We start from the raw sequence: 57,671 nt of genomic DNA, 5'->3' as shown, positions 1-57,671 counted from the left end.
GATCCTTTTCGAACTGGATGTTGCCATCCGCGTCGTAGAGGTTGAGCATCGCGTTCAGCGAGTGGTAGTCCATGCCCTGCGCTACCGGTGACTCGGTCAGTGACGGTCCCAAAATTCTTCCAATCCATCGTGGACAACCTGTACGTCGTCCGGAGTGCCAAATAGTTCAAATCGGTACATCATCGGGACATCGAGCTTCTGCGCGATGATGGACCCGGCGAGGCAGTACGCCTCACCAAAATTGGTGTTGCCCGCGGCAATGACGCCACGGATCAGGGATCTGTTTTCCACGTCGTTGAGGAAACGGATCACCTGCTTCGGTACCGCTCCCCCGAGTATTCCGCCGCCATAAGTGGGCAGAACAAGAACGTAGGGTTCGGTGACCTGGAGTGCGGGATCCCGCGCATAGAGCGGAATCCGGGAGGCCGGCATGCCCAGCTTCTCGATGAAGCGGTGGGTGTTGCCGGAGATGCTGGAGAAGTAGACGAGGTTGTTACCCATCTGGATCCCTCCAAGTGGTGTGCACCGCGGAGACGGTGGCGGGTGGTGCCGTGCCCTACTGCGACACCCCCTGGTAAGGTCGGTCGCGATAAAACACGCGGGCTGATTCGGTTTCTGCTACAGCTACTGCTGCGGAGAAGCGATCACCCGGGAAGGGCACCACACACCTCACAGACGAGGCTCAACGCGGGCCTGAACGATGGTTGTGTGGTGGCGACGACGCGGCGTCGCGGGGTCGAAATGGCACCGGCTGCCCGTCTGCATCATGATCAGAATGTCATGCTGCCCGTTGGGCTGAGCGGGCCAGGACGAACCTAGGCCAGTCGAGCGGCCAGTTCCTCGATTTTGTCGGGGCGGAAACCCGACCAGTGCTCGTCATCTGCGATGACCACGGGGGCCTGCAGGTAACCCAGAGCCTTGACAGCTTCGAGAGCGTTTTCATCGGCAGAAACGTCAAGAACCTTGTACTCGAGACCCTTGCTGTCGAGCGCCCGGTAGGTCGCCGTGCACTGGACGCAGGACGGCTTCGTGTAAACGGTAATCGTCATCTTCGCTGTTCCCCTATCTGATGATTTATCTGAGGTAAATCAGATGATTTATTGAAGTGTGCGGCAACTCTGTGCCCCGTCTTCAATACTACATCTAGTTGCCCGAGATGTCTCGTACCCCCACAGGTAGTAGTTGCACCGATGTAGTTATCCACGGGGTTCTCCACCGTTTTTGGGAGTTATCCACCGCCCATCCACGGGGTTCTCCACAGTTTGGGGAGCTCTGCTACCCCATGGATTGGGGGCAATTAGCGCCCCGACCGGCGTGTCTTCCACAGGGCAGACACTACCCGCCACCACCGACATCATTTTTGCCCCAAAGTCTCGATCGCGGCGTGTCTGAGAGACCTCCGTCGCACACGTCTCGGCCCGTCCCGGGCACCCCGGCACGCGGGCGCTTACTATTAACCTATGAGTGCATATTCGAACCTCCTGGCGACCCCGGGAGTCGGTCGAATCATCACCGCCCAGCTCGTGGCGCGCTTTCCCTTTGGAATGCTCTCCCTGGCCTTTCTCCTACACGTTGAACAGGTCACGGGGTCCTACGGCAAGGCGGGCCTGGTTCTAGCCGCCACAAGTATCGGTCAGGCGGTCGCCGGCCCCCTCACCAGCCGTTGGATGGGTGTCTGGGGTATCCGCCCCGTCCTGATCCTCACCACCACCGTGTGCACGATCGCCGGTACATCGATCGCGCTGGTGCATGCGAACCTCGGCGTCTACGTGATCCTCGCGATCATCTGCGGCCTCAGCACTCCCCCGGTACAGCCCGCGGTACGCACCATCTACCCCAAGATGGTGAACTCGAAGCAGCTCACCCCGCTGTTCTCCCTCGACGCCTCGGCCCAGGAGATCATCTGGGTGCTCGGCCCGGTCATCACGACCTTCATCGCCACCCAGATCGGCACCCAGTGGGGCATCCTCTTCGCCATGACGCTGCTCGTGGGCGGCGGCATCTGGTTCATCGTGCTGCCCGAGGTGGGGCGCGTGCGCATCCCGCGCAGCAAGCGTAAGTTTGGCGTTGTGCTGCGCCGCCCGCCGGTCATGCTCGCCACCGTCGTGGGCTTCCTGCTGATCGGTGGTGTCGCGGCGGTTGAAGCCGGCGTCGTCGCAACCTTCGGGCACGACGGAATTGAGGCCGGACTCATCCTCGCAATCTTCTCCATCGGTAGCCTGGTTGGTGGCCTGTCCTCCGGCGGGATTCCCATCGGCCCCTGGGCCCTGGGCCGCCGCATGGCCGTGGTGTTTGTCGGAACGGCGCTGGCGATGTTCTTCCTCAATTTCTGGGGCCTCGCCATCACCCTCCTGATCGCCGGTATGGGAATCGCCCCCGCGCTTGCGGTGCTGTTTGCCATCGTCTCGTCGAGCGTGAAGTTCTCCGACACCGCCGAGGCCTACGGCTGGGTGGGTACCGGGCAGCTGATCGGTTCGGCCCTGGGTTCGGCCGCCGCCGGATTCCTCATCGATCACAATGGTTCTCAGGGCGCGTTCTGGGTAGCCGGGGCGTTCCTCCTGCTGGGTACCATCGTGCCGCTCCTGGGTAAGCGTTGGCATCCGGATCTTCGCGGGCGCGAGGTCGGCCCGATGCCGGATACCGAACCCATTCGGATTCCGTCCTAGCGGGCCCCCACCCGCTTGCGCGCAGTGCCGCGTATCGCGCGCATTACACCGGCTCGTACGCACCGCGACGGCCCCGATCCTTGGCGATCGGGGCCGTCGCGTTTTGCCCCGATCCGCCCGATGAGAATCTGCGCAGCGACGGTGTTGACCGTGTCCGTGCCGCGCCCCGTCACCGCGTGATAATCTGCGCTCATGAGCACGGCCCCGGAAACACCCACTCCCCTGCACCCCGACATGCGAGCCTGGCTCGACGCGGTTCGCCAGGACACCGGCCCCGGCTGCCGTGAGCTCGGTGCGGCCCGCGTGCGCGGACGCGGAGCCGATCGCGCCGCCGCCCGCCTTCCCGGCCCGGCCATGGCCGCGATACTCGAGACGACCGTGGGCGAGGATGTCCGGGTGCGCCGCTACGAGCCCGCGGATGCGGACACCGAAACCACGATTGTCTACCTGCACGGCGGCGGCTTCGTGGTGGGCGACCTCGCCTCCCACGACGCCCTGTGCCGTCGCCTCGCCGCGGCCACCGGTACCCCGGTCGTCGCGGTGGACTACCGCCGCGCCCCCGAGCACCCCGCCCCGGCCGCGGTGGATGACGCGATCGCCGCCGTTGAGTGGGCGCACCTGACCTCCGCTCGGGTGGCCCTCGCCGGAGACAGCGCCGGCGGTGCGATCGCGCTGCTCGCGACCGCGCGTCTGCACGCCCGCGGTGAGCGCGTCCATGCGCTCCTGCTCGGCTACCCGATGACCGATATGAGCCTCTCGTTCCCCAGCGTCGAGACCTACGGCACCGGGCACGGCCTGGATGCGGCGGATCTCGACTGGTACATCGAGCAGTGGGTGCCGGCCGGTATCGACCGCAGTGCCGCGAGCGTCTCACCGATCTCCGGTCCGGTGAGCGGCTTCCCGCCCACCCTGCTCGTGGCCGCCGAGCTCGACCCACTGCACGATGAGGCGATCGCGTTTGCCCACCGGTTACAGGCCGCCGGCACGCTGGTGAGCGTGCGCACCGAGCCCGGGCTGCCGCACGGCTTCCTCGTCATGGTGGATGCCCTGGAGCCCGCGCGTCTCGCGAGCGAGCGCGCGTTCACCGAGTTTGCCGAGTTGCTCACAGCGCTTCACAGCTAGTCTTCTTTCCACAATCTGCCCGGGCGGTTTCGCCTGGGCGGACGCGGGCGTAATCTAGCCTCATGGCACCTCACACGCACGCATCCCAGCCCGCAGCCACCCCCGAATCCGTCCTGTCGGCAGACCTCCTCGCGGCAATTCACGCACGCGCCGAACAGAACGATCGAGACAACGCCTTCTTCGACGCCGACCTCAACGATCTGCGTGCCGCGGGCTATCTGCGTGCCGGGGTGCCGGCCGAGCTGGGCGGTGGGGGTTTCCTCCTGACCGATCTCAGCCGCGCCCAGCGGCTCCTGGCCGGGGCGGCCCCGGCCACCGCGCTGGCCATCAACATGCACCAGGTGTGGGTGTCGGTCGCACGATATCTGCACGAACGAGGAGACGCCAGTCTCGACTTCGTCCTGCACGGGGCCGTGGCGGGCGAGGTCTTCGCATTCGGGGTGAGCGAGGCGGGGAACGATCTCGTGCTGTTCGACTCCGATACCGTCGCCGAACCAGACGGCCACGGCGGCTACCGCTTCACCGGCACCAAGATCTTCACCTCGCTCTCCCCCGCGTGGACGCAGCTTGGCACCATGGGCCGCGACTCCACCTCACCCGATGCCCCCAAGATCGTGTTCGGGTTCGTTCCGCGAGACGAGCACGTGGTACATCGCGACGATTGGGACACCCTCGGCATGCGCGCGAGCCAGTCCCGTACCACCGAGCTGCACGGCGCGCATGCGCCCGCCGAGCGCGTGGTGCGGCGGCTCGATGTTGGCCCCGGCGCGGATCCCCTCATCTTCGGCATCTTCTCGGCCTTTGAAATCCTGCTGGCCTCGGTGTACACCGGTATCGCCGAGCGCGCGCTCGAACTCGCCATTGCCACGGTCACCACCCGCCGTTCGAAGAAGACGGGGCGGCCCTACGCCGATGATCCCGACATCCGCTGGCAGATCGCCGACGCCGGGCTGCTGATCGACGCCATCCTGCCGCAGCTCGCCTCGCTGGCTCACGACGTCGACGCCGATGCGGCCCACGGTGCCCGCTGGTTCGCGCTGCTCTCCGGGGTCAAGCACCGCGCCACCGAGCAGGCCCGCCGCGTGGTTGATCACGCCATCCGGGTGTCCGGCGGCTCCAGCTACTTCAGCTCGAACGAGCTCTCCCGGCTCTACCGAGACGTCCTCGCCGGGGTATTTCACCCGTCGGATGCCGAATCGGTGCACGCCACCGTGGCCGCCAGCCTCCTGGGGCCGGTGGGTACCGCCGAGTAGCCGCCGGGGCAGCCGCGCGGCTAGCGGATCTGCAGGCCGTTCGAGTCGTAGAAGACCACTCCGGGGTTTTCCCGCACGTATCGCGCCAGGGCGTCGCGGCCCTCGACGGTCATCTGCGGCCAGGTCCAGTTCTCCACATCGGGGAGGTTCGCGGCCACGGCCTGAAACAGCTCAAACTCCACGCCCTGCCCCAGGTGCTTCTTCGGGATAACCACCTGCACCACGCGGGCACGGGTAAACACCGTCATCACCTGAATGCGTGCGCCGGTCTTATCGTCCCGCAGAATGTACTCACGGGCACCCGCCTCATCGGCGGGAATCTGCACGATGTCAAAGCGGTTGGCATCGGCCACACCGCCACGCTCGGTCACGGTACCCTCGGTGCCACGCTCGGCAAACACCGAGCGGGAGCGACGCAGAAACAGCACCAGCACCACCGCAACGATCGCAATACCCAAGATCAGGCCGATAGTTCCCATGACATCCCCTTAGCAGGCATCGTTGTGGATGCCCGGCGCACCCACCACCCAGCCTATCGAACGGCCACCTCGGGCGCGCTCAGCCGTGGCCGTGCTCAGCCGCGGCCGTGCACATCGGCGAGCGCACCCGGCCCCGGCTGCGCGGGGCCACGGCCGTACTCGGCCTCGGCCATGGCCCGGCTTCGGCCGCGCTAGGCTCCGGCGCTCAGGAACGAGTCGATATCCGTCGCGGGTTCACCCGTGATCTGGAGCACCGCATCCGACACCGTCGCCATCTCCCCGGCCGCGATGGCCGTATAGGTCGACACCCAGGCATCCAGCTGCCAGCGCGGCACCCCGTAGTGGGAGCGGCTCTCCTCGGCCTCGGCGATGCTCTGATCCTCAAACCGAGTGGGCCGACCGGTATGCCGCGTCACGGCCTCGGCAACGTCGTCCAGGGTCAGGGCGGTCGGGCCGGTCAGGTCATAGGTGCGGCCACGATGCGCGCCGGGATCGGTCAGGATCCGGGTCGCCACCCGCGCCACATCCGCCCGCGCCACCGCGGACACCCGGCCGGAACCGGCCGGTCCTTGAATCACGCCGGACTCATCGGCGAACCCGACCAGGGCGTCCAGATAGAAGGAATCCCGCAGAATCGTGTAGTTCACGCCGCTGGCCCGCAGGTGCTGTTCGGTCGCCCAGTGATCCCGAGCCAGGGTAAACGTGGCATCCTCGGCCGCACCCAAAAAAGACGTGTACACGATATGGGACACCCCGGCCTCCGCGGCCGCGTCGATGAACCCCACGTGCTCCGCCACGCGATCCTCCGACTCCGCCGCCGACACCATAAACAGCACGTCCGTTCCGCGAAGCGCGTCTCGAGCCTGCGCGGTATGACCGTAGGCGGCCGTCACGACGGTGGTCCCCGGTAGACGCGGCGCACGACCCTGGCTGCGCACGACGAGCCGCTGCTCGTATCCGGCTTCGGCGAGCGCGGCGGCCACCGCACCACCCAGGGCACCCGAGGAACCGGTCACGGCCAGGCGGGAAGAAGAAACGGACATCGTGCATCCTTTCGATTCTGGAGTCACACCAGACTGTCAGCGATTGCCGAGAGTTTCCAGAGCATTGCGCACAATAGTTTGTCGTTCGGCGGTTGCCGAGACGGCCCTGTAGATTGGATTCATCCGCGGAACCAGGAGGCTCAGATGACCACCCCCAACGTAATCCTGAACAACGGCGTCGCCATTCCCCAGGTGGGATTCGGGGTGTACAAGGTGCCCGATGCCGAAACCACCGAGGCCGTGAGCACCGCCCTGGAGCTGGGCTATCGCAGCATCGATACCGCGGCGCTCTACGGAAACGAGGCCGGCGTGGGTGCGGCCCTCGCGGCATCGTCGCTCGAGCGCTCCGACGTTTTTGTCACCTCCAAGGTGTGGAACACCGAGCACGGCTATGACCGCACCCTGCGGGCGTTCGACCACAGTCTCGAACTGCTCGGCATCGACCAGATCGACCTGTTCCTCATTCACTGGCCCTGCCCGGCGCAGGATCTCTACCGCGAAACCTGGCGCGCACTCGAGCGCATCTATGCCGACGGCCGCGCCCGCGCCATCGGCGTCTCAAACTTCACCCCGGAACACCTGACCCGGCTGCTCGACTCTGCCGAGATCGTGCCCGCGATCAACCAGATCGAGCTGCACCCGGCGCTTCCCCAGCACGAGTCCGTCGAGTTCCATCGTGCTCACGGCATCGCCACCGAGGCATGGAGCCCGCTCGCCCGCGGGCACGGCCTCGCCGACCCGCAGATCATCGAGATCGCCGAGCGGCTGGGGAAGAGCCCCGCCCAGGTGATTCTCCGCTGGCACCTGCAGCAGGGGCGCATCGTGATCCCCAAGTCGGTTACCCCGGCGCGCATCGCCGAGAACATTGCGCTCAACGATTTTGAGCTGAGCCCCGCGGATATCGCGCACATCGACACCCTCGGCCGCGAGGACGGACGCGTCGGATCACATCCCGACCGCGTCGAGCCCTAGCCGCCGCGCCGCTTCGTGAGCACCCTTCCCGAACGTCTCGAACGCTGGCAACTGCCGCTGTGCCTCGCGGCGGTACTCGCCGGGTTTGCCGTGGGCTGGGCGGTTCCCGCGGTGTCCGCACCGCTCGAGCTGATCCTCACCCCGGTGCTTGCGCTCCTGATGTGCGCGACGTTCCTCGCCGTTCCGCTCGGCCAGCTGGGTGCGTCGCTGCGCGATGTCCGCTTTGTCGGGGCAATCCTGGTACTCAACTTCCTGGTGGTTCCCGGGGTGGTCTGGATGCTCACCCGCACCGACGCCGGGCTACTGCTCGCGGCCGGGCCGGTGGATGCCGGCGTGCGCATCGGCGTCGCACTCGTCCTGCTGGCACCCTGCGTCGACTACGTGATCGCGTTCACGGGGATCGCCGGGGGCGCGCGCGAACGGCTATTGGCTGCGGCACCGCTGCTGCTCCTGGTGCAGGGGATCCTGCTGCCCGTCTATCTGCCGCTCATGGTCGGCGGCACCGAACTCACCGTCGAACCCGGCCCGTTTGTCGAGGCCCTGGTATTCCTGATCGTCATTCCGCTGATCGTGGCCGCCCTCACCCAGGCCACCCACTCACGCTCCGGTATCGCCCGCGGTATTTCGCGGGCAGGGGCGGCATGGATGGTGCCGCTCATGATGGCGACGCTGTTTACCGTGGTGGCCGCGCAGAGCGCGCAGATCGGCTCGGCGATCGGCACCGTGCTGACGGCCGTCCCGACCTACATCGTCTTCGTCGTCCTGATGCTGCCGCTGGGCCTGCTCGTGGGCCGGGTGTTCCGTCTCGATATTGCCGGCGCTCGGGCGCTGACCATGAGCGGCGCGACCCGAAACTCCCTGGTGGTGTTACCGCTCGCGCTGGCACTTCCCGAACCGCTGCACGGGGCCGCACTCGTCATCGTGACGCAGACCCTCGTTGAGCTCACCGCGATGCCCGCCGTGGTACGCGCGGTGCCGCGGATCATCCGCTAGGGTCCCCACGGGGATGCGCCTCGGCACCGACATCATCGTCGCTCTCGCGCCCGGACGCTCGCCCGGCGCGCTTCGAGAGCAGGGCGAAGGCCTCGCGGAGCTCGGCGGGTTCGCGCACCCGCACCTCGGTGTTGAGTAGCAGGATCCAGCGCGCCACCGCGTGGGTGTCCGGCGCGGTGATGCGGACGATGCTGCCGCCCTCCTGCGCGGCCTCCACCCGCCCCCAGGCGGGAAGCACCCAGCGACGCACGGCGGCCTCCCCCAACCCCACCCAGATCACGTAGTCGCGCAGCCCCCGGACGGTGGTGTGCTCCCGCACAAAGCGATCGAGATCAGTGGCGGGCTGCTGCCGCGGAAAGCTCGCGACAGCGGTGACCGCGATTCGGCGGAAACGATCGAGGCCAATCACCCTCCACTCCGCGGTGTCCAGCATGTAGACGACCGCGTGCCAGGCACCGCGGGAATAGGCGAGCCGAAGCGGTTCGATGCGGCGGATGGACACCCGACCCAGCGAATCGCTGAACTCGACGTCCACCCGGCGTCGCTCCCGGCAGGCGCGGGCGAGCCGGATGAGCACCAGCGGTGGCGGCGCATCAATCGTCATGCCCGCGAAACGGGAGATATCGAGGAAGTCGGCGTGACGGTACAGTGCCTCCATTGTGGAGTCCAGGCGGCCGGGCATGACCGCCTCGATCTTGTCGCTGACGGTTTCGAGGAGTTCATCGCGGTGATCGCGATGCACCCGCGCCGCCTGAAGGGCGAGCCGCACGGCCACCGCCTCATCCGCATCGATCAGGAGCGGGGGCAGCGCGGTGCCCGGCTCCATTCGGTACCCGCCGCCGGTGCCGTAGGTGGACTGGATCGGATAGCCGCCCTCGCGCAGCCGCGCGACATCGCGCCGGACGGTACGCCCGGTGACGGCGAGGTGTGCGGCGAGCTGCTCGGCCGACCACCCGCGCTGCTGTTGGAGTAGGGCAAGGAGCCGAAGAAGCCGGCCTGAGGTTTCCCACATGAGAGTGATTACGCTTCCGTTCCGGTTGTCGGTTACTCCGCCCCCGCGGGTGACCACACTGCAACAACCTGCCCCTCAGTGTTGCCTGTTCCACCCGTTAATTGGCTGCATCCCCAGAGACCCAATAAATAGTGATTGTGATTCTCAATCAAATGTCCTACATTTGTCCTGTGTCCACTTCATCCCCCGAAAACCCCGCTACCGAGCACCCGCAGGGTGCCGCCTCCGGCCCGGATTCCGCGGCAACCTCGCCCGTGACACCGCGACCACACACCGTCTCGCAGCGCATCGCCGCGGACATTCGCGCCCGCATCGACTCCGGCGAGTGGACCCCGGGCACCCGGATCCCCACCGAGATGACGCTCGCGAAAACCCACGGTGTCGGCCGCGGCAGCGTGCGCGAAGCCCTGCGCTCGCTCTCGCATGCGGGGCTGCTCGAAGCTCGGGCCGGGGATGGCACCTACGTGCGCGCCCGCAGCGAGCTACAGGTTCAGATCACCCGGCGAATCCAGCCCGATCGGCTCAACGATCTGTTCGAACTGCGCGACCTCTTCGAGCGCCACACCGCCCGCGGCGCCGCCCGAAACGCCACCGCGGCGGATCACGCGGAGCTCGCCCGCGCCCTCGCCGAACGCGATGCGGCGACGAGCATCGAGGCGTATATCGCGCACGATGCGCGGTTCCACGAGATCATCGTCCGGTCGGCCGGAAACGCCCTCCTCACCGAGCTCTACACGAGCCTCGATGCGGTCGCGGCCCAGCTCGACAGCCTGCCCGCCGCGGCCGGCGATATCGAGGCGTTCCGCGCCCTCGCCGAACGCACTCCCGACTCCCATCACGACCTCCTGGATGCCATCGTGGCCCACGATCCCGCCCGCGCCGAACGCATCGCCGCCCGCCTGATCGAGTGCGCCCGCTCCCTGCACGACACCGTGCGCCCCGAGATTTCCCTCCCCTGATCGAAAGCGACAGCATGACCGTCTCCTCACCACCCCTCACCTCCGAACGCCGCACCCGCGGCGGGCTCCTCCTCGTGGGCATTCTGCTCATCGGTGCCAACCTGCGCGCCGCAATCACCCCGGTGGGCCCGGTTCTCGGCTTCATCCAGCACGACCACGGCATCTCCGCGGCGCTGGCCTCCGTCCTCATCTCCATCCCGCTCGTCGCCTTCGCCCTGGTCTCGCCCATCGCGCCCATCATCGCCCGCCGATTCGGCATGGAGCGCGCCCTCGGGGGTTCCCTCGCGCTGCTCGCCCTCGCAATCGTGATCCGGTCGCTGCCGTGGTCCGCCGGGCTCTGGATCGGTACCGTGCTGCTGGGTATCGCGATCGCGATCATCAACGTGGTGTTGCCCTCGCTGATCAAGCGTGACTTCCCCGATCGCGTCGGTAGCGTGACCGGCTGGTACTCGGCCGTTCAGGGCACCGCGGCCGCCATCGCCTCGGGGCTCGCCGTCCCGATCGCGGGATCGGATGGCAGCGGCTGGCGGCTGGCCCTCGGCATCTGGGCCGGGCTCGCGCTGATCGCCCTCGCGGTATTCTGGCCGCAGCTGCGCTCGCGCACGCTCCCCAACCACGACCGTGCCGCGGCACTTGATCCGCACCCCGAGCGCTACCGCTCGCCCTGGAAGAGCGCGCTCGCCTGGCAGGTCACCGCCTACATGGGTCTGCAGTCCACCGTGTTCTACTCGATCATCACCTGGCTGCCCTCGATTGAACGCTCCGCGGGCATCGACCCGACCACCGCCGGGTTCCATCAGTCCGAGCTGCAGCTGGTGGGCGTGCTCGCCACGATCACCGCGGCCGCGCTCGTGCAGCGCACGCGCAGCCAGAGTCTGCTGGCCCTGGGCGCCGCGCTGTTCTCGGCCGCCGGGATCATCGGTGTGCTGTTCAACCCGAGCCTCGCGGTGCTCTGGGCCGCGCTGCTGGGTGCCGCCGGTGGTGCCTCGATCGTGATCGTGCTCAGCATGTTCGGTCTGCGCACCTCGCACCACGGCCAGGCGGCGGCGCTGTCCGGCATGGCACAGTCGATCGGTTACCTCTTCGCGGCCTTTGGCCCGATCGTGATCGGCCTGATTCACGACGCCACAGGAAACTGGCAGGTTCCGCTTCTGGTGCTGCTCGGAGTCGTGGTCGCGCAGGCGATCTTCGGCATGCTGTCCGGCCGCAACCGCGTGGTGGGGCTGCACGAGCCCGCGGCGAGCGCCTAACCGCATCCGCGAAATGGCCGGTGAATCCCCGATCCACCGGCCATTTTTGGCGTTGCGGCGGGCAGCCCCCAATACATAACGCTCCCCCCAAATGGGTGACACCGTGCTAGATTCGGCCACACTCGCACAAGATTCGGGGGAATACCGTGCATCGCAACGACGCGAACCAGGCGGGCCAGAGCGCTCGCCCCATCAGTACCGCAGAGACCGGTACCGCAGAGACCAGTGCCGCAGTCACGACTACGGAGTCTGCTGTTCCGCCGCCACCCGTGGCCGTCGACGGCTCTGCCGCCAGGCGTCGCCCCGGCCCCGCGAAGATTCTGCTCTGGGTGGCCATCGCGCTCCTCGGCGGATTCGCCTGGAGCATGCTCGCGATCGTGCGCGGCGAGAGCGTCAACGCGATCTGGTTCGTGTTTGCCGCGGTGTGTACGTACCTGATCGGCTACCGCTTCTACTCGTCCGTCATCGAGCGCTACCTGGTACGACCCGATGACACCCGGGCCACCCCGGCCGAGGTGCGCTCCGACGGACGGGACTTCGTGCCCACCGACCGCCGCGTGCTCTTTGGTCACCACTTCGCGGCGATCGCCGGTGCCGGGCCGCTCGTGGGCCCGATCCTCGCCGCCCAGATGGGCTACATGCCGGGCACCATCTGGATCATCGTCGGCGTGCTCCTGGCCGGCGCGGTGCAGGACTACCTGGTGCTGTTCTTTTCCACGCGGCGCGGCGGCCGCTCCCTCGGCCAGATGGCGCGGGATGAGTTCGGCCGGATCGGCGGGCTCGCCGCGCTCCTGGCCACGCTCGCGATCATGGTCATCATCATCGCGATCCTCGCCCTCGTGGTGGTCAACGCTCTGGGCGAGAGCCCCTGGGGTGTGTTCAGCGTCGCGATGACCATCCCGATCGCGCTGTTCATGGGCCTCTACCTGCGCTATCTGCGGCCGGGCAAGATCACCGAGGTGTCGGTGATCGGGTTTATCCTGCTGCTCGCGGCCATCATCGGCGGAGGCGCGGTGGCCGCGACAGACTGGGGTCAGGCGCTCTTCCACCTCGATCGCAGCACGCTCGCCTGGGCGGTCATCATCTACGGCTTCGTGGCCGCGATTCTGCCGGTGTGGCTCCTCCTCGCCCCGAGAGACTACCTCTCGACCTTCATGAAGATCGGCGTGATCGTGATGCTCGCCGGCGCGATCGTGATCGTGCGGCCCGAGATTACGGTGCCGCAGTTCAGCGAGTTTGCCGGCCGGACCGACGGCCCGGTGTTCTCCGGAGGCCTGTTCCCGTTCCTCTTTGTGACGATCGCCTGCGGGGCGCTCTCGGGGTTCCACGCGCTGATCGCCTCGGGCACGACCCCGAAGCTGATCGAAAAGGAGCGCCAAACCCGCGTCATCGGTTACGGAGGCATGCTGATGGAGTCGTTCGTCGCGATCATGGCCCTCGTTGCGGCAATCTCGATCGATCGCGGCATCTACTTCGCGATGAACGCCTCGATGGGAGCCACCGGCGGCACAGTCGAGGGGGCCGTCGCGTTCGTCAACTCGCTCGGGCTTACCGGCGTGAACCTCACCCCGGACATGCTGCTACAGACGGCAAAGGACGTCGGTGAGGGCTCGGTCGTCTCCCGTACCGGGGGTGCCCCCACCCTCGCGGTGGGGCTCGCCCAGATCATGCAGTCACTGATCGGCGGCCCGGGAATGATGGCCTTCTGGTACCACTTTGCGATCATGTTTGAGGCACTCTTCATCCTCACCGCGGTGGATGCCGGTACCCGGGTTTCGCGCTTCATGCTGCAGGATGGCCTCGGCAACGTGTTTCCGAGGTTCCGCGATCACGGCTGGAAACCGGGGGTGTGGCTGTGCACCGGGGTGATGGTTGCGGCCTGGGGAGCGATCCTCATCCTCGGGGTTTCGGATCCCCTCGGGGGCATCAACACGTTCTTCCCGCTGTTCGGTATCGCCAACCAGCTCCTGGCGGCGATCGCCCTCGCAATCTGCCTCACCATCGCGGCGAGAACCCGGCCGGGGCGGTGGCTGTGGATCGTGGCGCTTCCGCTCACCGTGGCCACCGTCGTCACGGTTACGGCCTCGGCGTACAAGATCTTCTCACCGGTTCCGGGTGTCGGCTACTGGGCTCAGCACGCCACGTTCCGGCAGGCGCTGGCCGAGGGGCAAACCAGCCTGGGTGCGGCCCGAGACGTGGCCGCGATGGAGGCGGTGGTGCGCAACACCGCGGTTCAGGGCACCCTATCGATCGTATTCGTGGTGCTCGCCCTGGTCGTGATCATCATCGCGATCGGCGCGACGGTACGTGCACTCATGGGCGGGGCCTCGCCGAACACCGAGGATCCCATCGTTCCCTCCGCCCGGTTTGCTCCGGCCGGGCTCTTCCCGACGGCGGCGGAGCGCGCCCTCGAACGCGAGTGGGCCCGCTACACCGATGCGCTGCCTGCGGAGGCCCGGCCGAAGCGGGCGGGGCACTGATGCCCCGCCCGCTTCGCGCCCTCGTGCGGCTGTACCGATTCCTCGGTTCAGTCCTGGGCGAGGACGCCTACGCGGTGTTTGTCACACACGAGCGGCTGCACCATCCCGACCGACCAGTCCCGAGCGCGGCAGAGTTTTGGCGCGCGCACTATGCGCGCCAGGACGCGGATCCCGGTGCTCGCTGCTGCTAGCGGGGTGCCCCACCGGGGTGAGGTAGCGTTCGATCGAGTCGTCCATCTCCTCGAGCCAGGGGGTGTGGTGCACCGCGGCCATGGTGCCGGTCATCACCGACGGATAGGTCTTGTCCCGATAGCGCGCGATGTCCACCTGCTTGTCCTGCTGCCAGGCCTGGAAGATCCGCACGACCTCGTCGAGGTCAAACATCGGGTAGTCGGTGCGCTCGATCAGGTCACGAATGTAGTTCGCCTGATAGACCACCTCGGAGTCGTGATCGGGCAGGGCCGCGTACTCGGCGAGCCAGTGGCGAATATCCGCGGCGCGTTCCTCGGCATCGGGCAGTTCGATGCGGCCGAGGATCACGTCGCGGACGAACCAGGCCTGGGCGTCGAACATGTTGAAGGTAAACCACTGATCCTGCGCCCCGACATAGAACAGGTGCGGGTTCTGCTGCCAGACGGTGCCCTTGTAGAGGCCGTCGGGGTAGAGGTTGTTTGGCGAGGACAGCGCGAGCGAATCGGGCAGGAACGGATACTTGTGCAGGTATCCGGTGCACAGCACCACCGCATCGACTTCGCGTACGGAACCGTCACGGAAGGTCACCCGGTTGCCGTCAAAACCGATGGCGAGTGGAAGCTCCTCCACACCGTCCGGCCAGTCGAAGCCCATGGCGTGCGAGCGGTAGCTCAGCGTCACCAGCTCGGCACCCATCTTGTGTGCCTGCATGCCGATGTCCTCGGCCGAGTAGCTGGCACCGATCATGAGTACGCGCTTACCCTCGAGGCGCTCGGCACCGCGGAAGTCGTGGGCGTGCATCACCTCGCCGGTGAAGTTTTCCAGGCCCTCGAAGTCGGGGACGTTGGGGAAGGAGAAGTGACCGGAGGCGACGATAATCCGGTCGAACTGTTCGGTGACGGTGTCACCACTGGTGAGGTTTTCCGAGGCCACGGTGAAGCCATCCTCGGTTTCGCGTGTCCAGCGCACGATGGTGTTGAAGCGGACGAAGCGGCGCACGTCACTGGCCTCGACCCGGCCCGCAATGTAGTCCCACAGCACCGCCCGCGGCGGATACGACGAGATGGGCTTCCCAAAGTGCTCATCAAATGAGTAGTCAGCGAACTCCAGGGCCTCCTTCGGCCCGTTTGACCACAGGTTGCGGTACATGCTGGAGTGCACGGGTTCGCCGTGCTGATCGATCCCAGTCCGCCAGGAGTAATTCCACTGTCCGCCCCAGTCGCTCTGCTTTTCAAAACAGACAATTTCGGGAATCTCGGCGCCGCCTTCGCGCGCAGCCTCAAAGGCGCGCAACTGCGCCATTCCACTCGGTCCCGCTCCGATAATCGCAATGCGTTCTACCACGACATCCTTTCCGGCCCGCAGGCCTCAGTTCGGCATGTTTTGGTGAGGGAGAATCACCTGCGGCGATCCCCCTCAGGCGCGCGGTTTTGACAACACCCACGGGGGTTTTGGCATCTGTTATCCGGCGCTCCGGGAGATCCCGCAACGAGACCCAGCCTAACAAAATGGCTGATAGATCAATAATTCACTTATTCAGATACCGCACTAAACCCCTGGTCAAGCGCTCGTTATTTATATTCTGGGTATGCGAAAAAAGGTGCCTATTTGGCAACTCTGCGCCGGTTTACGCCCGGGTTCCACGCCGTAAAATGGCCCCATGGATTCCCGTATACCGCCGTGGTGGCAGGAGCGCTGGCTCGCCACGGGATTGCCCCGCCCGGTACTCGAAGAGGAGGCCACTAACGCCGACTATGGTGCGGCGATTCTGCGGATCGGAGCGGCCGGCTGGCGGATTCGAACCGCGCGGGTGACACCCACGAAACCGGGCGGTTTTGTCTCGGCCTGGAGACGCGGGGCCGCCGGAGAAACCGAACCGTTTTTTGCGGATTCCACGATCGCCGGGATGATCGTGTTTGTCGAGGACGCTCACCGACGCGGTGCGTTTATCTGGGACACCGACCAGCTCACCGAGCTGGGTATTCTGCACTCGCCCCGCCATCCGGGAAAGCGCGGATTCCGCGTATACCCGGCGTGGTGCAGCGAGCTGAATGCCCAGGCACAAACCACGCAGCGACGCCAGTCTGCCGGGTTTGTTGAGTACCTCGGCGGTCGTCAGGACGCGGAGGCGACGGTAATCGCCGGACTACTGAACCTCGATGGGGCGAGTGAACTCGGGGAGCGCACCTCTGGCTACTGACAGTCCGCACAGTATTCAGACCCCGCAGGGCTGCTCAGGTCCCTAACGTTCCTTGGCGATCGGGGCGAAGGTGGCGTCGGTGACGCTCGCGAGATCCGCGGGGGCGAGTTCGATGTCGAGGCCGCGGCGGCCGCCCGAGACGAACACGGTGTCGTAGAGCTGGGCCTCCTCGTCGATGACCGTGCGCAGCGGCGTTTTCTGGCCGATCGGGCTGATTCCGCCCACGATGTAACCGGTCTTTCGCTCGGCCAGGCCGGTGTCGGCGAGCTCGGCCTTTTTGCCACCCACGGCGTGCGCGAGTGCCTTCAGATCGAGCATTCCGGACACGGGCACCACGGCCACGGTGAGGGTGCCGTCCACGCTCGCCACCAGCGTTTTGAAGACACGATCGGGGTCGAGGTTGAGCTTGCCCGCGGCCTCCAATCCGAAGTTCTTTTCCGCCGGATCATGATCGTACTCGTGTGCGGTGACCGCGATCCCGGCCTCCGTGAGGGCACGCAGCGCGGGGGTACCGGCCGGGGCCGGAGTCTTCTTGGCCATGGAACACCTTTCAGCAATGGATCGCGGAATTCCAGGCTAGCAACACCGCGCCGGTTCCCGCCGGGCGAGGGCGCTAGAACGGCCAGATGAGTGGCACGTAGTACACCGCGATGGCCAGGAAGAACAGCAGCAGCGGAAGGCCGAGTTTCCAGTAGTCGCTGAAGCGATAACCGCCCGGTTCGAACACCATCGTGTTTGCCGGGGTCGCGACCGGGGTCAGGAAGGCGGCGGCACCGGCCACCGTCAGCGCCATCATGAACGGCAGCACCGACACCCCGAGATCCCCCGCCACCACGAGCGCAATCGGGGCCACGATCAGCACCGTCGCGGTGTTCGAAATCAGCTGGCCGAGGATCATCGTGAGCACGCAGATCGCGAGCAGGGCCAGGTGCGGGGAACCGCTTCCGACGATGTCGAGCAGCCCCTTGGCCAGGAAGTCCGCGGTGCCGGTCTGGACCACCGCGGTGGACAGCGGGATCATTCCGCCGATCAGCACGATCGTGGTCCAGGAGATGCTGCGGTAGGCCCGCGGCGGGGTCACCACCCCGGTCACGACCAGCGCGATGGCGGCCGCAAGACCGGCGATCGCGGGCGGGACGATGCCGGTGGCGAGCAGAACGATCATCGCCAGCAGGGTAAAGATGGCGCGCTTGGCACCGATACCCAGCGGCACCCCGCGCCGCAGGATGTCCGGTTCATCCACCACCAGCATGCCCGGAGTGGAGACCCCGTGGGTGAGATCCGACCAGCTACCGGTCAGCAGCAGCGTATCGCCGGCCATGAGGACCGTGTGCTCCTCGGTGAGGTTCTCCCCGCCGCGCTGGATCGCCAGGATCACGAGCGAGCCCTCCCCGGTGACCATGCCCGGGTAGGCGTGGGTGCCGATGAGATCCGATCGCGGAGCCACCACCACCTCGGAGATGCCCTTCTTCGCCCCGATCAGGCGGGAAGCGCCATCCAGGTCATACTGCGCGCGCAGGGTTTCGGCGTGCGCCCGCAGGTCGCCCATCGGCGCCCGAAACGGCCGGGTGGGAAGCAGAAACTTCCCAAAGAACACCACGATCAGCAGGGTGCCCACCAGCAGCGGAATACCCACCAGCGCAAACTCAAAGAACCCGAAGCTGCGAGCACCGGCCCCCGCCGCGTACTCGCTCACGATGATGTTGACCGGGGTACCGGTGAGCGCCAGCAGCGAGCCCGCATGCGCCGCGAAGGCCAGCGGGATGAGCATCTGCGAGGGTGCTAGCCGTGCCCGAATGGCCACCACAACCACCACCGGCACCAGGGCCGCCACCGCACCGTTCACACTGATCAGTGCCGTCGCGGCCGCGCCGAGCAGCCCCACCACCACGATCAGGGTTGACCGTTTTTCGCCCGCACGGCTGATCACCTGGGCACTCACCCAGGTGGTGACGCCGGTGGATTCCAGCGCCTCACTCACCACAAACAGCGAGGCGATAAAGATCACGGTGGGGTCGCCGAAGCCAGCGGTCGCCTGCCCGAGGGTCAGGATCCCGGTGCCCCACAGCGCGATACTCACCCCGAGCGCCACCACCCCCAAGGGCACCCGGTTCGACATGAACGCGATGATTGCGAGCGCCAGGATGATCAGTGTTGCAGCCATTACTACCTTCGGTGTGGGTGGTGAGCCCCGGAGCGGTTAGCTCCGGGGACGGAAATTACGTGCGGTCTCGATGAGGAGTCGGGTGCCAAACCCGGTGGCGCCCTTCGAGCGCCAACCGTCATCCGCGTCGGACTGCATCGTCCCCGCAATATCCAGGTGCACCCACGGGGTGCCCGCCACAAACTCGTTCAGGAACAGCGCCGCGGTGATCGACCCGGCATCGGGACCACCGAGGTTTGAGATGTCCGCCACGTCCGAGTCGAGCTGTTTGCGGTAGCTGGGCTCGAGCGGAAGCGGCCAGATGCGCTCATCCGCGCGGGCGGCCGCATCGGCAACCTCCCGCGAAAAACCCTCGTTGTTGCCGAGCTGCGCGGCGATCAGCGAACCAAACGTGCGCAGGGCCGCCCCGGTCAGGGTGGCGATATCAACGATCGCGTCCACGCCCTCCTCGGTCGCGAGCACCAGGGCATCCATCATCACCAGGCGACCCTCGGCGTCGGTGTTTTTCACCTCGACGGTCTTGCCTCCGCGGGCGGTCAGCACGTCGCCGAGCTTGTACGCGGTACCCGAGGGCATGTTTTCCGCGCAGGCGAGCCAGCCGGTCACGCGGGCGGTGACTCCGAGGTCGCGCAGCGCGGTGAAGGTTGCGAGCACCGCTCCGGCACCGCCCATGTCCATCTTCATCAGCAGGTGCATCGGATCCGAGGGCTTGAGGCTGATGCCACCCGAATCGTAGGTGATGCCCTTACCAACGAGCCCCAGGTGCGCGGTGGTCGGGGCCTCGGGGGCGTAGTCGAGCCGGATGATCCGGGACTCCTCCACGCTGCCCGCCCCCACACCGAGCACGCCACCGCAGCCGAGCGCGATGAGGTCTGCCTCGTCGAAGATTTCGACAGTGAATCCGAACTGGGCGGCGAGTTCCTGAGCCACCTCGCCGAGGTTCGTCGGGGTGAGGTGGCCCGGCGGAACGTTGATCACGTCGCGTGCAATATTGGTCGCGCGGGCGGTGATGAGCCCCTCGGCCACGCCGCGCTCGAGCGCCGCGAGGGTGCCGGTGTTTGCCCCGGGCACCTCGATCACGAACGACTCGAGCGGGGAATCCCCGGCATCACCCGTGAAACCCCGGAAGCGGTAGCGCCCGAGGATCGCCCCCTCAGCGAGCGCCTGACCGGCGCTCTCCGGGCGCACCTCGGCGAGCGAGGTGGCGCTGATCGCCAGCGCCGAAGCGTGCGGAACGGCGCGCACCAGCGCGGCGGCGGCGGTGCGCAGCCCCGCGTCGTTCAGGTCGTCGAGCGGGCCGATGCCGACCAGTACGTAGAGGGGGTTCGACGTGCCCGCGAGCACCACGGTGCTCCCCGCGGAGCCGTCGAAGCCGAGCAGCGTCAGTGCCTCCTGATCGAGATCCAGACCCTCGGGAAGCGCGGAGTCCGCGGCTACCAGAACGCCCAGGACCTCCTCCTCGCCACTCAGCGAGGCGGTCACGCTGAGCGCGGGTTCCTGGCTCAGCGACGGGACCGGGGTGAACGAGTCGGCGATCAGCTTGGTCGGGGTGCGGGTCATGTTAGGCCTCCTTGGTGGTGAGATCGATGGGGACATTGATGGGGTCATCGTCGTCCGGTTCGAGCTTTTCCGGGAGGCTCCCCCGGCGGAAACCGGGCATCCGACCGGCCGGGACCACCGCGAGGAGCGAAATCGCGGCCAGTCCTAGTAACGATATCTGGAGTGCGCGCAACCGGGCATCCGCATTGACCTCGCTGGCGGCTACGACCTCCTCCGGTGTCGCACCCGAGCGTTCGAGCACCGCGTACACCTGCTCATTGGTGAGGAAGTTGGTGTTGTCGAAGTTGACCCGGGAGATCAGCTCGGGTGAGATTTCCGGATGCTCGGTCGCGGCCGTTGAAATGGTCGAGGCCAGGGTCGCGATCGCGAACGCACTCGCCACCGCGATACCCACCGATCCGGCGAGATTGTGCACGAGCCCGCGCCAGGCACCCACGTCTCCGGCGAGCTCGCGCGGGGCCGCGGAGAGCAGCGTGTTGAAGACCAGGGCCACGATCGAACCCTGCCCGATACCCAGCAGGATCAGGCCGATGACCACGAATGCCTGCCCCCATTCGCCGCGCACGGTGAACGCCAGCAGGGTCAGCGCGGTGGCGACCACGAGGAACCCGGCAATCGCGAGCACCCGCGGGCTGAAGCGCCCGTACAGGTATGCGATAAAGGTCGAGGCGAGGAAGATTGAGAGGGTATAGGGGATGATCGAGAACGAGGTTTCGAGGCTCGTGCGGCCCTGCACCACCTGAATGTAGAGCGGGATCAGGAAGTTCGCGGCGGTCCCCACGAACAGCATGGTGGCCATACACGCGACCACCGCGCGCTCGGAGCCGCTGGCGAGCACCCGCAGGTCGAAGATGCGCGGTTTGCCCTCGCGGCCGCGGCGGCGCAGCCAGGCGAAGAAGAGCTGGCCGCCGATCAGGCCGGCGAGGATGAGTAGCGGAGCCGGGGAGATTCCGAGAACGTCAAACGGCGCCTGTTCGGTGGCGTTCCAGACGCCCCAGGAGGCGAGGCCGCTGAAGCCGAAGGACAGCAGGATGATCGATCCGGCGGCGATCAGGGCGCCGGTCCAGTCGATGGTGAGGCCGGGCTGGGGCGGCAGCTTCTTGAGCGTGAAGCTCAGCGCCAGGTTGACCACCGCGAGGGCGACGACCAGGATGAAGGACCAGCGCCAGCCGATGGTCGTCGCAAACGACCCGGCGATCACCAGTGCGAGCACTCCGGCGGCGGGGATGGCCGCGGCGAGCAGACCGATGGCCTTCGCCTGCTGATCCCCGGTGTAGTTACTGGCGATGAACACCGTGAGGGCCGGGGCGATCAGTGCGATCACCGCACCCGAGGACGCCTGGGCGATGAACAGTACCGCGGCGTTCTGGCTGAGCGCGACGCCGAGCATCGCGAGCCCGTGGATCACCACGGCGATCTGGAACACCCTCCGGGTACCATAGCGCGCGCCCACCTTGGCACCGAGCAGGATGAACGCGGCCATCGCGAAGGTTCCGGCCGTGATGGCCGTACCGACGGAGGTGGCCGGGGTCTTCAGATCCTCGGTAATGCCTGCCATAGACACCGTCAGGGCGTTGACCGCAAAGGAGGCCTGCACCTGGGTGAGCACCACCACGATCAGCGGTGCCCAGGGGGCCCGGATGGCGGTGGTCGCGGTACTCGTGGTGGTCTCGGCCACGGGGTGTTCCTTTCGCGCGCGGCGGCGTCACACGCATACGCGCCGATGATCCCGACGTTACGACCATCGGGCACGCCCGGATACCCCCGGAACAAGGGGATTTATCGATCGCGGATCGGGCGTAGGCTCAGACCATCATTGCCCCACCCCGGCGACCATTCGCGCGCTACTGCAGCGCCGAGGTGAGCCGGGCGAGGGCATCGCCCACCCGCTGTGGCAGTGGACGCCGCGGCCAGGCCTCGGCATCGAGTTTCACGCTCTGCGCGCGATAGGCGTCCTCGACCAGGCGCATCCGGTCCACGAACTCGCGTCCGCGCACCAGCACCGAGACCTCCATGTTGAGGCTGAACGAGCGAATATCCATGTTGCTGGACCCGATCACCGCCACCTCGTCATCAATCGAGAAGTGCTTGGAATGCAGCACCGTGGGCGCGCGATACAGGTAGATCGAGACCCCGGCCGCCAGGAGCGCCGCATAGTACGAGCGCTGCGCGTGATACACGAGCACCTGATCGGCGACCTCGGAGACAAACAGCTCCACCTCGACCCCGCGTGAGGCGGCGGTCACGATCGCGAGCAGGGTGGATTCATCCGGCACGAAGTAGGGGCTCGTGATGCTGATCCGGGAGCGCGCGCTCTGAATCAGCAGCACGAAGAGCTTGAGGTTATTGTCATTTTCGAAGCTGGGGCCGCTCGGCACCACCTGGGCGTCGAGACCCGTCGCGGGCACTCCGCTCGGCGCGGAGACGGGCGTCGCCACGTGGTGCCGGGCAGAAACCGGGGCGGAGGTCAGCGGCAGCATCTCACCGGACTCCCCCAGCCAGTCGGTCACGAACACGGCGTCCAGCTCGCCGACGATCGGCCCCTCCAGGCGCACCATCAGTTCGATCCAGTGCAGCCCGCGCTTCACGTTGCCCGGCTTCAGATAGGTGTCGTCGATGAGGTTTTGCGAACCGGTGTAGCCGACCCGGCCATCGATCACCACGAGTTTGCGATGGTTGCGCAGGTCGGGCCGCTGCCACTGACCGCGGTGCGGGCGCAGCGGCAGCATCGCGCGCCACTCGGCCCCCATTTCGGCGAGGGCGGCCAGGGTGTCGCGGCGGCCGGGGAACATGAATCCGGATACGTGATCCGAGAGCACCCGCACCCGCACCCCGCGCGCGGTGGCCCGGGCGAGCGCGTCAAAGAACGCCCCCGTGGTGTGGTCGCGCACGAGGATGTAGAACTCGACGTGCACGAAGGATTCGGCGGCGTCGATATCGATGATCATCTGATCGAGCGATTCGACGTAGTTCTCGATCAGCGCGGCGGTGTTGCCGCCCACCATCGGCAGCGCCCCGAGGTTCTGGTTGAGTACCGCGGCCGAGGTGAGCCAGGCGGGCGACTCCGGCGTCACCCGGTGGGTCTCGATCCCCGAGCGCTCGAGCATCAGTCGGTTGACCTCGCGCTGCTGTTCGCGGCGACGTCGCGGCAGCCGGCCAAACCCGATCAGGAAGAACACGATCGCCCCGAGGAACGGGATGAAGATGATGGTGAGGATCCAGGCGATCGCGGTGGCGGGCTTTCGATGCAGCGAGATCACGATCGCGGCGGTAAACCCGATCACGACGTGCAGGATCGCGAGGACCAGCCCCCAGATTTCCGGCGCGCTCATGCGGATTCGGGCACGGTGAGAGCGCGGCGGCGGGGCATTCGGGTGGTCCGTTCACTCGGGAGGGGAACGCGGGGCGTTCTCGGGATAGTACGGATGATACCCGCTGCGGCCAACCGGGGATTTACCGTCGACGGCGGCCGAGCATCGAGGATGCGAGGTTACCGGCCCGCGGCGCGTGTATTCCACGGCCCCGCCCGGCCTGAAAGAATGGGGGCATGAGTGCAACGCTGGATATCCGCGACATCGCCGGAGGCTACGGCCACCGCATCCTCTTCGAGGGTCTCACCCTGACCGTTACCGAGGGCGATGTGATCGGCGTGGTGGGTGTCAACGGTGCCGGGAAGTCCACCCTGTTGAAGGTGCTCGCGGGGCTCATTGATCCGGCCTCGGGCGTGATCTCCCGCTCCCCCGCCGATGCCTTCGTCGGCTATCTGCCGCAGGAGCGCGAGCGGGTCGAGGGCGAGACGATCACCGCCTATATCGAGCGTCGTACCGGCTGCGCCGACACCCAGGCCGAGATGGACACCGCGGCGATGGCGCTCGCCGACCCCGATCCCACCGGCACAAATGCCGACGCCTACGACCGCGCGCTCGGCCGCTGGCTCGCGAGTGGCGCGGCCGACCTCGAGGATCGCATCCCCGAGGTGCTCGCCGACCTCGGCCTCACCCTGCCCACCGGCACCCTGATGACCTCCCTCTCCGGTGGCCAGGCCGCCCGGGTGGGGCTCGCCGCGCTGCTGCTCTCGCGCTTCGACATCGCGCTGCTCGATGAGCCCACAAATGACCTCGACCTCGACGGACTGGAGCGCCTGGAGGCGTTCATTCGCGGGCTGCGCGGCGGCGCGGTCCTCGTCAGCCACGACCGCGAGTTCCTCGGCCGCGCCGTCACCAAGGTGCTCGAACTCGACCTGCACCAGGGCCGCAACTCGCTGTTCGGCGGTGGCTATGACGCCTATCTGGAGGAGCGCGAGACCGCGCGCCGGCAGCGCCGCGAGGCCTACGAGGAGTACGCCGATACGAAGGCCGACCTGGTGGCCCGGGCGCGCACCCAGCGCGAGTGGTCGAGCCAGGGCGTGCGCAACGCCATGAAGAAGGCACCGGACAATGACAAGATTCGCCGCAAGGCCTCGGTGGAATCCAGCGAGAAGCAGGCGCAGAAGGTGCGCCAGATGGAGAGCCGCATCGCCCGCCTCGACGAAGTGGAGGAGCCGCGCAAGGAGTGGAAGCTCGAGTTCACCATCGGTCAGGCGGCGCGCTCGGGCGCGGTCGTGTGCACGCTCGATGCGGCAGTGCTGGACCGCGGCGGCTTCGTCTTTGGCCCGGTGAGCACCCAGGTCAACGGCGGCGACCGGATCGGCATCACCGGGGCCAACGGCGCCGGAAAGTCGACCCTCCTCGGGCTGCTGCTCGGCCGGCTCACCCCGGATAGCGGCCGGGCCTCGCTCGGCACCGGCGTCGCGATCGGCGAGGTGGATCAGGCCCGCGCCCAGCTCGTGGGGGATGCCTCCCTCGCCGACACCATGGCGGACCGCCTGCCCGACCTCGAGAAGGGCGAGGTGCGCACCCTACTCGCGAAATTCGGCCTGCGCGCCGACCACGTGGACCGCCCGGTAGATGAGCTCTCCCCCGGCGAGCGCACCCGCGCCGGCCTCGCGCTTCTCCAGGCCCGCGGGGTCAACCTCCTGGTGCTGGATGAGCCCACCAACCACCTCGACCTCGCCGCCATCGAACAGCTGGAGGAGGCTCTGGAGAGCTACACCGGCACGCTGCTGCTCGTCACCCACGACCGCCGGATGCTCGAAAACGTGCGACTGACCAGGCGTTGGCAGATGGCCGACGGCCAGCTGAGCGAGGGCCTGGTCTAACACCACCTGGTATCGTGCCGAGGGATGACCGGTATCCCGCCCGAGACCCCGGTGCGCCTGTGGGGCGCACCGGTCCTTGAGGCACTCCCCAGCTCGCCGTTTGCCGCGCCGCCCGGCCGAATGGTGGATGCCCCCTGGCTCGTGACCACGATGATGGTCGCGGCCGATTCCCCCATCAGCTGGCGGGCCCACCATCACTATGAGCATGAGATTCTGTGGTCGCCCACCGGCAATGTGACCGTTGAGGCCGCGGATCAGGTGTGGCTTGTGCCTCCGGTGCTGGGCATCTGGATCCCGGCCGGCACGCCCCACCGGGTACGCGCGAAGGCCGGCACCCGCACCTATGCGACCTACCTTAATCCGGATCTGGTGGAGATCACCTGGCCCGATGTGCTCGGGGTGTCGCTCTCCCCCGCCCTGCGCGAACTCCTGCTGCACAACCACTTCGAGGAGATGCCGGACACCCAGCGGCTCCGGCTGCAGCGCACGATCGTTGACCTGGTCACCCCGGTGACCGCGGCGTCGCTGGACATCCCGCTGCCGACCGACCCGGAGCTCGTGGATATCGCCCAGCGGATCATCGCCCGGCCGGATGATTCACGCACGGTGGAGGACTGGGCGGCAACCCTGAATTTGAGCGGTCGCACGCTGATGCGCCGTTTTGAGGCGGACACCGGGCTCAGCCTGACGCGGTGGCGCATCCTGGTGCGGGTGCGGCTGGCCCTGATCGATCTGGCCGCCGGGCACACCGTCGCGGCGGTAGCCCGCCGGCTGGGTTACGCGAACCCGAGTACGTTTATCGACACCTTCCGCTCGGTGACCGGGCACACCCCGGCTGCGTACTTCCGCAGTGTTTCGCGCACCGACTAGCGCAAAATCGCCAATCCTGTCGTAATACCGGTATCTTTCGTCACCCTCCCGGGATCAACCTCGCCCTAGAGTTATGAGGCAAGGCTGCCCTAAGCTCTAATCACGATGCTGGGTGTAGCCGACTCCCCCGACGCGCCCCGCGCGGTTCCCCAAAAGAAAGCACCTCCGTGAACAGCACCTCCGTTTCGCGCCGCCTCGCCGGCGTCGCGCTGACCGCACTCGCCGCGCTCGCCCTCAGCGCCTGCGCCACCGGATCCGGCGCCGCCCCGGCGAGCGCCTCGACCCGCGAATTCACCACCGACACCGGCACCGTCACGATCCCGAAGAAGATCGATCGCGTCGTCTCGGTGGACTTCTACACCCCCGCGGCCCTCCTCGACCTCGGGGTGAAGCCCGTGGGTGTGGTCAACACGTACTTCGAGAAGGAATCCCGCGGCATCCCCGACACCTATCGCGAGCAGGTACAGAAGTCCGATGCCATCTCGATCGGCGAGTACTACGAGCTGAACGTCGAGGCCGTCGCCCAGGCCAAGCCCGATGTGATCGTCGCCACCGACGACTTCCTGCCGCTGGATGACCCGATGCGCGCGCAGCTGGAAAAGATCGCCCCGATCGTGACCTTCTCCGCCCGCGACAGCCTGAGTTGGAAGACTCGCGCCGACGGCATGGCCGACCTCATGGGCCGCACCGAGCAGCTAGCCACCGTCAAGAAGACCTATGAGGACCGCCTCGCCGAGGTCAAGCAGGCCCACCCGAGCTTCCTCGACAACGAGACCATGGCCGTGTTTGTGCCCACCGAGGACACCTGGGGCACCTACGCCTCCACCCACTTCACCGGGGGCGTGTGGTCCGACGTCGGCGCGCGCTACCGCGACCAGCAGCCCGATGAGATCAACGAGGCGAAGTTCCCGAACTGGTTCTCCTTCGAGGCTCTGGACCGCCTGAACAACGCGACCGTGCTGTTCAGCCAGATCCCGATCACGGACATCGTGCCCGCCCTCACCGACAGCGTGCTGTGGAAGAACCTGCCCGCAGTGAAGGACGGCATGGTCTTCGAGAACATTCCCTACTCGCCCACCGGCTCCTACGGCTGGGGCACCATCAACCTCAACGACATTGATCCGCTACTCACCCGGGTCGAGACGGCTCGGGCGGAGGTCAAGTGAGCGCCTACTTCGGCACCGTGACGGCGGTAACCCCGCTTTCTCCCGGGCTCGTGCGGGTCACCCTGCACGATCCCGGGCTCTCCGGTTTTCCCAGCACCGACGTGGGCGATGAGTATGTGCGCGTGCACTTCCCCGAGCTCGACGGCACCCTGCAGGAACCCACCGTCGAGGAGAACGGCAACTGGAGCTTCGCGGGTGAGTATCCGCACGTGGCCCCGTACACGATCCGCCGGTTTAGCGCGGCGGACGCCGAGATCGACATCGACTTTGTGCTGCACGGTCACGGCCACGCGGCCACCTGGGCGAAAAATGCGGCCCCGGGTGATCGCCTGCTGTTCGGCTCGCCCCGGGGACTTTACGACGCCCCGGACCACCTCGAACGCTACCTCTTCGTGACCGATGCGACCGGGATTCCCGCACTCGGTCGCCTCCTCGAACGCCTCCCCGCTACCGCCCACGCGCGTGCGATCATCGAGGTGGCCGAGGCCGATCACCGGATCGAGCTCACGAGCCCCGCCGCCCTCGAAACCGAGTGGATTTCCGGCCGAGGCAACGGGGTGGCCCCCTCGGCAATGACCGAGGCGCTGCGGGCGATGAGCATCCAGCCGGGCACCTACGTGTGGGTGGCGGGCGAGGCCGGCGAGCTGCGTGATGCTCGCCGACTGCTGCGTCACGAGCTGAAGGTGCCAGGCACCTCGATGAAGATCATCGGCTACTGGCGGCACAACTCGGAGGAATGGATCACCCGCTGGGAGGCGCTCGATGAGTCCGTCACCACGCGCCTCAGCCAGCTCTGGGAGAACCCGGCCGATGAGGAGCTTGCGCGGGACGCCTACGAGGATCAGCTCGAACGGTTGGGGCTGTGACCCGGGTTTCCCCCGAAACGCGGGATGCGGCGGCGGGGGCCTCCGCAGTGCCCGTTTCCGCAGTGCCCGCTTCCGCAGTATCCGCTTCCGGAGCCCCCGTTTCCGGAGCCGATTCGGTCTCTTCCTCGGCGTCCGCTCCCGCGGCCCGCACCGTGCTGCTGCGCGGCCGCGGGGGCCGGATGCTCGGCCTGGCGATTGCCCTGGCCGTGCTTGTTCTCGCGCTGCTCCTGAGTCTCGTGGTCGGTACCCGTGCCATTCCGGCCGACGAGGCCTGGCGGTATCTCTGGGTCAACGACGGCGGCGAATCGGCCTATATTGTGCGGGAGATGCGTCTGCCGCGGGCGCTTCTCGGGCTCGTGGTGGGGTGTGCGCTCGGCGTGGCCGGGGCGCTGATCCAGGCGCTGACCCGCAATCCCCTCGCCGATACCGGAATCCTCGGTGTCGGGGCGGGGGCCTCGTTTGCGATCGCGATCGGCGTCGGGTTTCTGGGCATTACGAGCATTCACCAGTACCTCTGGCTCTCCTTCGGCGGGGCCGTGCTCGTGACCGTGCTGGTCTATGTGCTGGGCTCCGCCGGGCCGCGGCAGGCCACACCGATCCGGCTCACCCTGGTGGGGGTCGCACTCGGCGCCGTCCTCGGCGGGTTTTCGGGCACCATCGCCCTGCTGCGGCCCGAGAATTTCGAAAAGATGCGCGGGTGGGGCGTGGGTTCCCTCGCGGGGCGCGGCTGGGATGTCCTGGCCGCGGTGTCGCCGTTTATCCTCATCGGGATCGTGATCGCCGTGGGCTGCGCGGGCGCGCTCAACGCGGTGGCACTCGGCGATGATCTCGCGCGCTCGCTCGGTGCCAACCTCGCCGTCGTGCGCATTCTTGTGATTATCGCGGTCACCCTGCTGGCCGGGGCCGCGACCGGCGCGACCGGACCGATCGGGTTTGTTGGGTTGATGATCCCGCACGCTGCACGCTGGATTGTGGGGCCCGATCAGCGCTGGATCCTCGCCTACACGATCGTCTGCGCGCCCATCCTGCTCGTCGGTGCCGACATTATTGGCCGCATCATGGGCGGCCCGATCGAGTTGGAGGCCGGGATCGTCACGGCGTTTGTGGGTGCCCCGGTCCTGATCCTGCTCGCCCGGAAACGAAAGCTGAGCGGACTGTGACCCGGGCTGCGCCGCCGCGTAATCCGCACCACCTCGTGTGGCGCACGCGCTGGTGGTCGCTGCGTCTCGAGCGCCGCGGCATCCTCGTGGGACTGCTGTGCCTGGTGGCCGCTCTGTGCCTGGTCGTCGCCGCGGTGAGCTCGGGAACGTACACGATTCCGGTGCCCGATGTGCTCGCGGTCTTTACCGGCACCGGCGATCCGGGGGGCCACGATGGTGATCACCGAGTGGCGGCTTCCCCGCGCCCTTCTGGCGCTGATCTTCGGGGCGGCGCTCGGGGTATCGGGGGCAATCTTCCAGTCGCTCACCCGCAACCCACTGGGTTCCCCGGACGTCATCGGTTTCGCCTCCGGTTCCTACACCGGCGCACTGATCGCGATGATCGTGCTGGGCGGCGGATACGTGGGTACCGCGATCGGCTCACTCATCGGCGGCATTCTCACCGCCGCGGTGGTCTTCGCGCTGTCCTATCGCGGCGGGGTGCAGGGCTTCCGGCTGATCATCGTGGGCATCGGGGTGGCCGCGATGCTCAGTGCATTTAACAGCTGGCTGATCCTGCGCTCCCCGATCGAGGCCGCGATGCGCGCCGGGGTCTGGGGTAGCGGAAGCCTGAACGGGCTCAGCATCGAGCATCTTCCGGCAGCCGCGATCACCCTCGCGATTCTGCTTCCGCTGGCGATCGCGCTCGGCCCGGGACTGCGTCAGCTTGAACTCGGCGATGACGCGGCGGCGGCCCTCGGCACCCACACGACGCGGTTACGGCTGGTCGCGATTCTGCTCGGGGTTGCACTCACCGCCGCGGTCACGGCCATCGCCGGACCGATCGCGTTTATCGCCCTGGTGGCCCCGCAGATCGCCCGCCGTGTGACGAAAACCGCGGGGCTTGCCCTGCTGCCCTCGGCGCTCATCGGGGGCGTGCTCCTGATCGCCGCGGACTTCCTCGCACAGCGCATTTTCGCCCCGGTTCAGCTGCCCGTGGGCATGGTCACGGTGTCGATCGGCGGCCTCTACTTCCTCGCGCTGCTGATCCGCGAGTATCGCACGCGCTAGCCGCTCTCGCCCAGGCGGGCGATGGCCTCGGCGCGGGAGGAGACCCCGAGCTTCGCGAAGAGGTTGTTGGTGTGGGTCTTGACGGTGGAGAGCGAGACGAACATGGCCTCGGCAATCTCGCGGTTGCTCGCGCCCTGGCCCATGCGTTCGAGGACATCGCTCTCCCGCTCGGTGAGGCCGGCCTCACGGGCGAGGGTCTGCCGGGCCGAACGCTGGCCGAGCCCGCGGATCATGACCGCCGCCACCTCGGGGGCGAAGGTCTGCTGCCCCGCCACCGTCGCGTTGAGGGCGGCAAGGATCTGCTCACGGCCCGCGCTCTTGGTCAGATAGCCGGCGGCTCCCGCGGCGAGCGCGCCGGCGATCGAGGAGTCATCCGCGTAGGTGGTGAGCACGAGGACCGCGGTGTCGGGAAGTTCGGCGCGGATCTGCCGGGTCGCGGCCGCGCCATCGAGCACGGGCATGCGCAGGTCCATCAGCACCACGTCGGGCCGGGTTTCACGGGCCAGTTCCACGGCCCGCTCACCATTTTCGGCGGTGCCCACAACGCTCACCCCGGGTGAGTATTCGAGGATCGTGGCGAGGCCGTCGCGCACGGTGGCCTGGTCATCGGCCACGAGGACGCGGATGTCCGGGGAGTCGCTCATATCCACAGGCCCTTCGTCAGCCCCGGTACTTCGGCCGGGAGCTCTAGTATCCCAGACCCCGGGGAGTTCGGCCCGCATCAGTGGTACTCGATTTCGCCGCTCACAACCCATTCTCCGTTCCGTTCGCCGGCACTGATCGTGCCGCCCAGCGCACTAAATCTCTCGCGCAAACCGCCCAGGCCGTGCCCTCCCGAGGGGATCGCCGACCCCGCGGCATCCGCGATGCCCGCACCGGTGGAAATCCGCACGCTGGCCCGCTGCTTCTGCGCCTCCACCCGCACGGCGCTCGCGGCACCGGGGGCGTGCTTGCGCGCGTTTGTGAGGGCCTCGGTCACCGCGGCGCGCAGCGCATCGGCCACCGCCGCGGGCACCGAATCGAGGTCGCCCTCGGTGTCGACGCTCACCGCATGGCCGAGGGCGTCCGCGTGGCGGCGCAGGGTCTCCAGCGCCTCCTCCAGGGACCCGGATTCGCGCAGTGCCGCGACCGCCCGGCGGGCATCCTCGAGCCCCTCCTGAGCGAGGGTGCGGGCACCCCGAATACGCTCGCGCAGCCCGGGATCGGCCGCCTGCGCCTCGGCGATCACGTCGATCGCGTCGAGCTGCATCACCAGGCCGCCCAGCGAGTGCGCCAGAACGTCGTGGAGGTCGCGGGCCAGACGCGCCCGCTCGGCGAGCGCGGCGGTTTCGGCGCGCTGCACCAGGAGCTCGCGGTCGGCCTCGCGCTCGGTCGACGCCATCCGGCGCATCAGCGAAACGCCCACCACACCGACCAGACTGATCAGCAGCGGCAGATCATTGGGTTCGATGGTCGGCGCAAACAGGCGCGACACCAGATAGCCGATGACGGCTCCGGCCCCCACCCACAGCGTGCGCTGAATGGTGATCCACGGGGTACCCAGCAGCACAAACACGGCCACCGGCACGATGATCGATGCCCCACCCGACCCCAGCCCGCCGGCCACCGCCCCCAGGAGGAAGATGAGCGCCCAGGCGCGGAAAAACGCGGTGTCACTGAGCTTGGGCCAGTAAAAGGCCGCCGCGGTCCACACCACGCATGCAATCAGGGAGAGCACGATCGCCGGTGCCTTGGTAGCAAACGGCCCCGCCAGACCAAACGTCGCGGCGATCGCCGACACCACACCAAACAGGTGCACCACCATGCGCGCGATGGTGCGGCCGGGGCTCAGCACGCGATCGGCAATCCGGTGCTCGGGGGCAGGGTCAGTGAGGCTCATGCATCCATCATGCGCGATCGATTCGGCAATGGGCGGGATAGACCTCGATCTCCACCCGTTTCTCCACCCGGATGGTTGATCCGCCGGCCGAGTGCCGAGGGCAGACTGAAGACATGGAAATCGTGATCAATGTTGTTATTAGCGTCGTCATCCTCGCCTGGCTGCTCACCAACCAGCTGCGGGTCAAGCCCCTCACCACCTCCCACAAGCTCTGGATCATCCTCGCCGCCGTCGGTGTGGCTCGGGCCTACGGCTTCCTCGCCGACCACCCGCTCACCGTCTCCGACGTCATCCTCACCCTCGTCAGCATCGCCATCGGTGCCGGCATCGCCCTGATCCGCGCCCACACCGTGCGCCTCTGGTCCGACAACGGCACCGCGATGCGCCAGGGTTCCTGGATCACCGGTGTGCTCTGGATCGTCGGTATCGCCCAGCACCTCCTGGTCGACCTCTTCGTCGCCGAGGGCCTCGGCGTCGCCACCCTGACCTTCTACCTCGCCCTCATGCTCGCCGTACAGCGCTTCGCAATCAACGCCCGCGCCGTCAAGATGGGTCTGATCAAGCCGGGCGAGGTTATCACCAGCCGTTCCACCCGCCCCGCACGCGCCCGCTAAACCCCCGCACCATTTCCACACGCCCCCGGTAGCCTGGCTATCGGGGGCTCTGGCCTGCACGCGTACGCTAGTCGGCCACCCGCTTGACGACGCTGGACTTCAGCTGCATCGCACCAAAACCGGGCACCTTACAATCGATATCGTGGCCGTTGACGCCGTCCACGAGGCGGATGCCGCGCACCTTGGTGCCGACCTTAATCGATCCCTGGCCGCCACCCACCTTCAGGTCGCGGATCACGGTCACGGTGTCGCCGTCGCTCAGCACGTTACCCACCGCGTCTCGAATCTCGCGCTCCTCGGGAGCACCATTCTCGGCCGCTGAAGCGTCCTCGGCGGAGGCGTTCCACTCGTGGCCGCACTCCGGGCACACCAGCAGCGCGCCCATCTCATAGGCGTAGATTCCGGAACAGGCGGGGCAGGGAGGCAGCGAATCGGTCATTCCCGCAGGATACCGGCAATCGGATCGGGGCCGCATGCGCGGGTCGCAATCGGGTGCGCTGGTAGGCTCGGAGGATGAAGATCCTGTTCGATGCGCGCTACATCCGTACCGATTTTCACGACGGGATCAGCCGCTATTCGGCCAGCCTCGCCGCCGCCCTGTCGGAGCTCGTGAGCACCGATGAGGGCACCAGCGTGACCTACCTCATCCACGATCCCGCGCAGCGCGATTCGCTGCCCGCCGGAGCCGAGGCCCTGCTGATTCACGCCCCGACCTCCTGGCGCGAGCCCTTCACCGCGCTCCTGTTAAACCGTCACCGCGCCGATGTGCTGTTCTCGGCGATGCAGACCATCGGCGCGGCCGGACGCAAGTTTGGCCTCGTGCTCACCCTGCACGACATGATCTACTACCGCCACCGTACGCCCCCGAAGAACCTCGCTTGGCCTATCCGCATGGGCTGGCGGCTGTTCCACCTCTCCTATGTGCCGCAGCGGCTCACCCTCAACGCGGCGGACGTCGTGGCCACGGTGAGCGAAACCTCGAAGGCCGATTTTGAGCGGGTGAAGCTCACCCGCCGCCCGGTCGTGGTCATCCCCAACGCCCCGCAGCCGCGCGGCGACAAGCCCGCGGCGGATATCTCGCGCGCTCCGCGCAACCTCGTCTACATGGGCTCGTTCATGCCCTATAAGAACGTCGAAACGCTGATCCGCGCGATGGCCGGGCTCCCCGAACACACCCTGCACCTGCTGAGCCGCATCACCCCCGAGCGTCGCACCGAGCTGGAGGCGCTGATCCCGGCCGGTGCCCGCGTCATCTTCCACGGTGGCGTGAGCGACGAGGAGTACGAGGCCATGCTGCTGAATGACGCGATCCTCGTCACCGCGAGCCGCGACGAGGGCTACGGCCTGCCGGTGGCCGAGGCGCTGGAGCTCGGAGTGCCCGCGGTGATCACGGGCATGGACATTTTCCGTGAGGTCGCCGGCGACGGTGCCCTCTATTTCGACGCCGACTCCCCCGCCGAAGTGAGTGCGCGCGTGCTCGAACTCGACGATGATGCCCGCCGCACCGCGCTGGTCGAGGCCGGCCGCGCGCACATCACCACCTTCACCTGGGAGCGCTCGGCCCAGACCCTGCTCACCACGCTCGAGGCGATCCACGAGCACCGGAGCAGCCGCTAGCCGCGCCAAAAGGTAGTTTCACTACATCACACACGGCCGTGAGGGAAATCGCGGCGCAACGCTCCGTCATGAAACAACGCGTGACGACACGTTCGGGACGCCGATAAGCAACAGTTGTTATCGTCGGCGATGTGCCGACGCGCACCCCACACGGGTGCCGTAGGGACACAAATCCCCCAGTGTTACCTCGCCCCGAGCGCGCGCTCCGTCCCCACGGAAAGCGCGAACCGGTGGCGTCCGTGTGAGAGTGATCCCCATGTGTCAGCGGTCAGTATGAGCGTGCTCGAATCCCCATCCAGCGCCCTCGAAACCCCCGGTCTAGCGAGCAATTCCGCGAGTCCCGAGCGTCGGCGTTCCCCCTGGCCGCGCTTCCTTCTTGGCCGAATCCTCGGCGGCGTTGGGGCCGTATTTGGTGCCTGCACACTGGTGTTCATCATGATCGCCGCCACCGGAAACCCCATCCGTCTGCTCCTCGCCGGCGCGGCCAGCGATGAGGAGATCGCGCGTCTCACCGCCGAGCACGGCTATGACAGGCCCGTGCTCGTGCAGTACCTAGTATTCCTACGGGATGTCGCAACGGGTTCGTTCCCGCCCTCGCTGCGGATGGGGGTCAATCCCTTCGGCCCGGTTCTCACCGCGCTCGGTAATACCCTGGCACTGACCATCCTCGCGATCATCATCGGAGCGCTTGCCGGGCTCGTCATTGGTTACCTCACCGTGGTACTCCGTAACCGGTTCGTGGTGAATGCGCTCCTCACCGGAATCTTCGCGCTGCAGGCCATCCCCTCCTTCTTCCTCGGTATCGTGTTGGTGCTCCTGTTTGGTCTGATTCTGCCGATCTTCCCCACGAGCGGCTCCGGCACCCCGCTGCACCTCGTCCTCCCCGCGCTCACCCTCGCCGCGGTGGTGGCCCCCGGTATTGCCCGCGTGTTTCGCACCTCGCTGCTGGAAACCCTGGGGCAGGATCACGTGCTTGCCGCCCGCGCCAAGGGCACCCCGGCGGCACCGTTCCTGCGCCGCCACGTGATTGCCAATGCCCTCGCGCCGGTCATCTCGCTGCTCGGAGTACAGAGCGGTTCCCTGCTTGCCGGGGCAATCCTGGTTGAGTCTGTCTTCGCCTGGCCGGGCCTTGGAGCGCTCACGGTGGATGCGGTGACGAACCAGGACTACTCCGTGGTGATCGCCGCGGTGGTGGTCATCGCGACCACGTTTGTCACGACCACCGTGCTCGCGGACATCGTGGTTGCGATCCTCAACCCGCAGTTCCGGGTCGAGCGATGAGCGTGGGTGCGGGCCTGCGCGCTCGTGGCCGAACGGCTCATCGGAGTGGCACCACGCCCCAGCTCGTCGTCGGGATCTCGATCGTGGCCGTCGTGGTGCTCGGCACCGTGCTCGCACCGCTACTGGCCCCGTACGATCCCAACGCGGTTGACCTGGGGTCGATGCTCTCCGCGCCGAGCATCGATCCGTTCCACCCGTTTGGCACCGACCAGGTGGGGCGCGACGTGCTGAGCAGGGTCCTGTACGGTGGCCGCGCGGCACTGATCGTGGGTCTGTTCTCAACCCTGATCGCCGTGACCCTGGGGGTCCTGTTCGGGCTCCTGGCCGCCACCGGACGCACCGTGGACGCCGTTATCGGCCGCATCGCCGACATTCAACTGTCGATCCCGGGCCTCGTACTGGCCCTGCTCGCACTCTCCCTGTTTGGCACGACACCGCTCGGAATCATCATCATTATCGGCCTCGAATGGTGGCCGATGCACTACCGGGTGGTGCGTGACAAAATCCGAGAGCTTACCGCGAGCCCCTTCGTTGAGGCCTCCCGGCTCGGCGGCAGCGGTCGGCTCCGTACCTTCGGCGGCCACATCCTGCCGCACCTCATTCCAGTGCTCGCCGTGACCGTAACATTCAACGTGTCCACCGCGGTGCTGGCCGAATCCGGGCTCAGCTATCTGGGGCTGGGCAGCCAGCCGCCGACCGCCAACTGGGGGCTCATGATCGCCGAATCCCGAACCCAGCTGGGCGATGCCTGGTGGGGACCGGTGTTCCCCGGGCTCGCGCTCGTGGTGTTCCTGATCGGCGTCCAGATGGTCGGCGATGCACTCTCACGGCGCTTTGCCGCCACCGGAAGAGGAGGTGTTCCATGGATCTGATCCTCGAAGATGGTCCACTGCTGCGCGTCGAGAATCTCTCGGTGAGCTTCGGGCGCCCCGATGCGCTCACCCCGATTGTGCACGGGGTATCCTTCGATATTCGCGCGGGTGAGTGCTTCGGCCTCGTCGGCGAAACCGGCTCGGGGAAATCCGTGACCGGGCTGAGTATCGCCGGGCTGCGTTCGCCACACTCCGGGATTCAGACGGGCCGAGTCAGCATCGGGTCGCGCCAGCTGCCCGAGGCGAGGGATACCGCGGCCATGCGCGCCTGGCGCCGTGACGAGGTTGGTGTGATCTTCCAGAGCCCCACCACCGCACTCAACCCGCGGCTCAGCGTGCGCGAACAGCTAATTGAAGCCCTGCCACGCGCAACCCCGCGGGGCGAGCGCACCCGTCAGGCCCGAGAACTGCTGGATCGGGTGGGCGTGCCGCGCGCGACCGAGCGATTGGATGCGTTTCCCCGGGAGCTCTCCGGGGGCCTGGCGCAGCGGGTCATGATCGCGATGGCGCTCGCCCGCGGCCCCCGCGTTCTCATCGCCGATGAGCCCACCACCGCCCTGGACGTGCGCGTGCAGCGGCACATCCTTGATCTCATTGACGAGCTGCGTCAGGACCTCGGCCTCGCCGTACTCCTCATCAGCCACGACATCGGTGTGGTGGGCGATCGGGCAGACCGTCTCGGAGTGCTCCGCAGCGGCCACCTGGTCGAATCCGGCGACACCGCCCGCATCCTCACCGCGCCCGCTGACCCGTATACGCGCGCGCTCATCGAGGCCAACCGGGTCGAGGGCGCACACACCGCGGCGGCGCCCACCGGCAATGAGCCACCCCGCGAACCCCTGCTGGAGGTTCGTGACCTCACCAAGCGGTTCCGCCGCGCCCCGCGGCGCGGCCCGGTACCTCCGGCCGCGGTGGATTCGGTGAGCCTCAGCATCGGCCGGGGCGAATCGGTGGCGATCGTTGGTGAATCCGGCTCGGGCAAGACCACCCTCGCCCGGATGATCACCGGGCTGACCGCGCCGACGTCGGGCGCGCTGAGTCTTGCACCACAGCTCGGAATCGCGCCGGCGAACCCGCGGATCGCCCGGGCACAGTACGTGTTCCAGGATCAGTTCAGCTCACTGGATCCGCGCTGGAGCGTGGCCGCTCAGCTTTCCGAGCCGCTAAAAAACCGCGGTATCAGCGGGGATGCGCTCCCGGGCGAAATCGGCCGGCTGCTCGGCGAGGTCGCCCTTGATCCGGCGCTCGCGACGCGCTACCCGGCGCAGCTTTCCGGTGGTCAGCGTCAGCGCGTGGGGATCGCCCGGGCCCTCGCGAGCGAGCCCGATTTCCTGGTTGCCGATGAACCCGTCTCGGCCCTCGACGCCCTCGTGCGCGCCGAGGTGGTGGCGCTGCTGGATCGGCTCAGACGCGAGCGCCACATGACACTCGTGCTCATCACCCATGATCTCTCAATCGTGTCGGCCCTCAGCGAGCGCGTTGTCGTGATGCGCGATGGCCGCATCGTGGAAGACGCTCCCACCCACACCGTCCTCACCTCTCCCACTCACCCCTACACTCGCGAGCTTCTGGAGGCCATCCCCGGCACCCGGATCGCCGCCCTGAACTCCCCTCACCCCCTCCCAGAACGGTAATCATCATGAAAACCTCGCTTCGGCGTTCCCTCCTCGCCCTCGCCACCGGCGGCGCGCTCCTGCTCAGCGGCTGCGCCGTCGTATCCGGCCCGGCCTCCTCCTCCGAACCGGCCTCGGCCGCAAAAAAGGACTCCATCGTCATCGCGATCTCCGGCGCATTCAGCTCGCTGGATCAGCTGGACTCGGGCAACCTCCGCTCCGACGGCTCGGTGCTCGGCTCAATCTACTCCTCGCTCACCCGGCTGAACTCCTCCGGGGAGCTCGTGGGCGATCTGGCCGAGAAGTGGGTCGCGACCGACGCCCACACCTGGACGTTCACCCTGCGCCCGGGCGTCACCTACACCGACGGCTCAGCCCTGGATGCAAGCGTCGTGGCGTGGAACATCAAGCGCCTGAAGGATCACCCGGACTCCCCCGGCGCGACCGCCCAGCTCGTGAAGAACGTGGCCGAGGCCACCGCCACCGACGCCACCACCGTAACGATCACCACCACGACCCCGGATATCGATCTGCCCCGCAAGGTTGCCGGTATCTACTACCTCCAGCCGAAGTGGGCCGAAACCCACAACACCAAGCTGGAATCCCTCGCCAGTGGCCCCTACGAGATCGCCACCTATGAACCGCAGAAGCAGGTGGTTCTCACCGCCAACCCGAAGTACTCGGGCACCCAGCCAGACATCAAGAAGGTGACCCTGCGCGTGGTCTCCGACGCCGCAACCCGTCTCTCTGGCCTCAAGAGCGGTGAGATCGACGCGGGCTTTGTGATCGATCCGAGCGACCTCAACCAGCTGAAGTCCGTGAAGACCCTGCGCACCGGCGCGGTGGACAGCAACCGGGTGCAGGTACTGCGCTTCAACCGGGACAACCCGGCGCTGGCGGACAAGCGCGTGCGCGAGGCGATCAACTACGCCATCGACAAGGACGCCATTACCAAGACCATCTACGGCGGCCTGGTGAAGCCGGCCCGCACCGAGGTGCTCTCCTCCCTCTATGAGGGCTATGACTCGGTCACGAAGGCCTGGCCGTTTGACCTGAAGAAGGCTAAGGAGTTGCTCGCCGAGGCCGGATATGCCAACGGTCTGGACCTCGAGCTTTCGGTTCCGAAGGGCGCATATGTGGGCGCGGAACTCGCCGCCCCGGTGCTGCAGAGTCAGCTCGCCGAGGCCGGGATCAAGCTCACGCTGACGGTCACCGACCGCCAGGTGTGGCTCGACCGTACCTTCACCGATAAGGCCGCCGATCTCACCTGGTTCGGATCCGCCGACAACAGCACGGTCGCAACCGATCTGCTCACCTTCTACGGCAACACCTGGAGCCAGACCCACGGTCAGGTCCCCGAGGCATACGATGCGGCCGTCGCCGCCGCGAAGGCCGCGGACACCAAGGATGCCCAGCTCGCGCAGATCAAGACCGCGGTGACCACCGCAGCCGATGACGCCTACGTGGTGTACCTGTGGCCGCAGCCGCAGACCTTCGCCGTGAACTCGTCCCTGAACTGGAAGATCCGCGGCGACGACTATATCTGGCCGGCGGAAATCTCCACCAAGTAGCCCCGAAGAAAGGCACACGTATGTTTCACCTCGGATGGTTCCTCAACGGTGTGAGCCTGCACCCGCGCGACCCGATCTGGTTTGGCCGAGAGCGGCGGGAGTCGTTTGGTGCCGACCTCTATGTCGAGCTGGCGCGCGCCCTGGAGCGGGCACGATTCGACTACCTGCTGATCTCCGACAACCTCGCGATCGGGGATAAGTTCGGTGGCAGCCGAGACGTCTACCTGGAAAACGCGATCAGCACCCCGCGCTTTGATCCGCTGCCCTATGCGGCAATCATTGCCGCGCAGACACGGCACATCGGCGTACTCCCCACGGTGTCTACCTCCTTCGTGGAACCCTTCACCGCGGCGCGCACGGCGGTGACCCTGGATCACATCAGCCAGGGCCGAGTGGGCCTCAACCTGGTGACCTCGAGCGGAGACGGCGGTGCTCGTAACTACGGGCACACCGAGCACCTCGAACACGACCAGCGCTACCGCCGAGCCGAGGAGTGGGCCGAGCTGCTGCGCCAGCTCTCCCGCTCCTGGGAGGCCGAGTCGATCTCGCCGGATATCTTCGATCCGGTGTTCGCCGATCCCACCCGGGTGCACCCGGTGAACTTCTCCGGGGAGTTTTTCTCCTCGGCGGGGCCGCTCCCGGTACCCGGTGCGGGCAACGGTGAACTCGTGCTCTCCCAGGCGGGCGGATCGCCCCAGGGCATTCGCTTTGCCGGACGTCATGCGGACACCGTCATCGCCAAGGCCGCCAGCATCGACGCAATGAAGACGTATCGTGCGGCCATCCAGGCCGAGGCGGTGGCCGCCGGCCGGGCGCCGGATGCCTGCAAGGTGCTGTTCATCATCGATCCGATCCTCGCCGAAACCGATGAGGAGGCCCGGGCAAAGAAGGATCGCCTGCGCCTCTCCGCCGAGCGCGGTGTGCGAAATCAGCTCGCGCTGCTGTCGAGTATCTGGGGAAAGGATCTCAGCGAGTTGCCCCTCGATGAGCCGGCCCCCGAACTCACCACCAACGGCCACCAGGGCATGCTCGCCGACTTCCACCGCATCGCGAAGGGGCGAACCCTCCGCGAGGCACTCGGCGTGCGGCACTTCGAGGAGGCCGTGGAGCTCGTGGGCACCCCGGACACCGTGAGCGCCCGGATGGGCGAGATTATCGAGGAGGTCGGCGGAGACGGGTTCACGTTTGAAAGCGAGCTGAACCGCCGCACCCTGGTAGAGATCACCGATGGTCTCGTACCCGCGTTGCAGAAGCGCGGACTCGTGCGCAGCGAGTACGCGGCATCAACCCTGCGCGGTCATCTGACCGAGTTCTAACACCACGGCGGTGTCCCCGGGCGTAGTCTGGGGATACCGCCGGTTTTTTCTCTCTCTTTGGAGTACACCCATGACACTTTCGGTTCCGCAGATCCTGCTCAACTCGGGCCACCAGATGCCGCAGCTCGGGCTCGGCGTATGGCAGGCCACCGATGACGAGGCCGAGCGCGTGGTGCACTATGCGCTCGCCGAGGCCGGATACACCCATATTGACACCGCGAGCGGCTACGAAAACGAGGCCGGGGTCGGCCGCGCCATCGCCCGCGCCGGGCTGAACCGCGACGACCTGTTTGTCACCACCAAGCTCCGCAACCAGGATCAGGGCTTCCAGCCCACCCTCGATGCCTTCGCCGGTAGCCTCGACAAGCTGGGCCTCGACTACGTCGACCTCTACCTGATCCACTGGCCGCTGCAGAACGCCCAGCGCCGCCTCGACACCTGGCGTGCGCTCGAGGAGATCCGCGATTCGGGCCGTGCCCGCTCGATCGGCGTCTCGAACTTCGAACCGCGCCACCTGGACGAGCTGCGCGCCGCCGGTCTCACCGTACCCGCGGTCAACCAGATCGAGCTGCACCCCGGTTTCAACCAGGACGAGCTGCGCGAGCGCGCGCTCACCGACGGCACCGCGATCACCTCGTGGAGCCCGCTGGGCGGCACCGCGAACTCGGGCTGGGGCCCGGGCAGCAAGCCCAACACCGTGCTCGCCGACCCGGTGATCGCCGAGATCGCCGCCGCCCACGGCCGCTCGGCCGCGCAGGTCATCATTCGCTGGCACCTGCAGAACGGCCTCATCGTGATCCCGAAGTCGCTCTCCGAGGAGCGCATCGCCGAGAACATCCGGGTGTTCGACTTCGAACTGACCCACGACGAGGTCGCGCGCATCACCGGTCTTCCGCAGACCGGACGCGTGGGCGCAGACCCGCTCGAGGCCAACTTCGGCGCACCCGCCGAGTAACCCCCTCAACACGAACTGCCGGGTGGATCAGAGGATCCACCCGGCAGTTTTGTCGTGCGGCGCTACTTGCCGAGCTTCGCCACCGAGTCGGCCAGCTGCGGCACAACCTCGTCGAGGGTCAGTTCGAGGGCGCGCACGGTGCCCGCGCTCGATCCGGCCATCACGATGCCCTCCGGGTCGGCGAAGATCGCACGGCCGGCCTGCACCATCGGCAGGGCCTGGATCAGAGCGTCATCCTTGATGGCCTGCAGCGGGTACCCGATCGTGGTGAGTACGGCCGTGTCGGCGTCCATCGCCGGTACCTGCTCGACCGAAACCGGAGCGTAGAAGCCCATCGCGGGCAGCGCCTCGATCTTCGGGTTCAGCACGAAGCCGAGGTCGCCGTAGAGGTCGAAGCGGGCATCGCCGGGGAGGCTCGCACCGTAGGCGTCACCAAACTTGGAGCCCGAGGTAAAGGTCTTGCCCTGGAATTCGGGGTGCTCGGCGCGGATGCCGGAAATCTTGTCCTCCAGGCGCTTCACGAGGGCCTCACCCTCCTTCTCCTTGCCCAGCACCTTGGCGATCAGGCGGGTGTGATCGGTCCACTTGACCGCGTAGTCCGGGGTGCCCTTCGCGGCGCTCACGGTGGGGGCGATCTCGTTCAGACGCTCCCACACCTTCTCATCGAGCGCGGCGCGCACGTTCAGGATCACATCGGGGTTGAGCGACTGAATCTGCTCGTAGTTGAGCGCCGCGTCGCCGCGGGGAATCAGCACCGGGGTGTCCTTCCCGAACTCCTCGGTGGCCCAGGGGCCCACGCCCTTGTTCTTCTCGCCGAACGACTGCCAGTCGTAGATCGCGATCGGCTTCACGCCGAGGGACAGCGCCACCTCGCCATCCGACCAGCCGAGCGCCACGACGCGAAGCTCCTTGCCGTCCTTGGGCTTCGGAATGTTGACGGTACCGAAGTTGGTGTCCACCGAGGCGAGCAGGTCGCCGTCCTTCGGTTTGTTACCCACCGCATCTCCGGTCGCGCAGGCGGTCAGCGCGAGGCCGGCCACCGTAAGGGCGGCGAGGGCGGTCAGGGTGCGGCGCACCAGGGAGTTTCGGGACATCGGTTCCTCTTTCTCTCGGGGAGTGTGACGGTTCATCTGGCAAGCGTTAGGGGGTGACGGCGCCGACCGCGCGCGGCACGATCAGCGGGGTGCCCGTCTCCGGATCGGGAATGATGCGGGCGCGTACACCAAAGACGCGCTCGACCGTCTCCTCGGTCAGTACCTCGGCGGGCGGGCCCTCGGCCGCGATGCTGCCCGCATGCAGGGCGATCAGGTGGGTCGCATAGCGCGCGGCCTGGTTCAGATCGTGCAGCACGGCCACCAGGGTGCGGCCATCCCGATGAAGCCGCGCGCAGAGTTCGAGCACCTCGATCTGATGGGCGAGATCGAGGAACGTGGTGGGCTCGTCCAGCAGCACGATCGGGGTGTCCTGCGCCAGCACCATCGCGATCCAGACGCGCTGCCGCTGCCCGCCGGAGAGCTGATCCACCGTGGCCGAGGCAAGCTCGGTGAGGCCGGTATCGGCGAGCGCGCGGGTCACCTTTTCCTCGTCATCGACCGACCACTGCCGGAAGATGCCCTGGTGCGGGTGCCGGCCGCGCGAGACCAGGTCGATCACCGTGATGGCCTCGGGTGCGACGGAGGACTGCGGCAGCAGCCCTACCCGGCGTGCCAGCTCCTTCGTGCGCAGCGCCCGAATATCGGCGCCGTCGAGCAGCACCCGGCCGGATTCCACCGGCAGAATGCGCGCGAGGGACTTCAGCAGGGTCGACTTCCCGCAGGCATTCGGCCCCACGATGACCGTGAACGACCCCGGCGGGATACTCACACTGAGTTCCGGAATGATCGGGGTGCTGCCGTATCCGACACGCAGGGCATCGGCTTCGAGGGTGGATTCGGGTGCCATGGGTCAGGCCTTTCGCAAACGAGAAATCAGCATCCAGACGAGGTAGCCGCCGCCGAGTACCACGGTGACCACCCCGACCGGGAGCTGGACCGGTGCCAGCAGGGTGCGCGCGACGAGATCACTGATCACGAGCAGGGCGGCACCGAGGAACGCGGTGGGAAGCAGCGGGATGCCCGCGCCGCGGGTGAGGCGCAACGCGATCTGCGGGGCCACGAGGGCCACGAACGCGATCGGGCCGGCCACGGCGGTGACCGCGGCGGTGAGGACTACCCCGAGGCCGAGCAGCGCCACCCGGAGGAACCCGATGTTGACCCCGCGACCGGATGCCGTCTCGACCCCGAGCCCCAGCATGCCCGCCTGCCGCCACAGCACGAGCAGCAGCGGCAGACAGATCAGCGTAACCAGGATGGTGGGCGTGAGATCCACCCAGCGAATCGTATTGAGTGAGCCCGCACCCCACACCTGCGCCGAGATCGCCGCCTCGAGCTTGACCGTGATCATGAGGTAGGAGTTGATCGCGCCGAGCATCGCGCTCACGCCGATGCCGATCACGATCAGCCGGTAGCCGTGCAGTCCGTGGCGCAGTGCCAGGAGGTACACGAGCGCCCCGGTCGCGGTGCCCCCGATCAGCGCGCCCACCGTGGTCCCGGTCGAGCCGCCACCCACCACGAGCATCGAGAGGAGGGCACCGGTGTAGGCACCGGTGTTGAAGCCGATAATGTCGGGGCTGCCCAACGGGTTTCCGGTGAGGGTTTGGAAGACCGCGCCGCTCATCGCCAGCGCTGCGCCGCCACACAGGGCCATCAGGACCCGGGGCAGACGCCAGTCCAGCACGATGCGCGAGGTACCCGCATCGGCCTGACCGGTGAGCGCACCCCACACCTCACCGAGTGAGATCGCGGAGTCTCCGATGGTCAGTGAGTAGGCGGCGGCCGCGAGGGCCACGATCAGGCAGGCGATTCCCACCCAGAACGAGCGGCGGTGAACGCGCAGGCTCAATCCACCAAGGCGCAGGACGCGCTCGCCGGAGAATCGCAGCGCGGTGCTAGCTGGCGCGGAGGATGGTGCGGGTGTACTCACAGTCCCTTCGCCTCCTTCCGGCGCACGAGCCAGATCAGGATCGGCGCACCGAGGAACGCCGTGACAATACCCACCGGCAGTTCGGTGGCCACCAGGATGCGGCCGATCATATCGGCGGTGAGGAAGATGATGGGGGCCCCGATCATGCTCAGCGGAATCACCCAGCGCTGATCCGGCCCCACCAGCGAGCGCACGGCGTGCGGGGCCATCAGCCCGAGGAACCCGATCGGGCCCACCGCGGCGGTTGCGGCCCCGCAGAGGACGGTGATGACGATGATCGCGACCGCCCGCAGCAGCGCGACCCGGGTGCCGAGCGAGCGCGCCACCTCGTCGCCGAGGGCGAGCGCGTTGAGCGGGGAGGCCAGGGTGAGCGCGATGATCAGCCCAAGAATGAGGAAGGGTGCGACCGCCAGGACGGTGTCCATCTGCCGCCCCTGAAGCGAGCCCGCGGCCCAGAAGCGCAGCCTGTCGAACGCCTCGGGGGTGAGCAGGGTGATGGCCGAGCTGATCCCGGTGAAGATCGCGCCGAGCGCGACGCCGGTGAGTACCAGCTGCACCGGGCTCGCCCCGTGCCGCCCGGCGGTGCCGATCAGGTATACGGCCACGCTCGTGACGAGCGCTCCCCCGAGAGCCCACCACACCTGGCCGAGCGTTCCGCCCGCGCCAAAGAATGCGGCCCCGATGACCACACACAGGTACGAACCGGCGTTGACCCCGAGGATGCCGGGGTCGGCGAGCGGGTTACGGGTGATGGCCTGGATCAGTGCGCCGCTGACGCCGAGCCCGGCCCCCACGATGATCGCGAGGATGGTGCGGGGCACACGATAGTCGCGCACGATGATGCCGGTGGCATCGAGTTCGCCGCCGGTCAGGGCCGACCAGGTCTCGGCGATACTCAGCCGGCCGGAGCCCACGAAGAGGCTCAGCGCCGCGAGCACCACCAGCACGATGATGCCACCGAGCAGGATGAGGGTTCGCGAGCGTGCCGATCTGTGGGTGCCGTGCGCGGGTGTCGCGGCACGGGGCACCGGAAGTGCGCTCATGCGGGGATCTCTTGTCTTTCAACGACCGGCGCGAATTCAGCCCAGCCTTACCTAACTTCAAGGCTATATCGGCTGAAATTATGACGCAATCACCAAAGACTGACACTTGATCCCGCAAACCGGACACCCGCATGCCCGAAATGATGCCTACTCGGGCAGGGTCTGCATCAGGCCAATCGCCGTGGATTCGACGAGCAGCCGAAGCTTCGGCTCAAAGTCATAGGCGACGTGACCCCACTGCGGTTCCTGCACGTAGAGCTCCGCGAGTGACGGACTCGGATGCGATATCTGCCAAAAGCTCGCGGCCAGCGCGGAGGCCGCGGGCACGAGCGCGGTGACAACCGCGCGCGAGAGGACGCTCGCTTCGGTGAGCGCCGTCACGAGCGCGTCATGCTCGATGAAGGCATTGCGCTTGAAGATCCGCGCACGCTCGAGCGAAACGTCTCCTTCGAGGCTCAGCGCCACGTGGGTCAGGCAGTCACAAAACACCGGAAGCGCGGCGAGGGTGTCAGTGAGCACGTCGGCCACCTCGCGCGCGGTGAGCCCCGTGCGACCCTCCAGGGCGCGATCAACCCCCTCTCGCCACTGTCGCCAGCCGCGCTCGGCGAGCTCAAGAAGTAGCTCTTCCTTGCTCTCGAAGTATCGACGCACCGCCGTGCGATGCAGGCCCGCCCGCTCGGTCACCGGCGCGAGTGTCACGTGGCGCACGCCCCCGAGTTCGAGCGCGAGCGCCTCGGCGGCATCGAGCAGATCATCGGCACGCTGCGCCTTTGCGTCACTGGATCGCGCTCGTTGAATAACCATAAACCGATCATAACGCACATGGTGATGCATTATGTGTTATCGTACTTAACGCATCACAAGGTGCGTTAACTCAGAGAGGCTCCACCATGCACGCAGTTCAGGCCACGGCCTTCGGCTCACCATCCGTTCTCCAGCTCACCGAGCTGCCGGACCCCACCCCCGGCCCCGGGCAGATCACCATCGATGTCACCCACTCGGCCGTGGGCCTCATCGACATCTTCGTGCGTCAGGGGCTCTACCGCGACGTTCCTGGAATGCCGCAGCCGCCGTTTGTTCCGGGCCTCGAAGTGGCCGGCACGGTCCGCGCCCTGGGCGACGGAGTCAGCGGGCTTCGGGTGGGCGAGCGGGTGGTGTCGATGTCGGCGGGCGGTATCGGCGGATACGCCGAAATCTACGTGGCGGCCGCAGCCTCGGTGGTCTCGATCGAGGGCTACGACATCGACCCGGCCGTCGCCGTCTCCGTGCTCCCCAATTCCGCAATGGCCCATGCCGCACTGACCGATGTTGCTCACCTGCGCGGGGGTGAGCGAGTCCTCGTCCACGGCGCGCTGGGCGGATTTGCCGCCGCCTTCCCGGCGATGGCTCGCCACCTCGGTGCCTCCCGCGTCGTCGGCACGGTGCGCGCATCAAAGCTCGACGCAGCCCGTGAGACCGCGGTACCGTATGACCGGATCATCGACTCCGCACACCTCCTCAGCGAACTCGGCGACGAGAGGTTTGACGTCATCATCGATGCGGTGGGCGGAGAGCTTCGCACCGCGAGTCTCGATCTGCTGACCCCGGGCGGCCGCATGATCGTCGCGGGCAACGCCAGCGAGGCGTGGGATCACCAGCTCGACAGCAACCAGCTGTGGCTGCGGAGTGTCACCGTCTCGGGATTCAACTCCGGTGCGTACCTTCCCACGCATCCCCACCTCATCCGCCCCGCACTCGAGGCCGCGCGTGAGGTCGTGGCCGCGAGTCAGGGGCAGATCAGCATCGAGGTGCTTCCGTTCTCCGCGGCCATCACCGCCCACGAGCGGATGGAGAGCCGCGACGTTGCGGGGCGGATCGTGCTGAGCCCGCGCGGATAGGCCGCGGTGACGAGCCCTCGGCCATCCAGGGTCGAGGGCGCGGGTACGGGCGGGACAGCCTCAGCGCCGGATTGCGTCTCCGCGATAGCGCCCGGGGGTCGTGCCCATGATGCGATCGAACACCACGATGAACGCGCTCGGATTGTGATACCCCACGGATGCCGCGGCCTCGGCCACGGTGGCACCATCACTCAGGAGCGCGAGCGCCGCGTGCACGCGGGCCTGCTGCCGCCAAGCACCGAAGGTCTGGTCGAGCTCGGCCTCGAACGCGCGCGCGAGGGTGCGCGCACTGCACCCGAGGGTGTCGGCCCAGTCCTCGATGCCTCGGCTGTCCGCCGGGTCCTCGATCAGCGCGGCGGCGATGGGTCGCAGCCGCGGATCCTCGGGCATCAGGAGGTTGAGCGGGCGAGCGGTGGGAGCCAGGAGGTCAAAGACGAGCCCCTCGGCACGCTCGCGCTGCCCGGGATTTAGGCCGTCCTGGGCGAGGTGCACCAGGAGCTCGTGCAGCAGCGGGGTGATATCCACGCAGACCGGCGTCGCGGGATTGAAGGTACTGATTTCGGGGTTGAAGAAGCTCGCCTGGAACTCCGCTCCCCCACTGACACGGCCGGAGTGCTCGATACCGGCCGGAATCCAGATGCCGATGTTGCCCGGCAGGGTGTATCGATCGCGGCCAATCCGGGTGGTCATCGTGCCGCGACGTACCCACAGGAGCTCATGGATCGGGTGGGTGTGCGGTTCCCACTCGATCGGATATGGCGTTACCTCGGCCTGTCCGGCGATACTGAAGTCGATGTCTTCCGGACGCGCCTGCGGGGGCGTCGGGCGGATCACCGCGGGCTGGCCCCGCCGTCTCCCGGACGCGGCGGCCCCGAGGGTAGGTGTGCTCACTCCCCCATGCTAGTTGTTCGCGGGGGTCTCCTCCGCGGTTTCCGGATCAATCAGGAGCACCGATTTTCCCCACACTCGCCGCCCGAGCAGGTCGTCCACCGCCTCCGCATAGCGGGTCCACGGAGTGAGCGGTGCCAGCGGAACGCGCAGCAGCCCGCGCGCCGTGAGCTCGAGCAGTTCGGAGAGCGAGGCCGAGCCCACGTCGGTACAGACGAAGGCTTCGAGGCGGCGACCCGGTCCGAGGCGGCGGATCGCCTCGATATCGATCACGCTGGGCTCTCCGGAGGTGAATCCGATGTTGAGCGCGAGACCATAGTCGGCAAGCGCCGAGAGCGCCCGGGTCAGTACGGCACCGCCCACCGTGTCCAAAACCGCGTCAACCCGGGTGTCCCCGAGCTGTTCGGCCGAGGAGATCACGACGCTCGCCCCCAGGTCAGCGAGGCCCTCACCGCGCTCGGGCCGACCAACCCAGGTGATCACCTCGGCACCCGCCGCCGCAAGCAGCTGAATCGCAAAGACCCCCACGCCACCGGCAGCCCCCGTAACCAACACGCGTTTTCCGCTCAGCTGGTGTCCCAAAATGAGGGATTCGTTCACCCCAGTTCGGGGTAGGTTTCGAAGCCCGTCACCCGACCCAAGGCGACGAACAGCCTGCAGCGCGGTCAGGCCAGCACCCGGAAGCGCGGCCGCCTCCGCATCGCTCACCCCGGCGGGGATGGGTGCCGCATAGGCGACGGGAACGCTGCAGATCTCGGCAAAACTCCCGTGTGGGGTTGCAAAGCAAATCCGCTCACCCACCCGGGGTCCACTCCCGTTGGCGGCGGCGGCAATCACCGTCCCCGCACCGTCGCTTCCCTTGATTTTGCCCGTTTCTCGGGGGTCTCGATACGCCACCGTGCCGTAGTTGAGGCTCGCCGCACTCACCCGCACCAGGACCTCGTCGGGTGCGGGCAGCGGCCGATCCGTCTCAGCGAGGATCAGCCCGAAGGGGGCATCCTCGGAGGAGATGATTGCGCGCATTGGTGATCCCTTCACTCCGGTGAGTACAGCCTGCCAGAGCGTGCCCGGGTTCAGTCCGAGGCACCCCATCACACGTCGAAATAGTGAACTTCCCCGATGCCCGGGACGGGTATGATTCGGGTGCGGTACCCACCCGAAACCCTATTTGGAAGTAGATTGCCCCATGGAGCCAGAGGCCTCGCCCCAGGATTCGCTCGCCACCTTTGCCGCGGATCTTCGTGCGCTGCGCATTGCCCAGGGTGAGCCCACATTCGAGGCGATGTCTCGTGCCACCGGGGTGTCGAAATCCGTCCTGTCCGAGGGGCTCAACGGGAAAAAGCTCCCGACCGAGCGCACCGTTTCGAGCCTCCTCACGATGCTGGGTCAGGATCCGGCACCGTGGGTTGCTCGCCGCGCGGCGCTCGACCCGCGCTTCGGTGGCGTCGACGCGCTCGCGCCGGCCGAAGCGCGTACCGGGGAATCGGGTAAACGCCCGATCACCCGGCTCACCCTGTTCCTGACCGCGGCGGCCACCGCCGTGGTGGCGGTCGTCGCGACCAGCCTGGTGTGGTCGCTCGCCCTGGGCCCCACCAGCGCCGATGCCGCGGCCCCGACCTCGTCGGCCAGCGCGAGCGCGAGCGCCAATGCGACCGAGGGCGCGGAATACCTTCCCTATGCCGACGGCGTTGATCCGATGCGCACCATCTGCCGTAATGATGCCGTTATCGCCGGCAGTGCTACGCACCTGGACGGCGCAATGCAGGTTCAGATGATGTACTCGCACAACTGTATGGCAGCGTGGGGGCGTGTCACCCGTTACGACGGAAAGGCCGCGGGTAACTCGATATCGATGCGCGTGTATCCGGCGGTCGATGTGGACTCTCCGCGCTCGCAGGAGCGCACGGCCTTTGACCTGCAGTCGCTCTACACGACCATGGTGATCGAGCCCGATGTGGATGCGCGCATCTGCGGGCTCGCCACGGTTACGGTCGATGGAGAAACCGTGGAGCTGGGCCCGCCCTACTGCATCTAGCCGACTTGATCGCCGAGAATCTGACAGTCGATCATTCACAATGCGACAGGGTACTTCCCTCTGCCGCCATGAGGCCATGTCGAGGCGGCGAACATGCTACCGTTTCTCAGGTGAGTGCCGCTACCGAACCAGCTAACGCCGAGCCCATTACCACGCTCCCCGTACTGCTTGCCTTTGACCTTGATGACACCCTTGCTCCGTCCAAGACGCGACTGCCCGACGAGATGGCGCGGGTGTTCGCCCAGCTGCTTCCGCGCACCCAGCTCGCGGTAATCTCCGGCGGCCAGATCGGCCAGTTCCGTACCCAGGTCATCGAGGCGCTGGAATCGGCGGGGGCCACGCACCTCGAAAACCTGCACCTGATGCCCACCTGCGGCACCCAGTATTTCCGCTACTCGGAGGGTGCCTGGGAGCGCCGCTACGTCGAGTCGCTGAGTGATGATGAGAAGGCTCGCGCGCTCGCGGCCGTTGAATCCTCCGCGCGTGAACTCGGGCTGTGGTCTGAGGAAACCTGGGGCGACGTGCTCGAGGATCGCGAATCGCAGATCACCTTCTCGGCCCTCGGCCAGGAGGCCCCGGTCGAGGCCAAGTACGGCTGGGACCCCTCGGGAGAAAAGAAGGAGCGTCTGCGCGAAAAGGTTGCGGCCCTGCTTCCCGATCTGGAGGTGCGCGCCGGTGGCTCGACCTCGATTGACATCACCCGCCGCGGCCGCGACAAGGCCTACGGTGTGAACCGCCTGCTCGAGGCCACCGGCCTCGAGCTCGGTGACATCCTCTTCTACGGCGATCAGCTGCAGCCCGGCGGCAACGACCACGCGGTCGCGGCCATGGGTGCGAGGGTCGTCGAGGTGACCGGCTGGCCGGACACCCTGGCTCGCCTGCAGGCGCTGCCCCAGGACTAGGTTCCTCTTCCAAAGCGGTCGGTTTCCCCTCGGGAAACCGACCGCTTTGCGCTATCCGCGGCATCCTGAAAAACACGCGGTGTACGCATTCAGTTTCATGCGTTATCGTGTGGTCGATAAGTGAATGAAAGGGATCCCATGGAACTCACCAAATACGCCCACGCAACCGTGACGCTTGAGAAAGACGGCCACGAACTGCTGATTGATCCGGGCACGTTCACGACCAACATCGACGAGCTTCTCGCGGGAGCCGATGCGGTGCTGATCACGCACGAGCACGGTGATCACTTCGATAAGGATCGGATTCTGGCAGCGCTGGAAACCCGCCCCGACCTCCCCATCTATGCCCCCGCCCAGGTGACCGCGCAGCTGCCCGAGGGCAGCGGAAACATCCACACGGTGGCGGCCGGCTTCAGCGGCACCATCGCCGGTTTCAGCATCGAAGTTTTCGGTGAAACCCACGCCCTGATCCACGCCCTGATCCCGCAGATCGACAACGTGGGCTTCCTCATCGACGGAACCGTCTTCCACCCGGGTGACGCCTACCTGGTGCCGGGCGTGCCGGTAGACACCCTGCTGGTGCCCACCAGCGGCCCCTGGGCCAAGCTCGGTGAGGCCATCGACTACGTGCGCGAGGTAGCCCCGAAGCAGAGCGTGCAGATCCACGACCTGCTCCTGAGCGAACCGGGCCGCCAGATGAGCGGCTACATGCTGGGCAACGATGACCTCACCGGTGTGCCGTTCACCACACTGGCCGAGGGTGAGTCGCTGAGCGTATAGAGCACGACAAGACGCGGCGATGGCCGGTGAGAAACCCGTTGGTTTCTCACCGGCCATCGCCGTTGTGACTAGATGCTGCGGCGTCGGCGCAGAACGCCCAGCCCGAGGAGCAGCATCAGGATCGCCACACCCCCAACCACCAGCGGGCTGGCACCGGTGTGGGCGAGTCCATCGCCGGGCCCGTTTCCGGGTGCGGGCTGCGTGGGGGTTCCCGTGCCGGGCGAAACCTCGGGAGCGCTCGTGACCGAGGCGGACGGGCCACCCGTCCCCGGGCTCGCAGAGGAGGTTGGTGTCGCGGAGGCGGTTGGGTTCGCAGAGGCGGTCGGTCCCGCGGTTCCGGTCGGGCTGGGCCCCGCGGTTGGGCCCGTGGAGGTACTCGAACTCGGGTGCGGGCTCGACGTCGGCCCCTCCGATGTTCCCGTACTGGGAGATGCCGTCGGTCCGGGGCTCTCCCCCACAACCAGCGCGGCACGGGCCTCGCCGGTTCCATCGGAGACCACCAGCGTGTGGTCACCCGCCGGTGTGTCCGTGGGAATCAGCACCTCCGTCTCGAAGGTGCCCGTGCCGCTCGCGGGCACCGTACCCAACTCGACCGGATCGGAGTGCAGGGTCAGGGTCAGCGTCGCTCCGGCCGCGAACCCCGTGCCGCTCACCGAGATACGCGATCCCGGCACAACCCGTTCTCCCCGAATGGTGATCTGCGGCAGGACCGGGGTTCCGGTGCAGGCGGCGAGCCCCACGGTCTTTCCGGTCGGTGCCGGAATCACCGGGCAGATACTCGGATCCGCGACGGCCGGGCCGGACACCCCGATGTTCTCTCCGGTGATGACCGCGTCAAAGCGCTTGCCCATCCAGCTCACTCCGCTCACTCCACCGGTGCTGTGCCCCAGCCGAACAAACGAGGGGGTCCCCAAATCGGTGCGCACACCGTTTGCAAGGAACACATTGTCGATTAGGTTCGAAATGCCAAACAGTGAGGGGCGCACGCCGCGCGCACCCACCGGCTTTCCGATCGCGCCGGTCTCGTAGTAGACCTCGGCAAACAGTCCCGAGCTGGTCATATCGCGGGTGAGCGAGTGAATGATCACCTCGGCCTCATCGGCCTCCGCGGCCCGCCCGCCATCCAGCAGTCCGTAAACCATCAGCTGAGCATCCGGTGCCTTGATCGCAAACTTGCCGAGGCCCGCGAGCTGCCGGTGTTCGCTGTAGTCATCCTCGAAGCGCTCCCGCACCCCGGCACGGTACTCGGGTGCGAGATCCTCCATGACCAGCGCGGTCGTGGTGTAGAACGACCAGCCCGGGTCGACCCACTGTCCGTGTTCGTTACGGTAGGGGCCGCCCTCGCCCTGGTCCGCCTGCGGCGGAGCACTGCGGGTCGGGTCGAGGTAAACCTTCTGCACGGTGGCCCAGGTCTTGCCGTTTTTGTCCGCCGTGGTGGGGAAGAACCACTCCTCGTAGTTGCGCGTCAGTTCCGGACGCCAGGCGTTCCAGGTGGCGGCATCCTCCGCGTGGCCCAGCTCGGTGGCGATCTGCGCGGCAAACCGCAGGTCGAAGATGAGCGAGGCCACAAACTCGCTATCGCGCTCATCCAGGTAGTTGTGGCCGTGCAGCACCCAGCGCATGTTGTTCTTCTCCCAGGCGAGGTGCAGCTTGAGCGCCTGATAGATGCTCTCGAGCTTCTGCCGGTCGCCGGTGGCCTGATAGAGGATCCAGGCGGTCTGTGCCTTGCGCGAGGGCAGCGATTCGCCGCCCAGCTCGCCGTACTCGTAGGCGTCCGGATCGACCTGGTCGTTGATGAGGGCCATCATTCCCTGGAACGACGCCCAGGCGTTTTCCGGGTCGGTCTGGACGAGCTGCTGCATGCCCAACAGGGAGTCCCAACTGGCCACGTTGCGGGTGCCGGGGGTACCGTTCATCCACATCGAGGGCTTTCCGGTACCGAGCTGGGCAAAGTAGTTGCCGGTTTCGGGTGTTGCGGGCAGGACGTTCATTTCCAGCCCAGCCCAGGCCTGCAGGTAGAAGTGGCGCACCTGCTCCGGGGTGATCCCGCCGGTGGCCACGCGTTCGATTCCGAAGTTGCCGACCATCGGCACGCGTGCCAGGTAGTCATTCCAGAAGTCGCTCCAGTGGGTGTGGGCTCGCGCCGGGGCGTCTCCGGAGATCGCGGCCAGCGCCGCGGCGGAGGCTACCTCGGCGGCCGGGTGCTGAGCATCCCGGATCGCCCAGCTGGCACCGATGGTGTGGCTGCCGCTGTCGGGCAGCGTCGCACCCCAGTATTGTGAACCGGCATCGGGTGTTTCGGTGCCCTGGCGGCCAAATCGCAGCGCGGATTCGGACTCGTAGAAGCGCACTTCTGCCCGAGCAGGGAAGGCGATGGCGAGGCTTGCGTCCCTACCCTCAACGCTCAGCACTCGCCTGGTCGCGTCGTAGTTTCCGGTGCCCGAAAGCGCTCCGGCTACCACCGGCTGTGCCCCGGGGATGCTGCCGGTCACGGTGCGGGTGAAGGCGTCGATGTTACCCGAGTCGAAGCGATCGAGGGTACGGACCTCTCCGCTGAACCCGCTGTAGCGCGCGGCATAGCCGAGCTCGGTCGGGTTCCAGGACGGATTCGCGCTTCGGGCCGTCTTGAGCAGCGCCGATCCGGGGTGGATCTGCAGCTTCTCGACGGTGGTGTGGGTGCCCGCGGTGCCGCGGCCCACCTGGAACAGCTTGATGTAGAAGTCGGTGTTTCCGCTCCAGCCGGTGACCCCGGCGAGGTCGTAGGAGAGCTCTCCCGAGGCGGTGGAGTCCGGTTGCAGCGTGATGTCGTTCCCGGTCAGTGAGCGGTTGACCTTGAGCGCCCAGGCACCGCTTCCGGCCGCGACGCGGAGGGTCAGGATGGGGTTTTCCGTCACGTTCAGGGAAACAGCGCGGGCCCGGTATCCCCATTCCGATCCGGGGAGGGTGAGCGTGGCACCGCCGGCGGCGGCCGGGGTCAGGGTTGTGCCCGCACTATTGTGCGACCAGGCCGTGACCGACTCCGCGGTGAACTCATCGGTCAGCCCGGTGGGCTGCCCCGGTGTGCTACCGGCCTGAGTGGCGATTTCGGCCGCACCAAACACCGTGGTGGCCGGCGCACCCGCTGCCCCTACGGCGAAGAGCTTGAGGGTGAAGGTGGTGACTCCGCGCCACCCGGTTGTGGCCGTGAGATCAAACGTCTTGGCGCCGGTTTCGGTGATGTCATCGGCGTGGAGCTTGATGTCATCCCCGCCTGGCGCAGCCACCTTGAGCGCCCACTTCCCGCTGGTTTCGGGAACGGTCACCGACAGGGTCGCCTGCTCGCGCAGGTCGAGGGTGATTCTCTGTTCGAGGCTCCCCCAGTAGTCTCCGCTGGCGGAGGTGGTGAGGGCCACGGCGCCGCCGGGGCGGGCCTCCGCGGTCAGTCGCTTGAGCGTCCAGGCACCGTTCGGGGCCGTGACATCACCAAAGTCGGCGCGATAGCCGACGGGGACCTCCGGTTCGGGATCGGTGCCCGGGTCGGGCTGCGCATCGGGCCCGGGCTTCAGGAATGTCTGCATGAGGCGATCGGCACGGACCGCCGTATCGTGGGCGTAGAATCCCGTGGAGAGCGGGAGATCCGCGCCGGAGTTTTGTTCCAGCTCGCTTCCGCTGCCATCGAAGTTGTAGGGGTTCAGGACCACCCGCGACTGCGGGACCGAGAGCCACCGCTGCTGGGTGGGTGACTGATCGGCCAGCTCGTCGAGCGTGGGGACGGACGAGAGGGTACCGGGGTCCGGCGGTGTGCCGGGGACTGCCTCGGCGGGGATGCCGGGCAGCGCGAGGGCGCTGGCAACCAGGGTGAGGCCGAGGGCGGCCACCCCCAGACGCGCGGGGATGCTCTTCATTGGGCTCCTTCACGGGCGAGACGCTGCGGTGCGTCGGCCGGATCGATTCGCTATTCGGATACTGCGGCGGCACGACCACGTGCGCCACCGAAACGTTTCGGTTAACGGACGATAGCAGGGACCGCGATCCGAAACAAGGTTTTGGCCCGACTTCCCCCTGCGCGCTGCCATTCTCACCAAACAGGGGCCCACAATGGTTTAGAGTCAAATCGTCGGTGTCACGGCGGATGCGCGACGCGAAGGAGGACTCGGATGGCCCATCGGGTCACGATTAACGATGTGGCCGCACGGTCAGGAGTCGCGATCAGCTCGGTTTCCAGCGCGCTCAACGGGCGCCCCGGAGTCTCTGAGGCGACGCGTGAGAAGATCCTTGCCGCGGCCGAGGAGCTGGGATTCGTTCCGTCGGTGCGGGGGCGCAGCCTCGCGGGTAAGAAAACGTTTTCGGTGGGCCTCGTGGTGCACCGAGACCCCGATGTCCTGGAGCTTGACCCGTTTTTCGGCGGCTTCATTGGCGGCATCGAGTCGTACATCGACGAGCGAGGTTTCGCGCTCGTCCTCCAGACTAGCCCGGGTGCGTCCGAGATTCTCGAACGCTATCGCCGGCTCGCCGCGGGCCGCCGCGTCGACGGCGTCTTCCTCAACGAGCTCGAGGTTGACGACGCGCGCGTTCCCACGGTTCAGGATCTCGGCCTCCCCGCCGTCGGCATCGGTGCCGACGACGCCTTCCCGCTTCCCAGCGTGCGCCAGGATCACCGCCCGGGCATCGACGCCCTGGTAGAGCACCTCACCGAGCTCGGCCACACCCACTTTGCGTTCGTGGGCGGGCCCCCGCGCTTTGTGCACTCGCGCCAGCGCGAACTCGCCTGGCG

At 67.2% G+C, this 57,671-nt stretch carries 51 protein-coding genes and 1 pseudogene (2 of these 52 running past the window's edge); 29 read left to right on the top strand and 23 right to left on the bottom strand.

Annotated elements, in window-relative coordinates; all coding sequences use genetic code 11:
* The 3 genes from nrdE to nrdH form a co-directional block, all read right to left on the bottom strand.
* Nucleotides 1-73 carry part of the coding region annotated (gene nrdE / locus D9V32_RS03685; protein WP_121647536.1) for a class 1b ribonucleoside-diphosphate reductase subunit alpha on the bottom strand (this coding region is incomplete at its 3' end). The annotated region extends 1,974 nt beyond the left edge of the window, so 73 of the 2,047 annotated nt are shown.
* Nucleotides 74-96: 23 nt separating this feature from the next.
* The gene (nrdI, locus tag D9V32_RS03680) at nt 97-501 is read right to left on the bottom strand and encodes a class Ib ribonucleoside-diphosphate reductase assembly flavoprotein NrdI (protein ID WP_121647535.1); all 405 of its coding nucleotides are present in this window, start codon (nt 499-501) and stop codon (nt 97-99) included.
* Between the two features lie 314 nt (nt 502-815).
* Entirely contained in the window at nt 816-1,049 is a 234-nt protein-coding gene (nrdH, locus tag D9V32_RS03675) for a glutaredoxin-like protein NrdH (protein WP_121647534.1), read from the bottom strand.
* 411 nt (nt 1,050-1,460) lie between these two features.
* Here nrdH and D9V32_RS03670 point away from each other — a divergent pair, with 411 nt between their 5' ends.
* The 3 genes from D9V32_RS03670 to D9V32_RS03660 all read left to right on the top strand — a co-directional run bounded on the left by D9V32_RS03670 (nt 1,461) and on the right by D9V32_RS03660 (nt 5,041).
* Nucleotides 1,461-2,666, top strand: a complete 1,206-nt coding sequence (locus D9V32_RS03670) for an MFS transporter (protein WP_121647533.1) — start codon at nt 1,461-1,463, stop codon at nt 2,664-2,666.
* A 192-nt stretch (nt 2,667-2,858) separates the two neighbouring features.
* A complete protein-coding gene (locus D9V32_RS03665; protein ID WP_121647532.1) occupies nt 2,859-3,788 on the top strand; it encodes an alpha/beta hydrolase in 930 nt (309 codons plus the stop codon).
* A gap of 62 nt (nt 3,789-3,850) precedes the next feature.
* The gene (locus D9V32_RS03660) at nt 3,851-5,041 is read left to right on the top strand and encodes an acyl-CoA dehydrogenase family protein (RefSeq protein WP_121647531.1); all 1,191 of its coding nucleotides are present in this window, start codon (nt 3,851-3,853) and stop codon (nt 5,039-5,041) included.
* Nucleotides 5,042-5,061: 20 nt separating this feature from the next.
* Here the strand turns inward: D9V32_RS03660 and D9V32_RS03655 are convergent, their stop codons facing one another.
* Nucleotides 5,062-5,520 carry a hypothetical protein gene (locus D9V32_RS03655; RefSeq protein WP_121647530.1) on the bottom strand — a complete coding sequence of 153 codons (459 nt, stop codon included), beginning with the start codon at nt 5,518-5,520 and terminating at the stop codon, nt 5,062-5,064.
* A gap of 191 nt (nt 5,521-5,711) precedes the next feature.
* The gene (locus D9V32_RS03650; RefSeq protein WP_121647529.1) at nt 5,712-6,563 is read right to left on the bottom strand and encodes an SDR family oxidoreductase; all 852 of its coding nucleotides are present in this window, start codon (nt 6,561-6,563) and stop codon (nt 5,712-5,714) included.
* A 144-nt stretch (nt 6,564-6,707) separates the two neighbouring features.
* On the opposite strand from D9V32_RS03650, the gene D9V32_RS03645 reads away from it, so the two are divergent.
* Together D9V32_RS03645 and D9V32_RS03640 are read left to right on the top strand one after the other, a co-directional pair.
* Nucleotides 6,708-7,535, top strand: coding sequence for an aldo/keto reductase (locus D9V32_RS03645; RefSeq protein ID WP_121647528.1), 828 nt, complete (start codon nt 6,708-6,710; stop codon nt 7,533-7,535).
* 15 nt (nt 7,536-7,550) lie between these two features.
* Nucleotides 7,551-8,528: an arsenic resistance protein gene (locus tag D9V32_RS03640; RefSeq protein ID WP_121647527.1), complete on the top strand. Its 978-nt coding sequence runs from the start codon at nt 7,551-7,553 to the stop codon at nt 8,526-8,528.
* Here the strand turns inward: D9V32_RS03640 and D9V32_RS03635 are convergent.
* On the bottom strand, nt 8,518-9,540 hold the full coding sequence (locus tag D9V32_RS03635; protein WP_121647526.1) for a helix-turn-helix transcriptional regulator: 1,023 nt from the start codon (nt 9,538-9,540) through the stop codon (nt 8,518-8,520). The two genes, D9V32_RS03640 and D9V32_RS03635, sit on opposite strands and share 11 nt — an antisense overlap.
* Before the next feature lie 170 nt (nt 9,541-9,710).
* On the opposite strand from D9V32_RS03635, the gene D9V32_RS03630 reads away from it, so the two are divergent.
* From D9V32_RS03630 to D9V32_RS16430, 4 genes and pseudogenes are all read left to right on the top strand, one after another.
* Complete coding sequence (locus D9V32_RS03630) at nt 9,711-10,499, top strand: FadR/GntR family transcriptional regulator (RefSeq protein WP_183086164.1); 789 nt, start codon at nt 9,711-9,713, stop codon at nt 10,497-10,499.
* Between the two features lie 14 nt (nt 10,500-10,513).
* Nucleotides 10,514-11,749 (top strand): CynX/NimT family MFS transporter, encoded by a 1,236-nt coding sequence (locus tag D9V32_RS03625; RefSeq protein ID WP_121647524.1) that lies wholly within the window; start codon nt 10,514-10,516, stop codon nt 11,747-11,749.
* Nucleotides 11,750-12,018: 269 nt separating this feature from the next.
* Nucleotides 12,019-14,229 (top strand): carbon starvation CstA family protein, encoded by a 2,211-nt coding sequence (locus D9V32_RS03620; protein ID WP_245982027.1) that lies wholly within the window; start codon nt 12,019-12,021, stop codon nt 14,227-14,229.
* Nucleotides 14,229-14,357, top strand: a pseudogene (locus tag D9V32_RS16430) (CstA-like transporter-associated (seleno)protein); the annotation flags it as partial. The gene D9V32_RS03620 and the pseudogene D9V32_RS16430, both read left to right, overlap by 1 nt.
* Here D9V32_RS16430 and D9V32_RS03610 read toward each other — a convergent pair.
* Complete coding sequence (locus D9V32_RS03610) at nt 14,311-15,765, bottom strand: NAD(P)-binding domain-containing protein (protein WP_121647522.1); 1,455 nt, start codon at nt 15,763-15,765, stop codon at nt 14,311-14,313. The pseudogene D9V32_RS16430 and the gene D9V32_RS03610 sit on opposite strands and share 47 nt — an antisense overlap.
* Nucleotides 15,766-16,081: 316 nt before the next feature.
* Here D9V32_RS03610 and D9V32_RS03605 point away from each other — a divergent pair, with 316 nt between their 5' ends.
* Nucleotides 16,082-16,621 (top strand): MepB family protein, encoded by a 540-nt coding sequence (locus tag D9V32_RS03605; RefSeq protein ID WP_121647521.1) that lies wholly within the window; start codon nt 16,082-16,084, stop codon nt 16,619-16,621.
* A 42-nt stretch (nt 16,622-16,663) separates the two neighbouring features.
* On the opposite strand, the gene ybaK is transcribed toward D9V32_RS03605, so the two are convergent.
* From ybaK to cls, 5 genes are all read right to left on the bottom strand, one after another.
* Entirely contained in the window at nt 16,664-17,161 is a 498-nt protein-coding gene (ybaK, locus tag D9V32_RS03600; protein WP_121647520.1) for a Cys-tRNA(Pro) deacylase, read from the bottom strand.
* A gap of 73 nt (nt 17,162-17,234) precedes the next feature.
* Complete coding sequence (locus D9V32_RS03595) at nt 17,235-18,785, bottom strand: SLC13 family permease (protein WP_121647519.1); 1,551 nt, start codon at nt 18,783-18,785, stop codon at nt 17,235-17,237.
* A 36-nt stretch (nt 18,786-18,821) separates the two neighbouring features.
* Nucleotides 18,822-20,345 carry a leucyl aminopeptidase gene (locus tag D9V32_RS03590; protein WP_121647518.1) on the bottom strand — a complete coding sequence of 508 codons (1,524 nt, stop codon included), beginning with the start codon at nt 20,343-20,345 and terminating at the stop codon, nt 18,822-18,824.
* Between the two features lies 1 nt (nt 20,346).
* Nucleotides 20,347-22,023, bottom strand: coding sequence for an MFS transporter (locus tag D9V32_RS03585; RefSeq protein WP_121647517.1), 1,677 nt, complete (start codon nt 22,021-22,023; stop codon nt 20,347-20,349).
* A gap of 166 nt (nt 22,024-22,189) precedes the next feature.
* On the bottom strand, nt 22,190-23,677 hold the full coding sequence (cls, locus tag D9V32_RS03580) for a cardiolipin synthase (RefSeq protein ID WP_121647516.1): 1,488 nt from the start codon (nt 23,675-23,677) through the stop codon (nt 22,190-22,192).
* Between the two features lie 215 nt (nt 23,678-23,892).
* Here cls and abc-f point away from each other — a divergent pair, with 215 nt between their 5' ends.
* The 6 genes from abc-f (at nt 23,893) to D9V32_RS03550 (ending at nt 30,654) form a co-directional block, all read left to right on the top strand.
* Nucleotides 23,893-25,542 carry a ribosomal protection-like ABC-F family protein gene (gene abc-f / locus D9V32_RS03575; RefSeq protein WP_121647515.1) on the top strand — a complete coding sequence of 550 codons (1,650 nt, stop codon included), beginning with the start codon at nt 23,893-23,895 and terminating at the stop codon, nt 25,540-25,542.
* A 24-nt stretch (nt 25,543-25,566) separates the two neighbouring features.
* Nucleotides 25,567-26,412: a helix-turn-helix domain-containing protein gene (locus D9V32_RS03570; protein ID WP_220700644.1), complete on the top strand. Its 846-nt coding sequence runs from the start codon at nt 25,567-25,569 to the stop codon at nt 26,410-26,412.
* Nucleotides 26,413-26,579: 167 nt separating this feature from the next.
* A complete protein-coding gene (locus D9V32_RS03565) occupies nt 26,580-27,578 on the top strand; it encodes an ABC transporter substrate-binding protein (protein ID WP_121647514.1) in 999 nt (332 codons plus the stop codon).
* Nucleotides 27,575-28,444, top strand: a complete 870-nt coding sequence (locus D9V32_RS03560; protein ID WP_121647513.1) for a siderophore-interacting protein — start codon at nt 27,575-27,577, stop codon at nt 28,442-28,444. Before D9V32_RS03565 ends, D9V32_RS03560 begins: the two co-directional genes overlap by 4 nt.
* Nucleotides 28,441-29,604, top strand: a complete 1,164-nt coding sequence (locus D9V32_RS03555; protein ID WP_245982014.1) for a FecCD family ABC transporter permease — start codon at nt 28,441-28,443, stop codon at nt 29,602-29,604. The genes D9V32_RS03560 and D9V32_RS03555 overlap by 4 nt, the downstream gene beginning before the upstream one ends.
* A 213-nt stretch (nt 29,605-29,817) precedes the next feature.
* The gene (locus tag D9V32_RS03550) at nt 29,818-30,654 is read left to right on the top strand and encodes a FecCD family ABC transporter permease (protein ID WP_220700643.1); all 837 of its coding nucleotides are present in this window, start codon (nt 29,818-29,820) and stop codon (nt 30,652-30,654) included.
* On the opposite strand, the gene D9V32_RS03545 is transcribed toward D9V32_RS03550, so the two are convergent.
* Nucleotides 30,651-31,298, bottom strand: a complete 648-nt coding sequence (locus D9V32_RS03545; RefSeq protein WP_121647512.1) for a response regulator transcription factor — start codon at nt 31,296-31,298, stop codon at nt 30,651-30,653. The two genes, D9V32_RS03550 and D9V32_RS03545, sit on opposite strands and share 4 nt — an antisense overlap.
* A gap of 77 nt (nt 31,299-31,375) precedes the next feature.
* Nucleotides 31,376-32,533: a sensor histidine kinase gene (locus tag D9V32_RS03540; protein WP_121647511.1), complete on the bottom strand. Its 1,158-nt coding sequence runs from the start codon at nt 32,531-32,533 to the stop codon at nt 31,376-31,378.
* A 113-nt stretch (nt 32,534-32,646) separates the two neighbouring features.
* On the opposite strand from D9V32_RS03540, the gene D9V32_RS03535 reads away from it, so the two are divergent.
* Nucleotides 32,647-33,147, top strand: coding sequence for a hypothetical protein (locus D9V32_RS03535; RefSeq protein ID WP_121647510.1), 501 nt, complete (start codon nt 32,647-32,649; stop codon nt 33,145-33,147).
* A gap of 67 nt (nt 33,148-33,214) precedes the next feature.
* Here the strand turns inward: D9V32_RS03535 and D9V32_RS03530 are convergent, their stop codons facing one another.
* Complete coding sequence (locus tag D9V32_RS03530; protein WP_121647509.1) at nt 33,215-33,586, bottom strand: zinc ribbon domain-containing protein YjdM; 372 nt, start codon at nt 33,584-33,586, stop codon at nt 33,215-33,217.
* Nucleotides 33,587-33,660: 74 nt separating this feature from the next.
* Between D9V32_RS03530 and D9V32_RS03525 the strand changes: the two genes are divergently transcribed.
* From D9V32_RS03525 to D9V32_RS03495, 7 genes are all read left to right on the top strand, one after another.
* The gene (locus tag D9V32_RS03525) at nt 33,661-34,764 is read left to right on the top strand and encodes a glycosyltransferase family 4 protein (protein ID WP_121647508.1); all 1,104 of its coding nucleotides are present in this window, start codon (nt 33,661-33,663) and stop codon (nt 34,762-34,764) included.
* Between the two features lie 279 nt (nt 34,765-35,043).
* Nucleotides 35,044-36,045 (top strand): ABC transporter permease, encoded by a 1,002-nt coding sequence (locus tag D9V32_RS03520; RefSeq protein ID WP_183086163.1) that lies wholly within the window; start codon nt 35,044-35,046, stop codon nt 36,043-36,045.
* Nucleotides 36,042-36,917 carry an ABC transporter permease gene (locus tag D9V32_RS03515; protein ID WP_121647506.1) on the top strand — a complete coding sequence of 292 codons (876 nt, stop codon included), beginning with the start codon at nt 36,042-36,044 and terminating at the stop codon, nt 36,915-36,917. Before D9V32_RS03520 ends, D9V32_RS03515 begins: the two co-directional genes overlap by 4 nt.
* Nucleotides 36,908-38,551, top strand: a complete 1,644-nt coding sequence (locus D9V32_RS03510; RefSeq protein WP_121647505.1) for an ATP-binding cassette domain-containing protein — start codon at nt 36,908-36,910, stop codon at nt 38,549-38,551. Before D9V32_RS03515 ends, D9V32_RS03510 begins: the two co-directional genes overlap by 10 nt.
* 5 nt (nt 38,552-38,556) lie before the next feature.
* Nucleotides 38,557-40,101: an ABC transporter substrate-binding protein gene (locus D9V32_RS03505; RefSeq protein WP_121647504.1), complete on the top strand. Its 1,545-nt coding sequence runs from the start codon at nt 38,557-38,559 to the stop codon at nt 40,099-40,101.
* Nucleotides 40,102-40,121: 20 nt separating this feature from the next.
* Nucleotides 40,122-41,417: an NtaA/DmoA family FMN-dependent monooxygenase gene (locus tag D9V32_RS03500; protein WP_121647503.1), complete on the top strand. Its 1,296-nt coding sequence runs from the start codon at nt 40,122-40,124 to the stop codon at nt 41,415-41,417.
* 70 nt (nt 41,418-41,487) lie between these two features.
* Nucleotides 41,488-42,372: an aldo/keto reductase gene (locus D9V32_RS03495; RefSeq protein WP_121647502.1), complete on the top strand. Its 885-nt coding sequence runs from the start codon at nt 41,488-41,490 to the stop codon at nt 42,370-42,372.
* A gap of 62 nt (nt 42,373-42,434) precedes the next feature.
* Here the strand turns inward: D9V32_RS03495 and D9V32_RS03490 are convergent, their stop codons facing one another.
* The 5 genes from D9V32_RS03490 to D9V32_RS03470 form a co-directional block, all read right to left on the bottom strand.
* A complete protein-coding gene (locus D9V32_RS03490; RefSeq protein ID WP_183086162.1) occupies nt 42,435-43,466 on the bottom strand; it encodes an iron-siderophore ABC transporter substrate-binding protein in 1,032 nt (343 codons plus the stop codon).
* A gap of 46 nt (nt 43,467-43,512) precedes the next feature.
* Complete coding sequence (locus tag D9V32_RS03485) at nt 43,513-44,313, bottom strand: ABC transporter ATP-binding protein (RefSeq protein ID WP_121647500.1); 801 nt, start codon at nt 44,311-44,313, stop codon at nt 43,513-43,515.
* 3 nt (nt 44,314-44,316) lie between these two features.
* On the bottom strand, nt 44,317-45,393 hold the full coding sequence (locus D9V32_RS03480) for a FecCD family ABC transporter permease (RefSeq protein ID WP_245982005.1): 1,077 nt from the start codon (nt 45,391-45,393) through the stop codon (nt 44,317-44,319).
* Nucleotides 45,390-46,436: an iron chelate uptake ABC transporter family permease subunit gene (locus D9V32_RS03475; protein ID WP_121647499.1), complete on the bottom strand. Its 1,047-nt coding sequence runs from the start codon at nt 46,434-46,436 to the stop codon at nt 45,390-45,392. The genes D9V32_RS03480 and D9V32_RS03475 overlap by 4 nt, the downstream gene beginning before the upstream one ends.
* A gap of 147 nt (nt 46,437-46,583) precedes the next feature.
* Entirely contained in the window at nt 46,584-47,240 is a 657-nt protein-coding gene (locus D9V32_RS03470; RefSeq protein ID WP_121647564.1) for a TetR family transcriptional regulator, read from the bottom strand.
* Between the two features lie 86 nt (nt 47,241-47,326).
* On the opposite strand from D9V32_RS03470, the gene D9V32_RS03465 reads away from it, so the two are divergent.
* Nucleotides 47,327-48,313 carry a quinone oxidoreductase family protein gene (locus tag D9V32_RS03465; RefSeq protein ID WP_121647498.1) on the top strand — a complete coding sequence of 329 codons (987 nt, stop codon included), beginning with the start codon at nt 47,327-47,329 and terminating at the stop codon, nt 48,311-48,313.
* Between the two features lie 60 nt (nt 48,314-48,373).
* On the opposite strand, the gene D9V32_RS03460 is transcribed toward D9V32_RS03465, so the two are convergent.
* Nucleotides 48,374-49,204: a helix-turn-helix transcriptional regulator gene (locus D9V32_RS03460; RefSeq protein WP_121647497.1), complete on the bottom strand. Its 831-nt coding sequence runs from the start codon at nt 49,202-49,204 to the stop codon at nt 48,374-48,376.
* A 9-nt stretch (nt 49,205-49,213) separates the two neighbouring features.
* On the bottom strand, nt 49,214-50,224 hold the full coding sequence (locus D9V32_RS03455) for a zinc-binding dehydrogenase (RefSeq protein WP_183086161.1): 1,011 nt from the start codon (nt 50,222-50,224) through the stop codon (nt 49,214-49,216).
* Between the two features lie 163 nt (nt 50,225-50,387).
* On the opposite strand from D9V32_RS03455, the gene D9V32_RS03450 reads away from it, so the two are divergent.
* From D9V32_RS03450 to D9V32_RS03440, 3 genes are all read left to right on the top strand, one after another.
* A complete protein-coding gene (locus D9V32_RS03450; protein WP_121647495.1) occupies nt 50,388-51,236 on the top strand; it encodes a helix-turn-helix domain-containing protein in 849 nt (282 codons plus the stop codon).
* Between the two features lie 110 nt (nt 51,237-51,346).
* Nucleotides 51,347-52,138, top strand: coding sequence for an HAD-IIB family hydrolase (locus D9V32_RS03445; protein WP_245982003.1), 792 nt, complete (start codon nt 51,347-51,349; stop codon nt 52,136-52,138).
* Between the two features lie 138 nt (nt 52,139-52,276).
* On the top strand, nt 52,277-52,918 hold the full coding sequence (locus D9V32_RS03440; protein ID WP_121647493.1) for an MBL fold metallo-hydrolase: 642 nt from the start codon (nt 52,277-52,279) through the stop codon (nt 52,916-52,918).
* Between the two features lie 68 nt (nt 52,919-52,986).
* Here the strand turns inward: D9V32_RS03440 and D9V32_RS03435 are convergent, their stop codons facing one another.
* Nucleotides 52,987-56,802: a hypothetical protein gene (locus D9V32_RS03435; RefSeq protein ID WP_121647492.1), complete on the bottom strand. Its 3,816-nt coding sequence runs from the start codon at nt 56,800-56,802 to the stop codon at nt 52,987-52,989.
* Nucleotides 56,803-57,054: 252 nt separating this feature from the next.
* Between D9V32_RS03435 and D9V32_RS03430 the strand changes: the two genes are divergently transcribed.
* Nucleotides 57,055-57,671: the 5' portion of a LacI family DNA-binding transcriptional regulator gene (locus D9V32_RS03430; protein WP_121647491.1), read on the top strand. 406 nt of this gene lie beyond the right edge of the window; only the first 617 of its 1,023 coding nucleotides appear in the window; its start codon is at nt 57,055-57,057; the stop codon falls past the right edge of the window.

It is taken from the genome of Mycetocola tolaasinivorans, from assembly GCF_003667565.1.
Lineage (GTDB): Bacteria > Actinomycetota > Actinomycetes > Actinomycetales > Microbacteriaceae > Mycetocola > Mycetocola tolaasinivorans.
This window is presented reverse-complemented; position numbering and strand designations above follow the sequence as displayed.

Coding starts and splice junctions, on each gene's coding strand:
- D9V32_RS03495 (WP_121647502.1), top strand. CDS start 41,488: ATGACACTTTCGGTTCCGCAGATCCTGCTCAACTCGGGCCACCAGATG.
- D9V32_RS03435 (WP_121647492.1), bottom strand. CDS start 56,802: ATGAAGAGCATCCCCGCGCGTCTGGGGGTGGCCGCCCTCGGCCTCACC.
- D9V32_RS03570 (WP_220700644.1), top strand. CDS start 25,567: ATGACCGGTATCCCGCCCGAGACCCCGGTGCGCCTGTGGGGCGCACCG.
- D9V32_RS03625 (WP_121647524.1), top strand. CDS start 10,514: ATGACCGTCTCCTCACCACCCCTCACCTCCGAACGCCGCACCCGCGGC.
- D9V32_RS03510 (WP_121647505.1), top strand. CDS start 36,908: ATGGATCTGATCCTCGAAGATGGTCCACTGCTGCGCGTCGAGAATCTC.
- abc-f (WP_121647515.1), top strand. CDS start 23,893: ATGAGTGCAACGCTGGATATCCGCGACATCGCCGGAGGCTACGGCCAC.
- D9V32_RS03475 (WP_121647499.1), bottom strand. CDS start 46,436: ATGAGCGCACTTCCGGTGCCCCGTGCCGCGACACCCGCGCACGGCACC.
- D9V32_RS03525 (WP_121647508.1), top strand. CDS start 33,661: ATGAAGATCCTGTTCGATGCGCGCTACATCCGTACCGATTTTCACGAC.
- D9V32_RS03530 (WP_121647509.1), bottom strand. CDS start 33,586: ATGACCGATTCGCTGCCTCCCTGCCCCGCCTGTTCCGGAATCTACGCC.
- nrdH (WP_121647534.1), bottom strand. CDS start 1,049: ATGACGATTACCGTTTACACGAAGCCGTCCTGCGTCCAGTGCACGGCG.
- D9V32_RS03670 (WP_121647533.1), top strand. CDS start 1,461: ATGAGTGCATATTCGAACCTCCTGGCGACCCCGGGAGTCGGTCGAATC.
- D9V32_RS03440 (WP_121647493.1), top strand. CDS start 52,277: ATGGAACTCACCAAATACGCCCACGCAACCGTGACGCTTGAGAAAGAC.
- D9V32_RS03550 (WP_220700643.1), top strand. CDS start 29,818: ATGGTGATCACCGAGTGGCGGCTTCCCCGCGCCCTTCTGGCGCTGATC.
- nrdI (WP_121647535.1), bottom strand. CDS start 501: ATGGGTAACAACCTCGTCTACTTCTCCAGCATCTCCGGCAACACCCAC.
- D9V32_RS03645 (WP_121647528.1), top strand. CDS start 6,708: ATGACCACCCCCAACGTAATCCTGAACAACGGCGTCGCCATTCCCCAG.
- D9V32_RS03540 (WP_121647511.1), bottom strand. CDS start 32,533: ATGAGCCTCACTGACCCTGCCCCCGAGCACCGGATTGCCGATCGCGTG.
- D9V32_RS03590 (WP_121647518.1), bottom strand. CDS start 20,345: ATGACCCGCACCCCGACCAAGCTGATCGCCGACTCGTTCACCCCGGTC.
- D9V32_RS03535 (WP_121647510.1), top strand. CDS start 32,647: ATGGAAATCGTGATCAATGTTGTTATTAGCGTCGTCATCCTCGCCTGG.
- D9V32_RS03455 (WP_183086161.1), bottom strand. CDS start 50,224: ATGCGCGCAATCATCTCCTCCGAGGATGCCCCCTTCGGGCTGATCCTC.
- D9V32_RS03450 (WP_121647495.1), top strand. CDS start 50,388: ATGGAGCCAGAGGCCTCGCCCCAGGATTCGCTCGCCACCTTTGCCGCG.
- D9V32_RS03650 (WP_121647529.1), bottom strand. CDS start 6,563: ATGTCCGTTTCTTCTTCCCGCCTGGCCGTGACCGGTTCCTCGGGTGCC.
- D9V32_RS03485 (WP_121647500.1), bottom strand. CDS start 44,313: ATGGCACCCGAATCCACCCTCGAAGCCGATGCCCTGCGTGTCGGATAC.
- cls (WP_121647516.1), bottom strand. CDS start 23,677: ATGAGCGCGCCGGAAATCTGGGGGCTGGTCCTCGCGATCCTGCACGTC.
- D9V32_RS03595 (WP_121647519.1), bottom strand. CDS start 18,785: ATGGCTGCAACACTGATCATCCTGGCGCTCGCAATCATCGCGTTCATG.
- D9V32_RS03660 (WP_121647531.1), top strand. CDS start 3,851: ATGGCACCTCACACGCACGCATCCCAGCCCGCAGCCACCCCCGAATCC.
- D9V32_RS03635 (WP_121647526.1), bottom strand. CDS start 9,540: ATGTGGGAAACCTCAGGCCGGCTTCTTCGGCTCCTTGCCCTACTCCAA.
- D9V32_RS03655 (WP_121647530.1), bottom strand. CDS start 5,520: ATGGGAACTATCGGCCTGATCTTGGGTATTGCGATCGTTGCGGTGGTG.
- ybaK (WP_121647520.1), bottom strand. CDS start 17,161: ATGGCCAAGAAGACTCCGGCCCCGGCCGGTACCCCCGCGCTGCGTGCC.
- D9V32_RS03490 (WP_183086162.1), bottom strand. CDS start 43,466: ATGTCCCGAAACTCCCTGGTGCGCCGCACCCTGACCGCCCTCGCCGCC.
- D9V32_RS03470 (WP_121647564.1), bottom strand. CDS start 47,240: ATGGTTATTCAACGAGCGCGATCCAGTGACGCAAAGGCGCAGCGTGCC.
- D9V32_RS03545 (WP_121647512.1), bottom strand. CDS start 31,298: ATGAGCGACTCCCCGGACATCCGCGTCCTCGTGGCCGATGACCAGGCC.
- D9V32_RS03465 (WP_121647498.1), top strand. CDS start 47,327: ATGCACGCAGTTCAGGCCACGGCCTTCGGCTCACCATCCGTTCTCCAG.
- D9V32_RS03665 (WP_121647532.1), top strand. CDS start 2,859: ATGAGCACGGCCCCGGAAACACCCACTCCCCTGCACCCCGACATGCGA.
- D9V32_RS03515 (WP_121647506.1), top strand. CDS start 36,042: ATGAGCGTGGGTGCGGGCCTGCGCGCTCGTGGCCGAACGGCTCATCGG.
- D9V32_RS03505 (WP_121647504.1), top strand. CDS start 38,557: ATGAAAACCTCGCTTCGGCGTTCCCTCCTCGCCCTCGCCACCGGCGGC.
- D9V32_RS03605 (WP_121647521.1), top strand. CDS start 16,082: ATGGATTCCCGTATACCGCCGTGGTGGCAGGAGCGCTGGCTCGCCACG.
- D9V32_RS03500 (WP_121647503.1), top strand. CDS start 40,122: ATGTTTCACCTCGGATGGTTCCTCAACGGTGTGAGCCTGCACCCGCGC.